The organism is Flavobacterium aquaticum, assembly GCF_003259835.1.
Classification (GTDB): domain Bacteria; phylum Bacteroidota; class Bacteroidia; order Flavobacteriales; family Flavobacteriaceae; genus Flavobacterium; species Flavobacterium aquaticum.
Map to the genome: position 1 here is coordinate 461,372 of NZ_QLMI01000001.1, position 57,671 is coordinate 519,042.

General features: G+C 33.0%; 57 protein-coding genes (2 of these 57 running past the window's edge). 30 read left to right on the forward strand and 27 right to left on the reverse strand.

The annotated features are described in order from the left end of the window. Window positions 1-232: the 3' portion of a slipin family protein gene (locus B0I03_RS02355; RefSeq protein WP_111565857.1), read on the forward strand. The gene continues 866 nt to the left of window position 1, outside the view; 232 of the gene's 1,098 nt are visible here — the last part of the coding sequence; the start codon falls outside the window, past its left edge; its stop codon occupies window positions 230-232. 157 nt (window positions 233-389) lie between these two features. On the opposite strand, the gene B0I03_RS02360 is transcribed toward B0I03_RS02355, so the two are convergent. Then, the gene (locus tag B0I03_RS02360; RefSeq protein WP_111565858.1) at window positions 390-1,313 is read right to left on the reverse strand and encodes a LysR family transcriptional regulator; all 924 of its coding nucleotides are present in this window, start codon (window positions 1,311-1,313) and stop codon (window positions 390-392) included. Window positions 1,314-1,415: 102 nt separating this feature from the next. On the opposite strand from B0I03_RS02360, the gene B0I03_RS02365 reads away from it, so the two are divergent. The 9 genes from B0I03_RS02365 to B0I03_RS02405 all read left to right on the forward strand — a co-directional run bounded on the left by B0I03_RS02365 (window position 1,416) and on the right by B0I03_RS02405 (window position 9,296). After that, window positions 1,416-1,613: a hypothetical protein gene (locus B0I03_RS02365; RefSeq protein WP_111565859.1), complete on the forward strand. Its 198-nt coding sequence runs from the start codon at window positions 1,416-1,418 to the stop codon at window positions 1,611-1,613. Further along, on the forward strand, window positions 1,591-1,869 hold the full coding sequence (locus tag B0I03_RS02370; protein ID WP_111565860.1) for a hypothetical protein: 279 nt from the start codon (window positions 1,591-1,593) through the stop codon (window positions 1,867-1,869). Before B0I03_RS02365 ends, B0I03_RS02370 begins: the two co-directional genes overlap by 23 nt. Continuing rightward, entirely contained in the window at window positions 1,859-2,713 is an 855-nt protein-coding gene (locus tag B0I03_RS02375; protein WP_111565861.1) for a DUF6671 family protein, read from the forward strand. Before B0I03_RS02370 ends, B0I03_RS02375 begins: the two co-directional genes overlap by 11 nt. 3 nt (window positions 2,714-2,716) lie before the next feature. Then, complete coding sequence (locus tag B0I03_RS02380) at window positions 2,717-3,670, forward strand: L-threonylcarbamoyladenylate synthase (protein ID WP_111565862.1); 954 nt, start codon at window positions 2,717-2,719, stop codon at window positions 3,668-3,670. 22 nt (window positions 3,671-3,692) lie between these two features. Continuing rightward, a complete protein-coding gene (locus B0I03_RS02385) occupies window positions 3,693-4,655 on the forward strand; it encodes a sodium-dependent bicarbonate transport family permease (RefSeq protein WP_111565863.1) in 963 nt (320 codons plus the stop codon). A 114-nt stretch (window positions 4,656-4,769) separates the two neighbouring features. After that, window positions 4,770-5,459, forward strand: a complete 690-nt coding sequence (locus B0I03_RS02390) for a Bax inhibitor-1/YccA family protein (protein ID WP_111565864.1) — start codon at window positions 4,770-4,772, stop codon at window positions 5,457-5,459. Between the two features lie 76 nt (window positions 5,460-5,535). Then, window positions 5,536-6,153 carry a matrixin family metalloprotease gene (locus B0I03_RS02395; RefSeq protein ID WP_111565865.1) on the forward strand — a complete coding sequence of 206 codons (618 nt, stop codon included), beginning with the start codon at window positions 5,536-5,538 and terminating at the stop codon, window positions 6,151-6,153. 363 nt (window positions 6,154-6,516) lie between these two features. After that, window positions 6,517-6,996, forward strand: a complete 480-nt coding sequence (locus tag B0I03_RS02400) for a T9SS type A sorting domain-containing protein (RefSeq protein ID WP_111565866.1) — start codon at window positions 6,517-6,519, stop codon at window positions 6,994-6,996. An 11-nt stretch (window positions 6,997-7,007) separates the two neighbouring features. Continuing rightward, entirely contained in the window at window positions 7,008-9,296 is a 2,289-nt protein-coding gene (locus B0I03_RS02405) for a collagen-like domain-containing protein (protein WP_111565867.1), read from the forward strand. 154 nt (window positions 9,297-9,450) lie between these two features. Here B0I03_RS02405 and B0I03_RS02410 read toward each other — a convergent pair whose 3' ends face one another. The 9 genes from B0I03_RS02410 to B0I03_RS02450 all read right to left on the reverse strand — a co-directional run bounded on the left by B0I03_RS02410 (window position 9,451) and on the right by B0I03_RS02450 (window position 19,067). Beyond that, window positions 9,451-10,197: a maleate cis-trans isomerase family protein gene (locus B0I03_RS02410; RefSeq protein ID WP_317048034.1), complete on the reverse strand. Its 747-nt coding sequence runs from the start codon at window positions 10,195-10,197 to the stop codon at window positions 9,451-9,453. 88 nt (window positions 10,198-10,285) lie between these two features. After that, a complete protein-coding gene (locus B0I03_RS02415; RefSeq protein WP_111565868.1) occupies window positions 10,286-11,194 on the reverse strand; it encodes a fumarylacetoacetate hydrolase family protein in 909 nt (302 codons plus the stop codon). 55 nt (window positions 11,195-11,249) lie between these two features. After that, window positions 11,250-12,359 carry a cupin domain-containing protein gene (locus B0I03_RS02420; RefSeq protein WP_111565869.1) on the reverse strand — a complete coding sequence of 370 codons (1,110 nt, stop codon included), beginning with the start codon at window positions 12,357-12,359 and terminating at the stop codon, window positions 11,250-11,252. A 49-nt stretch (window positions 12,360-12,408) separates the two neighbouring features. Continuing rightward, window positions 12,409-13,389 carry a carbon-nitrogen hydrolase family protein gene (locus B0I03_RS02425; RefSeq protein ID WP_111565870.1) on the reverse strand — a complete coding sequence of 327 codons (981 nt, stop codon included), beginning with the start codon at window positions 13,387-13,389 and terminating at the stop codon, window positions 12,409-12,411. Between the two features lie 72 nt (window positions 13,390-13,461). After that, a complete protein-coding gene (locus B0I03_RS02430; protein ID WP_111565871.1) occupies window positions 13,462-13,890 on the reverse strand; it encodes an acyl-CoA thioesterase in 429 nt (142 codons plus the stop codon). Between the two features lie 7 nt (window positions 13,891-13,897). Further along, window positions 13,898-14,494, reverse strand: coding sequence for a hypothetical protein (locus B0I03_RS02435; RefSeq protein ID WP_111565872.1), 597 nt, complete (start codon window positions 14,492-14,494; stop codon window positions 13,898-13,900). A 9-nt stretch (window positions 14,495-14,503) separates the two neighbouring features. Beyond that, complete coding sequence (locus B0I03_RS02440; RefSeq protein WP_111565873.1) at window positions 14,504-16,093, reverse strand: AMP-binding protein; 1,590 nt, start codon at window positions 16,091-16,093, stop codon at window positions 14,504-14,506. A 9-nt stretch (window positions 16,094-16,102) separates the two neighbouring features. Then, on the reverse strand, window positions 16,103-18,397 hold the full coding sequence (locus B0I03_RS02445; protein WP_111565874.1) for an oxidoreductase: 2,295 nt from the start codon (window positions 18,395-18,397) through the stop codon (window positions 16,103-16,105). A 64-nt stretch (window positions 18,398-18,461) separates the two neighbouring features. After that, window positions 18,462-19,067 carry a flavin reductase family protein gene (locus B0I03_RS02450; RefSeq protein WP_111565875.1) on the reverse strand — a complete coding sequence of 202 codons (606 nt, stop codon included), beginning with the start codon at window positions 19,065-19,067 and terminating at the stop codon, window positions 18,462-18,464. Between the two features lie 232 nt (window positions 19,068-19,299). On the opposite strand from B0I03_RS02450, the gene B0I03_RS02455 reads away from it, so the two are divergent. The 10 genes from B0I03_RS02455 to acs all read left to right on the forward strand — a co-directional run bounded on the left by B0I03_RS02455 (window position 19,300) and on the right by acs (window position 31,518). Continuing rightward, on the forward strand, window positions 19,300-19,719 hold the full coding sequence (locus tag B0I03_RS02455) for an IS1/IS1595 family N-terminal zinc-binding domain-containing protein (protein ID WP_026725866.1): 420 nt from the start codon (window positions 19,300-19,302) through the stop codon (window positions 19,717-19,719). Window positions 19,720-19,816: 97 nt separating this feature from the next. Further along, on the forward strand, window positions 19,817-21,193 hold the full coding sequence (locus B0I03_RS02460; protein ID WP_111565963.1) for a porin: 1,377 nt from the start codon (window positions 19,817-19,819) through the stop codon (window positions 21,191-21,193). Window positions 21,194-21,214: 21 nt separating this feature from the next. Continuing rightward, entirely contained in the window at window positions 21,215-21,475 is a 261-nt protein-coding gene (locus tag B0I03_RS02465; protein WP_073584615.1) for a DUF4212 domain-containing protein, read from the forward strand. Window positions 21,476-21,498: 23 nt separating this feature from the next. Further along, window positions 21,499-23,247: a sodium:solute symporter family protein gene (locus tag B0I03_RS02470; RefSeq protein WP_111565876.1), complete on the forward strand. Its 1,749-nt coding sequence runs from the start codon at window positions 21,499-21,501 to the stop codon at window positions 23,245-23,247. An 86-nt stretch (window positions 23,248-23,333) separates the two neighbouring features. Beyond that, window positions 23,334-23,528 carry a hypothetical protein gene (locus B0I03_RS02475; protein ID WP_111565877.1) on the forward strand — a complete coding sequence of 65 codons (195 nt, stop codon included), beginning with the start codon at window positions 23,334-23,336 and terminating at the stop codon, window positions 23,526-23,528. Then, window positions 23,521-26,214, forward strand: coding sequence for an ATP-binding protein (locus B0I03_RS02480; RefSeq protein ID WP_111565878.1), 2,694 nt, complete (start codon window positions 23,521-23,523; stop codon window positions 26,212-26,214). Before B0I03_RS02475 ends, B0I03_RS02480 begins: the two co-directional genes overlap by 8 nt. 6 nt (window positions 26,215-26,220) lie before the next feature. Then, window positions 26,221-26,583 carry a response regulator transcription factor gene (locus tag B0I03_RS02485; RefSeq protein ID WP_111565879.1) on the forward strand — a complete coding sequence of 121 codons (363 nt, stop codon included), beginning with the start codon at window positions 26,221-26,223 and terminating at the stop codon, window positions 26,581-26,583. A gap of 7 nt (window positions 26,584-26,590) precedes the next feature. Further along, window positions 26,591-27,388 carry a cation diffusion facilitator family transporter gene (locus B0I03_RS02490; RefSeq protein WP_111565880.1) on the forward strand — a complete coding sequence of 266 codons (798 nt, stop codon included), beginning with the start codon at window positions 26,591-26,593 and terminating at the stop codon, window positions 27,386-27,388. A 102-nt stretch (window positions 27,389-27,490) separates the two neighbouring features. Next, window positions 27,491-29,386: an acetate--CoA ligase gene (locus B0I03_RS02495; protein ID WP_111565881.1), complete on the forward strand. Its 1,896-nt coding sequence runs from the start codon at window positions 27,491-27,493 to the stop codon at window positions 29,384-29,386. A gap of 224 nt (window positions 29,387-29,610) precedes the next feature. After that, window positions 29,611-31,518, forward strand: a complete 1,908-nt coding sequence (gene acs / locus B0I03_RS02500) for an acetate--CoA ligase (protein WP_111565882.1) — start codon at window positions 29,611-29,613, stop codon at window positions 31,516-31,518. 49 nt (window positions 31,519-31,567) lie between these two features. Here acs and B0I03_RS02505 read toward each other — a convergent pair whose 3' ends face one another. Genes B0I03_RS02505 through B0I03_RS02515 form a run of 3 tightly spaced genes read right to left on the reverse strand, consistent with a single transcriptional unit; the run spans window position 31,568 to window position 34,718 of the window. Further along, on the reverse strand, window positions 31,568-32,182 hold the full coding sequence (locus B0I03_RS02505) for a GDSL-type esterase/lipase family protein (protein ID WP_111565883.1): 615 nt from the start codon (window positions 32,180-32,182) through the stop codon (window positions 31,568-31,570). A 6-nt stretch (window positions 32,183-32,188) separates the two neighbouring features. Next, window positions 32,189-32,797 carry a 3'-5' exonuclease gene (locus B0I03_RS02510; protein WP_111565884.1) on the reverse strand — a complete coding sequence of 203 codons (609 nt, stop codon included), beginning with the start codon at window positions 32,795-32,797 and terminating at the stop codon, window positions 32,189-32,191. A 1-nt stretch (window position 32,798) separates the two neighbouring features. Continuing rightward, window positions 32,799-34,718 (reverse strand): DUF294 nucleotidyltransferase-like domain-containing protein, encoded by a 1,920-nt coding sequence (locus B0I03_RS02515; protein WP_111565885.1) that lies wholly within the window; start codon window positions 34,716-34,718, stop codon window positions 32,799-32,801. 192 nt (window positions 34,719-34,910) lie between these two features. Between B0I03_RS02515 and B0I03_RS02520 the strand changes: the two genes are divergently transcribed. From B0I03_RS02520 to B0I03_RS02545, 6 genes are all read left to right on the forward strand, one after another. Then, a complete protein-coding gene (locus B0I03_RS02520; protein ID WP_111565886.1) occupies window positions 34,911-35,279 on the forward strand; it encodes a hypothetical protein in 369 nt (122 codons plus the stop codon). A gap of 117 nt (window positions 35,280-35,396) precedes the next feature. After that, window positions 35,397-36,005 (forward strand): YqaA family protein, encoded by a 609-nt coding sequence (locus B0I03_RS02525; protein ID WP_111565887.1) that lies wholly within the window; start codon window positions 35,397-35,399, stop codon window positions 36,003-36,005. Next, window positions 36,002-36,280: a DUF3817 domain-containing protein gene (locus tag B0I03_RS02530; protein ID WP_111565888.1), complete on the forward strand. Its 279-nt coding sequence runs from the start codon at window positions 36,002-36,004 to the stop codon at window positions 36,278-36,280. Before B0I03_RS02525 ends, B0I03_RS02530 begins: the two co-directional genes overlap by 4 nt. Then, entirely contained in the window at window positions 36,280-37,518 is a 1,239-nt protein-coding gene (locus B0I03_RS02535) for a mechanosensitive ion channel family protein (RefSeq protein WP_111565889.1), read from the forward strand. Before B0I03_RS02530 ends, B0I03_RS02535 begins: the two co-directional genes overlap by 1 nt. 81 nt (window positions 37,519-37,599) lie before the next feature. Next, on the forward strand, window positions 37,600-38,850 hold the full coding sequence (locus tag B0I03_RS02540) for an OmpA family protein (protein ID WP_111565890.1): 1,251 nt from the start codon (window positions 37,600-37,602) through the stop codon (window positions 38,848-38,850). An 89-nt stretch (window positions 38,851-38,939) separates the two neighbouring features. Then, window positions 38,940-39,326 carry a glyoxalase gene (locus B0I03_RS02545; RefSeq protein WP_111565891.1) on the forward strand — a complete coding sequence of 129 codons (387 nt, stop codon included), beginning with the start codon at window positions 38,940-38,942 and terminating at the stop codon, window positions 39,324-39,326. Here the strand turns inward: B0I03_RS02545 and B0I03_RS02550 are convergent. Continuing rightward, window positions 39,323-39,988, reverse strand: a complete 666-nt coding sequence (locus tag B0I03_RS02550; RefSeq protein ID WP_245902916.1) for a DUF2461 domain-containing protein — start codon at window positions 39,986-39,988, stop codon at window positions 39,323-39,325. The genes B0I03_RS02545 and B0I03_RS02550 overlap by 4 nt on opposite strands. A gap of 73 nt (window positions 39,989-40,061) precedes the next feature. Further along, window positions 40,062-40,451, reverse strand: coding sequence for an acyl-CoA thioesterase (locus B0I03_RS02555; RefSeq protein ID WP_026725850.1), 390 nt, complete (start codon window positions 40,449-40,451; stop codon window positions 40,062-40,064). Between the two features lie 87 nt (window positions 40,452-40,538). On the opposite strand from B0I03_RS02555, the gene B0I03_RS02560 reads away from it, so the two are divergent. From B0I03_RS02560 to B0I03_RS02575, 4 genes are all read left to right on the forward strand, one after another. After that, a complete protein-coding gene (locus tag B0I03_RS02560; protein ID WP_111565893.1) occupies window positions 40,539-41,276 on the forward strand; it encodes a hypothetical protein in 738 nt (245 codons plus the stop codon). A 38-nt stretch (window positions 41,277-41,314) separates the two neighbouring features. Next, window positions 41,315-42,811, forward strand: a complete 1,497-nt coding sequence (locus B0I03_RS02565) for a hypothetical protein (RefSeq protein ID WP_111565894.1) — start codon at window positions 41,315-41,317, stop codon at window positions 42,809-42,811. Between the two features lie 115 nt (window positions 42,812-42,926). Next, a complete protein-coding gene (locus tag B0I03_RS02570; protein ID WP_146603244.1) occupies window positions 42,927-43,310 on the forward strand; it encodes a hypothetical protein in 384 nt (127 codons plus the stop codon). Between the two features lie 3 nt (window positions 43,311-43,313). Further along, window positions 43,314-43,718, forward strand: a complete 405-nt coding sequence (locus B0I03_RS02575) for a hypothetical protein (protein ID WP_111565896.1) — start codon at window positions 43,314-43,316, stop codon at window positions 43,716-43,718. A gap of 5 nt (window positions 43,719-43,723) precedes the next feature. Here the strand turns inward: B0I03_RS02575 and hisIE are convergent, their stop codons facing one another. The 12 genes from hisIE to B0I03_RS02635 form a co-directional block, all read right to left on the reverse strand. Next, window positions 43,724-44,323 carry a bifunctional phosphoribosyl-AMP cyclohydrolase/phosphoribosyl-ATP diphosphatase HisIE gene (gene hisIE / locus B0I03_RS02580; protein ID WP_111565897.1) on the reverse strand — a complete coding sequence of 200 codons (600 nt, stop codon included), beginning with the start codon at window positions 44,321-44,323 and terminating at the stop codon, window positions 43,724-43,726. A gap of 218 nt (window positions 44,324-44,541) precedes the next feature. Further along, a complete protein-coding gene (hisF, locus tag B0I03_RS02585; protein ID WP_111565898.1) occupies window positions 44,542-45,297 on the reverse strand; it encodes an imidazole glycerol phosphate synthase subunit HisF in 756 nt (251 codons plus the stop codon). 54 nt (window positions 45,298-45,351) lie between these two features. Continuing rightward, a complete protein-coding gene (hisA, locus tag B0I03_RS02590; RefSeq protein ID WP_111565899.1) occupies window positions 45,352-46,077 on the reverse strand; it encodes a 1-(5-phosphoribosyl)-5-[(5-phosphoribosylamino)methylideneamino]imidazole-4-carboxamide isomerase in 726 nt (241 codons plus the stop codon). 122 nt (window positions 46,078-46,199) lie between these two features. Then, the gene (hisH, locus tag B0I03_RS02595) at window positions 46,200-46,781 is read right to left on the reverse strand and encodes an imidazole glycerol phosphate synthase subunit HisH (protein ID WP_111565900.1); all 582 of its coding nucleotides are present in this window, start codon (window positions 46,779-46,781) and stop codon (window positions 46,200-46,202) included. A 91-nt stretch (window positions 46,782-46,872) separates the two neighbouring features. Next, window positions 46,873-48,012: a bifunctional histidinol-phosphatase/imidazoleglycerol-phosphate dehydratase HisB gene (gene hisB / locus B0I03_RS02600; RefSeq protein WP_111565901.1), complete on the reverse strand. Its 1,140-nt coding sequence runs from the start codon at window positions 48,010-48,012 to the stop codon at window positions 46,873-46,875. Beyond that, window positions 47,984-49,045, reverse strand: a complete 1,062-nt coding sequence (hisC, locus tag B0I03_RS02605) for a histidinol-phosphate transaminase (protein ID WP_181452324.1) — start codon at window positions 49,043-49,045, stop codon at window positions 47,984-47,986. Before hisC ends, hisB begins: the two co-directional genes overlap by 29 nt. Window positions 49,046-49,050: 5 nt before the next feature. After that, complete coding sequence (gene hisD, locus B0I03_RS02610; protein WP_111565903.1) at window positions 49,051-50,325, reverse strand: histidinol dehydrogenase; 1,275 nt, start codon at window positions 50,323-50,325, stop codon at window positions 49,051-49,053. A gap of 164 nt (window positions 50,326-50,489) precedes the next feature. Beyond that, a complete protein-coding gene (hisG, locus tag B0I03_RS02615; protein ID WP_111565964.1) occupies window positions 50,490-51,347 on the reverse strand; it encodes an ATP phosphoribosyltransferase in 858 nt (285 codons plus the stop codon). Window positions 51,348-51,596: 249 nt separating this feature from the next. Continuing rightward, window positions 51,597-52,097 (reverse strand): hypothetical protein, encoded by a 501-nt coding sequence (locus B0I03_RS02620; protein WP_111565904.1) that lies wholly within the window; start codon window positions 52,095-52,097, stop codon window positions 51,597-51,599. Between the two features lie 12 nt (window positions 52,098-52,109). Next, window positions 52,110-53,225 (reverse strand): efflux RND transporter periplasmic adaptor subunit, encoded by a 1,116-nt coding sequence (locus tag B0I03_RS02625; protein ID WP_111565905.1) that lies wholly within the window; start codon window positions 53,223-53,225, stop codon window positions 52,110-52,112. Continuing rightward, entirely contained in the window at window positions 53,225-57,568 is a 4,344-nt protein-coding gene (locus tag B0I03_RS02630; RefSeq protein WP_111565906.1) for a CusA/CzcA family heavy metal efflux RND transporter, read from the reverse strand. Before B0I03_RS02630 ends, B0I03_RS02625 begins: the two co-directional genes overlap by 1 nt. Window positions 57,569-57,657: 89 nt before the next feature. Then, window positions 57,658-57,671 carry the final stretch of a hypothetical protein gene (locus B0I03_RS02635; protein ID WP_146603245.1) on the reverse strand. The gene runs 364 nt beyond the window's last position, so the window shows 14 of its 378 coding nt (coding positions 365-378); the start codon falls outside the window, past its right edge; it ends in the stop codon at window positions 57,658-57,660.

A 57,671-nucleotide genomic window follows, 5' to 3' on the forward strand; every position in this document is an offset into this window, starting at 1 on the left:
TCAGGTATTGGTAGCAGAGAAAAAAGCACAAGCCAACAGTATTATGAGACGGGAAGAAACGGCTGCAATGCGAAGCATGTTAAACACCGCTAAATTAATGGAGGAAAACGAAATGTTGTGGAAGTTGAAAGAGATGGAATACGTGGAAAAAATTGCTGATCGAATTGGTGAAATCACCATTTCAGGAAGTGGTAACGTAATCAGTCAATTGAAAGACATTTTCGTTAAATAATTAAAACCTCGGAATTCATTTTTCGAGGTTTTTAAAAACTAAGAGAAATGAAAGAAGAAAACAATAATGATTTAATAATGACAGTTTTGAAAGTTGTTATTATGTTTATAAAAATTGCAATGGTGTTGAGTCAATTGAATTGAAAATAAAAAAGAAGCTACATCGTCTCATACCAACTAAACTTGGAATGGATAATCGCTTCTTTTTCCTTTTTTAAATAATCTAAATAGGCAAGGGCAGCAGGGTTATGGTTTTTGCCTTTTACCCAAATTAAACTCCAATTGGTTTTAATAGGTAATCCTTTTAAAGGGATAATTTGTAAGTCCTTGTTTTGTATTTCTTTACGAATTCCAATTAAAGGCATAATTGAATATCCTAAGCCAGCTAAAATGGCTTGTTTTATGGCTTCGTTAGAGGTTAATTCCATACGTTTATTAATCTTTAAATCTTGATGTACAATGAAACGCTCCATGGTTTGGCGTGTTCCAGAACCACTTTCTCTGAATAATAACGGACGGTTTTCTAAAATATCTTCGATTTTCTTTTTCTTACTAAAATCTTCTTCCATATTACCCACTAAGAACAATTTGTTTTGCATTAAATCAATTTTTTCTACTTTCATTTTTTCAGGTAGAATGGAAACCAAAGCAAAATCTACTTCATTGTTTTGCAAACTCTTTACTACTTTATTTTTATTGGTTACATCCATTTCTAATTCTACTCCGGGATGCATTTTTAAAAAATCAGCCAAAAAGTAAGGCATCACATATTTTCCAGTAGAAACGACTGAAATTTTAATTTTTCCAAAAAGCTGTCCTTTATAAGCCAATGTTTTATAATCAATAGTGCTCACTTGTTGTAAGATTTGTTCGGCTGCTTCGGCAATTTCTTTACCAAAATCAGTTACATAAATCTTTCTTCCCACAACTTCTGTTAGAGGAATTTCAAATTGATCTTGAAAATTTTTTAATTGAATAGACACCGCAGGTTGTGTCAAATGTAATTCTTCGGATGCCTTAGTAACACTCTGATTTTGTACTACTTTTAAGAATATACGTAACTGGTTTAAGGTGTAGTTCATAAAAATAATTTATATAATGTATAGCAAATATAAATAAAAATATATGAATTATAATTCTAAAATTTGCACAAGAAACCAAATCATGATATAAAAATCCTAACAATGAAAAAAATAACCATACAATTAGTTTTAATACTCTGTATAATAATTGAAGCACTATTAATCTTAAAAATGATAGCTTCCTCTGATATTATTATACAAGAACTATATGGCGGGCTAGCAATACTTGGGATGCTTACAATAATTCGTTTAATACATAATTTAACAGACATTACTTATGGAAACCCTGAAGAAAATTAATTTGATTAATGGCGAATTTAATTCGTTTGAAGCGCGTGAAATCTTATTGGATATGTGTAATAAAAACATCAATTTCAATAAGATACAAAATTTTAGTTCTCAGATTCGTTATGGAGAAGATGATGAAAAAGCACTTTGTCGAATTGATCAATTAAGAGAAAGTGTAGCTCATATTTCAGAAATTCTAGAAGAAGCTAAAGCTCACAATAAAAAATTAAAAATAAAATCGTTTATCGAAATTGAGTATGAAGACTAAACCTGATTTTTTTTCTGGACGTCGTTTGCTCATTGTAACAAAACATGAAAAAGAAACAGTTATTGCTCCTTTACTTGAAGAAGCTCTTGGAGTCACTTGTTTTGTGGCGAAAGACTTTGATACTGATAGTTTAGGTACATTCTCGGGAGAAATTGCTCGAAAAGATGATGCTCTAACAACGCTCAGAAAAAAATGTTGGGAAGCTATACAATTAGAAGGATTTGATTTAGCAGTAGCAACAGAAGGTTCGTTTGGGAATCATCCCACCGTGTTTTTTGCACCTGCTAATGACGAATTAATCATGCTGGTAGATAAAAAACATAATCTCGAAATTGTAGAACGCGTCTTAAGTATGGAAACCAATTTTGATAGTTCGGAACTTCATACTCGAGATGAGTTAAAAGCTTTTTTAGACAAAGTACAATTTCCTTCGCATGGTGTTATTTTGAAAAATGCTGCTGAAAATTGGACTAAAATTTATAAAAATATTACCGATTATGATTCGGTTGAAACCAAATTTGATGAAATAATTGCTTCTAGTAATTCGTGTTTCATAGAAACGGACATGCGTGCTATGTACAATCCAACCCGAATGAAGATTATAAATGATGTTAGTTTTAGGTTAATTAACAAGTTGCACTCGGTTTGTCCCGAATGCTTATATCCCGGCTTTGGCGTGGTTGGTGCCGAAGCCGGTTTGTTATGTAGTAGTTGTTCTATGCCAACACGTTCAACTTCGGCGCATATTTATAAATGCCAACATTGTAATTACGAGTCTAAAGTTTTATATCCAAATGGGAAGAAAACCGAAGACCCAATGTATTGCGATTTTTGTAACCCATAAAATATGATAAGTACAGATATTAATTTAGCGGTTCAGCATCTTAACGACAATGGAATCATAGGTTTTCCAACCGAAACCGTTTATGGATTGGCAGGAAACGCATTTGAAATCGAAGCCATTCATAAAATATTTGACGTAAAAAAACGTCCTACTTTTAATCCCTTAATCGTTCACATTAAGGGAATTGAAGATTTAGAACAGGTTGCGCAAGAGATTCCACCAATGGCTTATGAATTAGCTAATGCTTTTTGGCCTGGGCCATTAACATTCATCTTAAAAAAGCAACCTCAAATTCCAAATTTAGTCACAGCGAATCAAAATACAGTTGCGGTTCGTGTTCCGAATCATCCTGTGGCTTTAGAACTTTTAAAACATTTAGATTTTCCTTTGGTCGCTCCAAGTGCAAATCCTTTTACTAGTATAAGTCCAACAAGCGCTGAACATGTTGAAAATTACTTTGGAAATCAAATCAATATGGTTTTGGATGGAGGCGAATGTTCGGCAGGAATTGAATCTACGATTATTGGATTTGAAAATAATAGAGTAGTAGTGTATCGCTTAGGAGCATTAGCCTTGGAAGAAATTGAAAAAGTATCAGGAAGTGTGACACTATTAAACAAAAAAGATAAAAAACCAATCGCACCCGGTATGTTGCTAAAACATTACGCACCAAAAACCGATTTTATTTTAACCCGAAATGTTCAAGAAGAATTGGATTGGTATTTTGGAAAGAAGATTGGATTGCTTCTTTTTAACTCCTATTTGCCTGAATTTGATGTCAACAATCAAATCGTTCTGTCGGAGGAAAGTGATTTAAAACTTGCAGCGTCCAAATTATACTATGCAATGCATCAATTGGATAAAATGAATTTAGATTTAATAATTGCCGAACGTTTGCCCGAATATGGTTTAGGAATTTCTATCAACGATAGATTAGAACGCGCTTCAAAAAAATAACACAACAATTAAAAATTAAAAAATGGATTTAAATTTATTATTAGAGAATTTAACAAACCCCGCTTTACTGTATTTTATCTTAGGTATTATTGCTGTTTACTTAAAAAGCGATTTAGAAATACCCAATAATTCTTCAAAATTTATTTCGCTGTATTTACTTTTTGCTATTGGATTTAAAGGTGGACAAGAATTATCGCATGAAATAATTAACAGTGAAATTATTTGGTCAATGTTATTCGGAATGTCCATTGCAATTGTGATTCCGTTGTACACATTCTTTATTCTAAAGCGTAAGTTAAATGTGTATGATGCTGGTGCAATTGCTGCTGCTTATGGTTCAATTAGTGCAGTAACATTTGTAACGGCGGTTTCCTATTTAGAATCGCATCAATTAGAGTTACACGGATATATGGTAGCTATAATGGCGCTAATGGAATCGCCTGCAATTATTGTGGGGTTGGTATTGATTTCTATTTTTAATAAAGAGCAAACGCAAAAGATTAATAAAACTGAAATTCTTCGTCATTCTTTCACCAATGGGAGTGTATTGCTAATTTTAGGAAGTTTGGTCATCGGATATTTAACTAGTGCCAAAGAAGCGCAAGGAATTCAACCTTTTACAAATGATTTATTCAAAGGGTTTTTAGCAATATTTTTATTAGACATGGGAATTACCAGTGGTAAAAAATTGAAATCTTTCTTCGCTCATGGCTGGTTTCCGTTTGCATTTGCTTTACTGATTCCATTAGTAAACGGTAGTGTTTTTGCTTGGTTAAGTGGTTTTGTTACTGACGATATTTCAAATCGATTTATCTTTTCTATACTTGCGGCTAGTGCATCTTATATCGCAGTTCCAGCAGCAATGAAAATAACAGTTCCGAAAGCTAATCCAGGGTTGTTTTTACCAATGGCATTAGCGATAACGTTTCCTGTAAATATTACTATTGGAATGCCGATTTACTTTTACATTGTGCAACATTTTTAAATTTTAATTGAATTGATTTTTAAGTATTTAATCGTTTTTTGAGATATAAAATAGATTTAAAGTTTTTTTATTTCTAGGAAAATAGTACATTCGATAAACTTTAAACAAAATTTTATGAACTCTGAAAACAATGTAGTGGTTTCTTATGCAACTGATGCAGATAGAGCTACCTTTTTTAAAAAGACGTATAGTCATGTTGCGTATGCAATTTTAGCATTCATGCTAGTAGAATCAATTTTATTACGAATTGTTCCAATGGAATGGATTTTAATGATGATGGGTGGAAAATTCGTATGGTTGTTTATTTTAGGATTATTTTGGTTGGGTTCTACCTTATCAGACCGTTTGGTTTTTCATCCTGATAGAGACAAGCAATATTTAGGCTTAGGTTTATATGTTTTACTTGAAGCCATTATTTTCTTACCAATGATTGCTATGGCGGTTTTATATTCTGGTAGCGAAATGATTATGCAAGCTGCGATTATTACATTATTCATGTTTTCAGGGTTAACTGCAGTAGTTTTTATGACAAAAACTGATTTCTCATTCTTAAGAACAGCAATCACTATCGGTGGTTTTGTAGCTTTAGGAGTTATTGTTGTAGGAGCTATTTTCGGATTTAATTTAGGATTATGGTTTTCTGTTGGGATGGTGGTATTAGCTTCTGCTAGTATTTTATACCAAACAAGTCAAATTAAAGACCAATTTAGTACCGATCAATATGTTGGCGCATCTTTACAATTGTTTGCTTCGATTATGTTATTGTTCTGGTATGTTTTAAGAATTTTAATGAGTAGAAAATAATTGATTTTCAATACATATTTAAAACCCTGAAATACTAAATTTCAGGGTTTTTCGTTTTAAAGCAATAATTTGTTTTATGCGAATAGTTTTACTTTTAGTTAGCTTATTTTTATTTTCTTGTCAATCCAACGAAACCAAACAATTAACAGTTGGCATTCAGCCTTATGGTATATTTCCAGAAGCTAAAACAGATACAATAGCTAAAACAATTGCCGATTTTTATCAGATTAAAACTGTTGTTCTTCCTTCCAAAGAATTATATAAAGAAGCTTTTACAGAAGTTAAATCACCACGCTATCGTGCAGATAAAATGATTAATCTACAGAAAAAGAACAAAGTAGATTCTTTAGATTTTGTACTGGGATTAACTTCAAAAGACATTTCTGTAACCAAAAAAGACAAGTGGGGAAAAATAAAAACCCCAACCTATAAATATGCCGATTGGGGAATTATGGGTTTGGCGTATTGCCCAGGAAATAGTTGTATTGTTTCTACATTTCGCATTCAACATCCCAATTCAAAAATACATTTTACACGTTTTAAAAAAGTAGCGGTTCATGAATTCGGACATAATTTAGGATTATCTCACTGTCCAGACAAAACTTGTGTTATGACTGATGCTGTGGAAAGCGTAAAAACTATTGATAATGCCAAATTAGCATTGTGTAAAAAATGTAAAAATATGTTAAATTAAAGTATAGATTTCAAATTGATTATAGCAAAAATATTTCTTTAATAATTCAAATAAAAAAAGCAAATTTATTTGTTTGAATTTCTAAATTTAAGTCAAATCTTCTCTTTTTTCTCTTTTTTAGATCAATTTATCGTCTATTATATAATCTCTTTCAGTTTTTTTCATCCACTTATTCATAAAAGGGCAACACTTAAACTTGTCTAATAGACAACTATTAAGTTAGCCTATCATTTTATTCTTTCTTTATGGTTTTTGGATAATTTTAACAAATAATATTTAAGAGTTTAAGTACACTTTTTGTCTTCTTATAACTAACTCTAAGAAACTTAAATTAAAAGTTAAAAACCTCAAAAACAAATCAATATGAAGAAATTATTACTCATTGGAGCGTGTTTGGCTATAACACAAATATTTGCTCAAGAATCGATTTTATCCTCGGGAGGAAATTCCTCAGGTGCTAACGGTAATGTAAGCTATTCCGTAGGGCAGCTATTTTACAAAACGGTTAATGGAGGTACTGCTTATTTATCGCCAGGTGTAGAACAACCATTTGAAATTCAGACTGTATTGGGATCAGATAATTTTAATATTAGTTTAGAACTGTCAGTTTATCCTAACCCAACAACAGATAAAATTTACTTAAAAGTAAAAGAATCCAGTTTTGAATCTCTTCAATATCAAATGTTTGATATCAATGGAAGATTGATAGAAAATAATAAAATCTATGATAATTTAACAATAGTTCAAATGGATAAATATCCAGAGGCAATTTATTTGTTGAAAGTTATAGACAAAGGAAAAGAGGTAAAAACTTTTAAAATCATAAAAAAACTAACCAATTAAATTAATAAATTATGAAAAAAATATACTATTTGGTATTGCTGTTATTTGTTTCTCTAGCAGCATTTTCACAGAGTCAGAATTATATGAGTTACCAAGCGGTAATAAGAAATTCTTCAAACAATTTGATTACTAATCAAGCCGTTGGAATGAGAATTAGCGTTTTACAAGGTTCTGTCGTTGGTACAGAAGTTTATGTAGAAACACAGACTCCTATTTCAAACATTAACGGATTAATTACATTAGAAATAGGTAATGGAACTCCAACAATTGGTACTTATAATACAATAAATTGGGCAAATGGTCCTTATTTTATTAAAACGGAAACAGATCCTACAGGCGGTAATTCATATACAATTGTTGGTGTATCTCAATTAATGAGTGTTCCTTATGCGCTATATGCATTAAATTCAGGAAGCTCAATAGCAGGTCCAATGGGTCCACAAGGTCCAGCAGGAAATGATGGTTTAGATGGAGCTACAGGTCCAATGGGACCACAAGGTCCAGCAGGTAATGATGGTTTAGATGGAGCAACAGGTCCGATGGGTCCACAAGGTCCAGCAGGAAATGATGGTTTAGATGGAGCTACAGGTCCAATGGGTCCTCAAGGTCCAGCAGGAAATGATGGATTAGACGGAGCAACAGGTCCAATGGGTCCACAAGGTCCAGCAGGATTAAACGGTGTTGATGGAATAAATGGTTTAGACGGAGCTACAGGTCCTATGGGTCCTCAAGGTCCAGCAGGAAATGATGGATTAGACGGAGCAACAGGTCCAATGGGTCCACAAGGTCCAGCAGGATTAAACGGTGTTGATGGAATAAATGGTTTAGACGGAGCTACAGGTCCTATGGGTCCTCAAGGTCCAGCAGGAAATGATGGATTAGACGGAGCTACAGGTCCAATGGGTCCTCAAGGTCCAGCAGGAAATAATGGTTTAGACGGGGCAACAGGTCCGATGGGTCCTCAAGGTCCAGCAGGATTAAACGGTATTGATGGAATAAATGGTTTAGACGGAGCTACAGGTCCAATGGGTCCTCAAGGTCCAGCAGGAAATAATGGTTTAGACGGGGCAACAGGTCTGATGGGTCCTCAAGGTCCAGCAGGATTAAACGGTATTGATGGAATAAATGGTTTAGACGGAGCTACAGGTCCTATGGGTCCTCAAGGTCCAGCAGGAAATGACGGATTAGACGGAGCTACAGGTCCAATGGGTCCACAAGGTCCTGCAGGATTAAATGGTGTTGATGGAATTAATGGTTTAGATGGAGCTACAGGTCCTATGGGTCCTCAAGGTCCAGCAGGAAATGATGGTTTAGACGGAGCAACAGGTCCAATGGGGCCACAAGGTCCAGCAGGAAATGATGGATTAGACGGAGCTACAGGTCCAATGGGTCCTCAAGGTCCAGCAGGAAATGATGGTTTAGACGGAGCAACAGGTCCAATTGGGCCACAAGGTCCAGCAGGAAATGATGGATTAGACGGAGCTACAGGTCCAATGGGTCCTCAAGGTCCAGCAGGAAATAATGGTTTAGACGGGGCAACAGGTCCGATGGGTCCTCAAGGTCCAGCAGGATTAAACGGTATTGATGGAATAAATGGTTTAGACGGAGCTACAGGTCCAATGGGTCCTCAAGGTCCAGCAGGAAATAATGGTTTAGACGGGGCAACAGGTCTGATGGGTCCACAAGGTCCAGCAGGATTAAACGGTATTGATGGAATTAATGGATTAGATGGAGCTACAGGTCCGATGGGTCCACAAGGTCCAGCAGGAAATGATGGTTTAGACGGAGCAACAGGTCCGATGGGTCCACAAGGTCCAGCAGGAAATGATGGTTTAGATGGAGCTACAGGTCCAATGGGTCCTCAAGGTCCAGCAGGTAACGATGGTTTAGACGGAGCAACAGGTCCAATGGGTCCTCAAGGTCCACAAGGACCACAAGGTCCAGCAGGTTCTCCAGCAACTATGGCATTCAGTTTTATGTCTAAAACATCAGATTACACAATTACTGCTGGTGACGCAACTAATAATCTTATCGTAAAAAATAGCAGTAACTCAGTTGTAACATTTACATTGCCAAGCGCAAGTGCAGTAGGAATAGGAAAAATGATTTATATTACATCTACTTCAACTTCAACACCACAATCAATCAATGTATTAACAGATGGAAGTGATTTGTTCTTCGGATTTTACACAACACCTTCTGGAACAACGGATATCTCTGCAACTACATTGTCTAACATTAGTTGGGTTCAATTAATTAGTGATGGAACAAGTTGGAATATTTTAGGAATGTATTGGTAATCTTTTAATCTTTTGTTTTATTTATCGAATAAAGTTTTTGTAACATCAAGATTAGATGTTTTGATTAAAATTTAAAGATTCGAAATGATTACTACAAAAAAGCTACAATTCATATGAGTTGTAGCTTTTTTAATTTATACTATTTTAAAGTATTCTAATACTTTCCACTCAACAACTCACCACCAATAGCTGATTTAGTTTCGATTCCCAATTTTTTCATCATTTCATAAGTAGTACAAACAGCTGCTGAAGTCACAGGAATTCCACATTCCGCTTGAATCAAATCAATAGCTTCTAAAGATGGCATTTGTACACAAGCTGAAGCTACTAAAACATCCACATCGGTTAAATCCAGTTGTTTGTAAATTTCTAATAAATTCATGGGGTTTTGAGCGGCAACTTCTAAGTTATCTGGAATTTCTAAAGCAATACTTTGCTTTACTTTTATGCCTTGATGTTCAATATAATCTACCACCATGTCAGTTAATGGACGCATGTAAGGTGTAATAATCGAAATTTGTTTTGCTCCTAAAACTTTCAATCCATTAATCAAAGCTCCTGCCGAAGTTACAATAGGAGTAGGGAAGTCATTCGCCACCGTTTCTTGGTGTAAATTTACTTCCGAAACGCAATGATAACCACGTCCCATGCTCATAATTGCAACCAAGCACGCATATCCCATTACGTCAACATGTGCATCGGATAATTCTTGAGCGCATTTTAAACTCATCGCATCCATAGCTTCGAGTTCTTCTTTGGTTACTTTTTTCATGCGCATTCTACTGCTGTGAAACGTAAAACGTTCAGGTAAAATGGTTTCACGAGAGCGGAAGATTGCTGGTATTTCGGTTTCCATCGTTATGTTTGAGGATGGAACTATTTGGCCTATTCTGTATTTCATTTGTAATGTGTCTTTTTGGAACACAGATTGAAAAAATTCAAATAATTTTAAAAATTTCTTAGATTTCTCTAATCCGTGTTCATTGTAATTATATTTCTTTAATTGTATTTACTATTGTGCCAATTCCTTCCACAGTAGCTTCCACCACATCACCATCGTACATCCATTCTTGTGGATCGCGACCGGCACCAACACCTGCTGGAGTTCCTGTAGCAATGATGTCACCGGGTTCTAATGTGAAAACAGTACTCAAATCTTCAATCAAATCGTTGATGTTGAAAAGCATGAATTTGGTATTTGAATTTTGTTTTTCAACACCGTTTACTTTCAATGATAAATTCAAGTTGTGTGGGTTTTCGATTTCGTCTTTTGTAACGATAACTGGTCCCATTGGAGCAAAAGTATCTTGTCCTTTAGAAACAATCCATTGTCCCTCACGACGGCAATCACGTGCCGAAATATCGTTAATTACCGTATATCCAAATACATAATCTAATGCTTCAGATTTTGGGACGTATTTCCCTTTCTTTGAGATAATTACTGCTAATTCACATTCCCAATCCAATTGCGAAGTCAACTTTGTGTTTTTGATGATTTCAGTATTTGTAGCCGTAATAGTTGTTGGTGGTTTTGAAAAGATAATTGGCTTCGTTGGAAGCTTTCCAGTTGTATCTAACGTACGAGCACTTTCTGCAACGTGTTCAGTATAATTCAACCCAATTCCAATGATATTTTTTCTTGGTTTTTCGATTGGAGCTAAAATTGTTACTTCGTTCATTTCGTAGGCGATTTCTTCGAAGAAATTTTCAGGAGTTTCCGCAATCATTTCTGTGATTTCTGGAATAATTTCAAATCCCATGTCGATTAATTCCAACATGTCATTTGGTAATGGAAAATTGGAAATATCTCCAAAATCTTGCATATCGATGACTTGTTTGTTATGAATGAAGCCTAAACGAGGCTCGGTGTCTTGTGTTTTGTAAGTAAGTAGTTTCATTTTTTATTTATTTTAAAAGGCTTAAACGTTGAGACAAGGCAATGCCTTGTCTGTACTATATCAATTGATGTCCGTTGTTTTCTGTTAATTCTCTTCCTTGAAATAATCCTAATTTCTCAATCACTGGTAAATCATTGAAATTAAATAAGCAAGCATCTTCGGTTTCGGATAAATTGTGATGTTCGTGCCATGCCCAACTCGGAACACAGAAAATATCACGCTCTTTCCAATCGAAACGTTTTCCGTTGATGATGGTGTAGCCTTTTCCTTTGGCGCATTGGTAGACAAAAGAACCTGTGTGTTTGTGTGCTTTTCCTTTGAAACCTGGAGGTAATAATTGCATCGCAGCTCCCATAGTTTGCATTACGTGTCCACCCGTTAACGGATTTGAATATTGCATAAAAATACCATCAAAAGGATTGACTTCATTCACTTTTTGAGCTTCCAGTAACGCTGGATATGCGTTTTTCCAAGAATATTTGAATAGCGGAGAATAGGGTTTATCCCAAGTTTTATCCGCTGGAATCAATCCTGCACCACCATATGTCATAGGAGAGAAGTTTAATGGTGCTGTTAATGGTTGTTTACCATCATAAACCGCATAATCATTGGCCTCCAAAGCATTAACTAATGGAATATCCAAACCATCTTGCCAAATACAAGTTTTTCCGCCTTCTTCCACGCCATGTTCGTGCCAAGTGGAATTAGGAGTAATGACAAAATCATTCACTTCCAACATAATTTTATTACCATCCACAACTGTATATCCTTTTTCACCTTCCATAATAAAACGTAGGGCAGAAGCACGATGACGATGTGCCGAAGTACTTTCGCCTGGACGTGTAACTTGAATTCCAGTGTACAACCAACCCACAGCTGCTGAAACATCTTTTCGTTTGTCGTTTACCAAATAAACAACACGTCTTCCAGCTTGTTCAGGCGTTACTAATTCGGATGATTTTAGCACTAAATCACGTAAATCGTCATATTTCCATAACATAGGAACAGAAGAAGAACGTGGTTCCCAAGGTTCTATGTCATTGGCCACTGTCCACAATGCACCAGCACCAAGTGTTTCTAATTCTTTGTAGTACGCCATTAATTCGGGAGAGTCTTGAACTCGAGCTCTTCCGTAAACGTCGTCTGAATAGTTATTTTCTTCCATAATCTTATGTTTTAAATTGATGACTTCGAGAGCCTCAGCCACCAATTATTTATCTTTTATTAAACTCCTCGTGATTATCAATAAACGTAATTTTTCGAGTAGGAGCTGTATTAACTCGTAAGTCGAAAATATCAAATCGATTATAATGTCCTAAAATATCATGCATTTGTTTTGGTTGTATACATTTTGCTAAATCAATATCGGCATATACCATTCCTTCTTCATCAATCAATGGTTGTCCAATTACAGCGCCATTTGGACCAATAAATCCAGAGAAAGCGGAACTTTTTCTATCCAATAATTCATCAACATTCGGGACATCAGCTCGTAACGCATCTTTGATTTCTTGTGAAACGGTTGAACATGAAACAATCGTAAATAATTTCCCTTCAAACGAATGTGCAGCGGCACGAATTTTAATTGCTTCCGCCATATCGTAATCTGGTGGCGCTACTGGAAGCGAAATGTAATTTGCAATATGAATCAATTCACCTTGAGAAAGTAGCGTAAAGCGAGCTAATGTATTCGTGTTTTCGCCACAAGCTAAGGTTCCGATTGGACCAATTTCTATATTGTAGACTTTTAAAGAAGAACCATCACCTGAAGACCAGGTTAGTTTTTCGGCCCATGTTGGGACTAACTTTCTATGTTTTCCAACGATAACGCCTTTGTTGTCGATGATTAAATTGGTATTGTAAATTTCGCCATAGCTTTTCCCGCGTTCATTGATTCCCATCACAATATGAATGTCATTGTCTTTGGCAGCTAAGCAAAGTTTCTTGATTTCTGGACCTGCTACGTCAACCGAATTTTTATATAATTCTTCGTACCATTTGCTACCTTGAACAGGCGTCATAATCCAATTCCAATACGGATATCCAGCGATAAAAACCTCTGGAAAAGCGATTAATTTGGCTCCGTTATTGCTGGCTTCTTTAATGAAAGAAATGGCTTTATCTACTGTTTTTTCTACATTAAGAAATACAGGAGAAGTTTGAACGGTTGCGGCTTTGAATTTTTTGAATTCCATTTGTGAATTGTTTTTTTAGAACACAGATTGTAGAAATTTTTAAAATTTACATAATTTATTGAATCTGTGTTCCTAGTTATATAATTCGTATTGCTTTATTTTATTCTTCATTTCTTCTGTGAAAGGTTCGGCTCTAATACCGTTTCTTTCTGGGTTGAAAACTACATTTACTAAGGTAACTTCACCTTCTAAAACGGTATTTTCTGATTCATTAACAAATTGAAATCCGCAAAGTATTGACGAGTTTTTTAGTTCTTTTACCCAAAGTTTTTTGGTTAAGATTTCTCCCAATCTTGCAGCATTCCTAAATTGAATTTTTAAATCAACGGTTGGAATACCATTAGTTTCGTGCATTTTTGAAAAAGGACGTTCTAAGGCTTCTTCAAACCAATCCTCAACCAAACAATTTAGCATTTCTAAAAATCTTGGATAGAAGACAATTCCAGCATAATCGACATGTTGGAAACGTACTTTTTCTTGTTTTGTAAAATAATTTTTCATTAGTACTTTAATCTAAGTTATTTAGAAATGTATCGTATTCTTCTTTTGTATCTTCAAAATAGGTTATCCCGAATTTTTTAAATAAATCCATTTGATTTGAAGCAGACCTTCCTATACTATATAAATTTTTTGAACTTGAAACATTGTTACATTCAAAACATATTTCAATATTGCCAATTATTACATCATTTTTGTCATAAAAAATAATGGCATGCCTAGGGTCATAACAAGCAGCTGCAATATCGTAATATCCATTTTTGAATCCAGCTTGCAACTCTTTAACTTGTGAAGTAGATAAAACTATTCTATTTCTTAAATATTTATCTTTTATTTCAATCTTATTGTTTTTAATATAATCAGGATTTCTATAATCTGGATTATCTGATTTATCCCATTTATTTCTATCCAAATATGCAAAAATTTCTATTTTAGATACATTTGAAAAGAAATCATCTACATTTTTTTCTAACTCTGCTGGTTTTACTATTTCAAATTCTAGAACTTCTGTTTTTTTAGTTTCAATCATATTAATAGACTTTTTCTCTTCTTTATTACAAGAAAATAATCCAATTAATAAAATTAAGTATATCTTTTTAATATCCATATTTCTAATTTATTTCAACTTAAATCTTTGTATTTTCCCAGTCTCCGTTTTTGGCAAACATTCCACAAAATTAATTACTCTTGGATATTTATATGGAGCTGCTACTTCTTTGAACCAGTGCTGAATACGATTCTTCATTACATCTGATGCTTTAGATGAATCATGTAACACAATATGCGCACAAACTAGCATACCTCGTTCTTCGTCGGGTAAACCTACTACGGCACATTCCAAAATATCTTCGTGGGTTAAAAGTACGGATTCTACTTCAATTGCCGCAATATTATAGCCAGAAGAAATAATCATATCATCGCCACGAGCCACAAAATGAAAATACCCTTCTTCATCTTGACGGAAAATATCGCCCGTGATGTTCCAACCGTTTTCTACATATTCTCGTTGTTTTTCTTCTCGGTTTAGGTATTTACAGCCAGTAATTCCTCGAACGGCAAGTCTTCCGGCTTCATTTCTTGGTAATTCGTTGCCTTGTTTGTCTACGATTTTAGCTTCGTAACCTGTGATGGCTTTACCAGTAGCGCCGGGTTTCATATTTTCTTCATTGGAAGAAATAAAAATATGTAACATTTCGGTAGCACCAATTCCGTCAATAATTTTTAAACCTGTAGCATCGTACCAATCTTGCCAGACTTTTAATGGTAAGGTTTCGCCAGCAGAAACGCATTTTTTCAAACTGGAAATATCGTAATCCTGAACTTTTGTAGTGATGATACGCCAAGCGGTTGGTGCAGTAAAACAAATCGTAATTTTAAAATCTTGAATCGCTTTCAATAACAAATCTGGACTTGGTTTTTCGATTAGAAATGTAGAAGCTCCGAAATACATTGGAAACAAAACCAATCCGCCCAAACCAAAAGTAAATCCTAATGGGGGACTTCCTGTGAAAATATCGTTTTGTGTTGGTTGTAAAGAATAGTTTGGAAATGCTTCGCAAATATTCAAAATATCTTTGTGATAATGCGCTGTCATTTTGGGTAAACCCGTTGTTCCAGAGGTAAATCCAATTAAAGCAATTGAATCAGATTTTGAATGGTAGTTATCGAAAATTTTAGACTTAGAAGCCATTAATTCTTCCAATTGCGAATTTCCATAGAAACAAGTTTGTTTTAGAAAATCTGATTTTACCAAATGAATTTCTTCTTCCAATTCCTTATCGCACAACACATGCGAAATTTCAGCACAATCGATAATCGTAGTCAATTCTTTAGAACGAAGCAATGGCATGGTTGCCACAACAATTCCACCCGCTTTTAAAATAGCAAACCAACACGCGACCATCATGGGATTGTTAGCCGAACGAATCAAAACGCGATTACCAGATTGTAATCCTAAATCATCTACCAAAACGTGAGCAATTTGATTCGCTTTTTCAAATAAATCTTGATACGTCCAAGTTTCTTCAAACGTACGAATGCAAATACTATTTCCACGTCCTTCACGAATATGGCTATCCAATAGTTTATCCACACAATTCAGCATTTCTGGATGTTGGAATTGAGGTAAACCTAAAAAGGTATATTCTGGTTGTAATTCTAGATCTGGTAAGCTATTGTGAGCAAAATTATCTTCGTAATGTTTCATAATTCCTAATTACTTCTTATTACTTTTAGGTTTTAATGCCTTTTTCATACTTTCCACTTGTTTTCTTTCCGAAGCTTTTAGCGGATATAAATGCGAAACGCCCATTTTATATTGATTTGGAATGTCATTCGCTTGAAATTGTTCGTAAGCTTGTGCGTTTCTCACGAAATTAGCATCCAACAATAATGGTCTTCCTAGTGCAACTAAATCAGCTCTTCCGTTTAAAAGAATCGTATTGATTTGGTCGATATCTTGAATATAGCCAGCGGTTATAGTTGGGATATGGACAGTATTTCGAACGGCATCAGAAAATGGTGTTTGCCACATTCTACCCGTTAATGGTTTTTGACCTGCGACTGTATTTCCTGTAGAAACATTGATGATATCTGCTCCAGCATTTTTGAAAGCAGTTGCAATAGCAATGACTTCTTGTTCTGAAATTCCGTTTTCTGCCCAATCGGTAGCTGAAATTCGTACTGAGATTGGTTTTTCAGTTGGGAATACTTCACGTATGGCTTTAAATACTTCTAATGGATATTTCAAACGATTTTCGATCTTTCCACCAAATTCATCCGTGCGAATATTGGTTAATGGCGATAAGAAAGAAGCTAATAAAAAGCCGTGATGTGCTTGTAATTCAATCATATCAAATCCAGCTTCGTCAGCATTTTTAGCTGCTTGTACGAATTGCGCTTTGATTTCCGCCATATCTTCCAAAGTCATTTCCTTTGGAGTAGCGAAATTTTCATTGAATGGAATAGGAGAAGCGGAAATTAAATTCCAAGGTGTTTCCATTGGTCCGTTGCCTTCCCAAGGTTTTTTAGTAGCACCTTTTCTTCCCGAATGTCCTAATTGAATTGCAATTTTTGTGGATGTATTGTTATGAATAAAATCGGTAATTTTTTTCCATTGGTTTAATTGTTCGAAATTATAAATTCTCGCACAACCTTCTGTAATTCTTCCGGTTTCTGAAATTGCGGTCATTTCGGTAATGATTAACCCAACGCCACCGGTAGCGCGACTTCCGTAATGCACTAAATGCCAATCAGAAACCAATCCGTCTGTAGCGGAATATTGTCCCATTGGTGCCATAACGATACGATTTGGGAGTTCTAATTCTCTTAATTTGAATTTTGAAAAAGCTGCTGATTGATTTTTGATATTGACATTGCAATTGTCATTGAATTCTTCTAAAACTTTATCTGTAAACGAGCTATCTCTTAAACGTAAATTTTCATACGTTACTTTTTTAGAACGTGTCATACATCCAAAAGCAAATTGTTGGAAAGGATGTTGCATATGACGATCCATATTTTCGAACCAATCTAAAGAAACTACTGCTGCATATTGAATCATTTCTACCGTATTTCTTCGGGTTTTATCGTATTGTTCGAAAGCAGCTTGCACATTATTTGGATTTGCAATTACAGCATCTGATAATCCGATAGCGCAATCCATAGCTAATTTGGTTCCAGAACCAATAGAGTAGTGGGCTGTTGCTTTGGCATCTCCTAATAAAACAATATTGTTATGATACCAATTTTGATTTGTTACATGTGGAAATTGACGCCAATGTGATTTGTTGGAAATCAGCGGATGTCCGTCTAATTCTTCTTTGAAGATTTTCGCGATTTTTGCCATCGTATCCTCTTCGTTAGTCACTTCAAAACCGTGTTTTTGCCAAGTTTCATCACTACACTCAAAAATCCATGTACTCATACCTTCTTCGTATTGATAGGTGTGAGCAACAATGGTTCCGTGAGGCGTACTTCTAAAGAAATAAGTAAAAGCATCTAATGGTTTTGTGGAACCCAACCAAACAAAACGGTTTTTCTTTAATTCGATTTTGGTTCCGAATTCTTTTTGGTATTGTGTACGAATTGCACTTGCGATTCCGTCTGAAGCTAAAATGATATCTGAATCTGCGAATTGCGATAAATCATCTACATTTTGTTCGAAATGCAGATTTACGCCTTCTTCGATGCAACGTTGTTGTAATAATTGTAAAAGAGTTTTACGGGAACAACCGCAAAAACCATTTCCTGCAATATTCACAGATTCACCATTACGAGCGACAATAATATCATCCCAATACGCAAATTTGCTACGAATTAATTCATACGATTGCATGTCGCGCTTTAAGAATTCGCCTAAGGTTTCGTCTGAAAAAACTACTCCAAAACCAAAACTATCGTCGGGTTTATTACGTTCGTAAATATCGATTTGGCAATGAGGCATTGCTTTTTTTGTTAATATCGAAAAGTAAAGTCCGCCTGGACCACCACCTATAACTGTTATTTTCATATGTATTAGCACGCGGATAAAACTGATTTGCTTTGCAAAACGCAGATTTCCGCAGATTTTTAATTTATTGTCTTTTAATTGAGAAAATTTCTCCTAATTTACTGTAATTCGAACCTGCTAAACGAGCAACAGGTTTATACGATTCTAAATTGATTCTGTGATTCTCCAATAAAATAGAATCATCAATATGCATCGTTATTATTTTACCAATGATAATACAAGCGCCACCATTTTGATGATTTTCGATAAAATAATGATGCACCATTTCACATTCAAAATGAACTAGACTTTCTTTGACACGTTTTGGTTTGACAAAAACTGCATCAATAGGAGTAACGTTTGCTAATTCAAATTCGTCAATATCAGAAGCGACGCTTTGAGAAGTAGTATTCATTTGTTCTACAACTTCTTCGGTAACTAAATTGACGACAAATTGTTTGTTATCCAATATATTATTTAAAGTGTCTTTGTTTTTGTTTCCTGTTCTAACGGTTGAAAACATCACATGTGGCGGATCTTCGCTTACAACATTAAAAAAGGAAAAAGGAGCAAGGTTATTGATTCCGTTGTTGTCAATTGTAGAAATCCAGCCTATTGGTCTTGGAATTACTGTACCCGTTAAGAGCTTATATAAAGCGGAAGATTCGGTATTTTGTATGTCGAATTGCATGGTTTTGTGTTGTTTTTACAAATTAAATAAAATAACTATACTATTTCATAACAAAAATGCTTTTTTTTTCATTTTGTCAAAATTAAAAATATACCGAATTGTAACTAAAATTATACTATTCACAATTTTAAAACCTAAAAATTGAAAGAAGTAAAAAAATAAATTGAAATTTTTATCATATTATTTTTTGTATATTTTGCAAAATTAGTATATTTATGCAAAAATTATATATATGGAGATTTTATCCTGTCCAAAGTGTCAAAGCGACAATATCGTTAAAAGTGGCATCATCAAAGATAGACAGCGTTATTTATGTAAATCTTGCAATTATTACTTCACTGTCAATAAATTAGGAAAAAAGATAGATGATTACTATGTAACCAAAGCTTTGCAATTGTATTTAGAAGGTTTAAGTTTTAGAGAAATAGAGCGTATTATTGGCGTCTCGCACGTTTCTATTAGTAATTGGGTGAAAGAGTTTAAAATTAAGAAACCACCACATCCTAACTACCATCCAACATATAAGATTTTTAAACATAATGAGCTGGTTGAATTCCTTCAAAACAAAGACCAATTATCTGGTGCCGGTATGATTATTACAGAACTTGGTGATAAGTTTATGCTTATAAAATGGGAGCGTTTTAAAGATTAGCTATACTTTTTAACAAAAATATATACTGTAATTTTTTTCGTTAACATAATTTTAGAATTTGGTCATGCAGAAATGCCCAACTAACCAAATTTTAATTATGAAAAAATTACTAACTATTTCAGGATTATTTTTATCTCTGCTAGTATCCGCTCAGGGTTCACCTGATTACGGTGGAGGTTTAAAATTCAACTTAAATCCAGAAGGAACCAAATACATGCGTTTTATTGCATGGAATCAAATTTGGCTTCGTACAACTGATTTGAATCCGGGTTCGATGATTGGAGATGAATCCGTTTCTTCTTATGAAGACGCTAGCTTACGTCGTTTACGTTTATTAGCCTATGCACAAATTTCTCCACGTTATATGATTTTGACTCATATAGGGATTAACAATCAAACTTTTATTAATGGAGGTGCTTCAGGTTCGGCTGGAACTGGTGGATATGGAGCAGGAAAAAAACCTGGAATATTTTTCCATGATGCATGGAATGAATATGCTGTAGTTTTACCACAAGAATCAAAACCTTTTAGTTTATCTGTTGGAGCTGGATTACATTATTATATGGGATTATCTCGTATGACAATGTCTTCTACTTTAAATTATTTAACAGTTGATGCACCCATTTTCAACTGGCCTTTAATTGAAAATTCAGATCAATTTGCAAGACAAATTGGGATTTTCGCTAAAGGAAAATACAACAAATTCGAATATCGTTTTAGTATCAATAAACCTTTTTCTACAAATCAAACACCAACAAATGTTACAGATGCAAGTATTGCAAGAGCTGTAGATAATAACAATGTTACTCAATGGTCAAAAGCGGGTTATGTGGAATATCAATTCTTTGATAAAGAAGCTAACTTTTTGCCTTATAAAGTGGGAACTTATTTAGGAACCAAAAAAATGTTCAATATTGGAGCTGGCTTTTATAATGCACCAAAAGGAACACAAACTTCTGTAAACGGGATAATTGAAGAACATCCAATCAATTTATTTGCTGGTGATGTTTTCTTAGATATGCCAATTGGAGCTAAAGAGAAAAAAATGGCTATTACTGCTTACAGTGTTTTTTATAATTATGATTTCGGACCTAATTATTTGAGAAACCTTGGAATCATGAATGAAAGTATTGCGGATCCATCGTTTTCTGGTTCACCAGCATTAGCAGGAGCAGGAAACCTTCAAGCAATGATTGGTACAGGAAATATTTGGTACACACAAGCAGGGGTTTTATTACCAACAAAAAGTGAAAAGCCAAAAGTAAGAATTCAACCATTTGGAGCTTATACTTATAAAAACTTTGAAGCTTTAGAAAAAGCAAGTAGTCAATTTGATTTAGGTGCTAATTTTTTCTTAGACGGACATCATGCCAAAATTACTACACAATATTCAACTCGTCCAGTTTACACAGCTGTTGATAAGATTGATAAGTATAAAGGTGAATTCATCATACAATTACAAATCTATTTATAACAACTAATAAAACTATTCATTATGAGTGATCAAAAACACGCTACGGCATATTGGAAGGAAAATTTAAAATACCTTCTAATTTTATTAAGCATTTGGTTTCTATGTTCGTATGGAGCAGGAATTCTATTTGTAGACCAATTAAACGCAATAAAACTTGGTGGATTTCCATTAGGATTTTGGTTTGCACAACAAGGATCAATGTATGTTTTCGTAATCTTAATTTTTGTCTATGTTCGTTTGATGAACAAATTAGATAAAAAATATGGTTTTGATAACGATTAATTTAACTTAAAAATATTAAAATCATGGATGTAAAAATTTGGACCTATATTATCGTAGGAATTACGTTTGCTATATATATTGGAATTGCAATTTGGACCAGAGCGGGTTCTACTAAAGAGTTTTATGTAGCGGGTGGAGGCGTTTCTCCATTAGCGAACGGTATGGCAACAGCTGCCGATTGGATGTCTGCCGCATCATTTATTTCAATGGCCGGAATCATTTCCTTTGCAGGTTATGATGGAGCTGTTTACTTAATGGGTTGGACTGGAGGTTATGTACTTCTCGCATTACTATTAGCACCTTATTTAAGAAAATTTGGGAAATTCACCGTGCCTGATTTCATTGGAGATCGTTATTACTCAAAAACTGCACGTTCAGTAGCTGTTTTCTGTGCTTTGATTGTATCTTTTACTTACGTTGCAGGTCAAATGCGTGGAGTAGGAGTTGTATTTTCAAGATTCTTAGAAGTTGAAATTAACACAGGAGTTATCATCGGAATGGTAATCGTTCTTTTCTACGCTGTTTTAGGAGGAATGAAAGGTATTACTTATACGCAAGTAGCACAATACTGTGTGTTGATTTTCGCTTTCATGGTTCCTGCGATTTTCATTTCAATTCAAATGACAGGAAATCCAATTCCACAATTAGGAATGGGTAGTACCGTTGCGGGTGAAGATGTTTATTTATTAGATAAATTAAACGGTTTATCAACAGAATTAGGTTTTGCTGAATACACTGATGGTTCAAAATCTATGTTAGATGTATTTGCTATTACATTAGCTCTGATGGTTGGAACTGCAGGATTACCACACGTAATTGTTCGTTTTTTCACGGTTAAAAATGTGAAAGATGCTCGTAAATCTGCAGGTTTAGCTTTAGTTTTTATCGTTATTTTATATACGACTGCACCAGCTGTTTCTGTTTTTGCAAGAACTAACTTAATCGAAACGGTAAGTAATAAAGAGTATGCCGAAATGCCTCAATGGTTTAAAAACTGGGAGAAAACAGGTCTTTTAATGTTCAATGATAAAAATGCAGATGGAAAAATTCAATATGTAAAAGGTGATGCTTTTATGTTGAAAGACGGAAAACCTCAAAAAGACCAACCAAATGCTGAAAATGCAAACGAATTATATATCGATAACGATATCATGGTTTTGGCAAATCCAGAAATTGCTAAATTACCAAACTGGGTTATTGCATTAGTTGCTGCTGGAGCTTTAGCAGCTGCGTTATCAACTGCTGCAGGTTTATTATTAGTAATTTCTGCTGCCGTTTCTCACGATTTAATTAAGAAAATGGTGAATCCAAATATCTCGGAAAAAGGAGAATTATGGAGTGCTCGTATCTCAGCTGCTGTTGCTGTTGTAGTTGCAGGTTATTTCGGAATTAATCCACCAGGATTCGTTGCCGCCGTGGTAGCATTAGCTTTCGGATTAGCTGCTGCGTCTTTCTTCCCAGCGATTATCTTAGGAATTTTCCATAAACGAATGAATAAAGAAGGTGCTGTAGCCGGAATGGTTGTGGGTATGGGATTGATGTTATATTACATGGCAAAATACAAATTAGGATGGATTGGCGAAATGCCAGACAAATCAGAATGGTGGTTTGGAATTTCTCCTGAAGGATTTGGTACAGTTGCAATGGTAGCAAACTTTATTGTTGCTTTAGTTGTAAGTAAATTTACTCCAGCACCACCTCAAGAAGTACAAGATATTGTTGAAAATATCCGTATTCCTTCTGGAGCGGGTGAAGCAGGAGCTGCACACTAATTTTTTGGTTCACTTAATATTTTACAACTCTGCTCTTGTTTTTCGAGAGCAGAGTTTGTATTTTTAAAAAATGTAAGCTATTCAATATGAAAAAAAGACATCAGCAAAAATTAGTTGTTTTATCGTTGTTACTGTTATTGGTATTGAATTTACCAATCGTTTTGCTATTTGATAGCGCTGAAAATGTATTGGGATTTCCAGTAATTTATATTTACATCTTTTCCATTTGGTTGTTTTCAGTGTTAATGTCTTGGATTGTAGTACAACGTTATTATGAATAGTGCGATTCTTTTACTTATTCTGTTAGGCTATTTAGGTATTCTTTTTTTTATTGCACATTGGGCTGAGAAAAAAGAAAACATCAAATGGACCAATAATTCGTACATCTATTCTTTATCATTAGCTGTTTATTGTACCGCTTGGACGTATTATGGAAGTATCGGAGTTGCTGCAAATTCAGGTTTAGGCTATTTACCTATTTATATTGGACCAATTATTATTATTCCAGCTTGGATTATTATTTTGAAGAAAATCATTCGTATTTCTCGTGTAAATAAAATTTCAAGTATTGCCGATTTTATATCACTTCGTTATGGTAATAGCCGTTTTTTAGGAGCAATTGTAACTGTAGTTTGCATTGCTGGAATTTTGCCTTACATCGCTTTACAATTAAAAGCAATTTCGGAAACCTTTCTTATTGTAACAAAAACACAATCAAGTTCTTACATTTTTGATGATACAACGACTTATGTTGCTATTGCTTTAGCCTTATTTGCTTCTTATTACGGAACTCGATACGTAGATGCTTCGGAAAAACGTAAAGGAATAGTTACTGCAGTTGCTCTAGAAAGTGTGTTGAAGTTAGTTTTCTTTATAATCGTAGGAGTTTACGTAACCTTCTTCGTTTTTGATGGTTATGATGATATTTATGCAAAAGCCTCACTTTTAGAAAATTTCAAAGAAAAGAACACCATCGGTGGATTAGAACAAGGATTGAACTGGTTCTTTTTGAGTATGGTTTCGCTTTTTGCTATTTTCTTATTACCAAGACAATTCCAAATGTCGGTGGTAGAAAATAACAGAGAACGTCATATCAAAACTGCGATTTGGTTGTTTCCTTTGTACTTATTGATGTTCAACCTTTTTGTTTATCCAATTGCTTGGGGCGGAAACGTATTATTTGATGGACAAAATGTTAATGCCGATACATATTCGCTTTTAATTCCTCAATATTTTAATAATAAAACTTTAACTGTTTTGGTTTTCCTTGGCGGATTTTCAGCAGCCATTTCTATGATTGTAGTTTCAAGCATCAGTTTGTCTACGATGTTGAGTAACAACTTATTAATTCCGTATACTTTCCTAGGAAAATTAAAGAATGAAGAGCAAATCATCAACAACAAAAAGATTGTCAACATTCGTAAAATTGGAATCTTTTCATTAATTATCGCTGCTTATTTCATTTACCGATTCTTCGCTTTAGATTACAGTTTGGTTTCTATCGGATTGATTTCTTTTGTGATTATTGCTCAATTAGCACCAGCATTTTTCGGAGCCATATTCTGGAGAAGAGGTTCAAGATTAGGAGCTATTTACGGCATTTTAATCGGATTTTTAATTTGTATTTATACCTTGTTATTACCTTATGCTATTGGGTTAACCAATAATGAAAGTTCTTTTATTACCGAAGGTTTTATGAAAATTGGTTTATTTAAACCATTCCAACTTTTTGGATTGGATTATTTACAACCCGTTCCTCATGCTTTGTTTTGGAGTATGTTGTTCAATACGCTGACTTATTTCGCGGTTTCGGTGAGTTTTAAAGGAAATTATCGCGAACGCAATTATGCCGAAATGTATGTGGATATCGATAAATACAGCACCAATCATGAAAACGCTTTTGTTTGGAAAGGAACTGCTTATACACGTGATATCGAAAAAGTATTGATACGATTTTTAGGAGAAGAACGTACCAAACGCGCCATGAATATTTTCAATGTGAAGTACAACGTAGATAAAGATCAAGAATTGGCTGATGCGAGATTAGTAAAATTCGCAGAGAATTTATTAACAGGTCATATTGGAACGGCTTCCGCACGAATTCTGATTTCGAGTGTGGTGAAAGAAGAAAAAGTTACTTTACCTGAAGTTTTGAAAATTCTGGAAGAATCAAAAGAAAACATCACCATCAATAAAAAATTGACTGAAACTTCAAACCAACTCCAAAAAATAACTTCCGAATTACAAAAAGCCAATGAAACTTTGGTACGAAAAGATGTTCAAAAAGACGAATTTTTAGACACAGTAACACACGAACTTCGAACGCCAATTACCGCTATTCGAGCTGCGAGTGAGATTTTACACGATGATGATGAAATCCCAGAAGAATTACGTAAACAGTTTTTACAGAACATCATATCGGAGTCCGACCGATTGAATCGTTTGATTGATAAAATTTTGGATTTAGAGAAATTCGAAACTGGAAAACAAACCATTCATCCAAGTCAAAACAACTTAATTGCTACAATTGAACATTCAATTGATCCGCTAAAACAATTGATAAAAAACAAAAATATTAGCGTTTATATTGAAAGTAAAGATACGGTTTTAGCCTATTATGACGAAGATAGAATTATTCAAGTAGTGACTAATTTATTATCAAACGCGATTAAATTCTGTCCCGAAACGGATGGTTTAATCACCATTCAAGTCAAAAAGAAAGATAATTTTATTGAAACTTCGGTGCAAGACAACGGAAAAGGTATCAATCCTAACGATTTTGACGTTATATTTGACAAATTTTATCAAGCTTCCAACCAAAATTTCAAAAAACCGGTTGGTAGCGGATTAGGATTAGCTATTTGCAAACAAATTATTGAACATCACAAAGGTAAAATTTGGGTAGAACCAAGTGTCAAAGGCGCTTGCATTGTATTCACTTTACCAATAAAAAATATTGAAAATTAAGACAAAATGAAGAAGATTTTAATAGTAGACGACGAACCCAACATCGTAATGACACTTGAATACACCTTCAAGAAAAGCAATTACGAAGTTTTTATAGCGCGCGACGGACAAGAAGCTTTAGATATTTTAAAAACCAATTTCCCTGATGTTATCATTTTGGATATCATGATGCCAATGGTAGACGGTTTTGCCACTTTAGAACAAATCAGAAAAGACGACAATTTACAACATACCAAAGTCATGTTCTTATCCGCAAAAAACAAAGAAAGCGATATTGAAAAAGGTTTAGCATTAGGAGCTGATGCTTACATGACGAAGCCCTTTTCGATTAAGAAAGTGATAGAAAAAGTGGAGGAATTGTTGAATTAATTTTTTTATGAATAAAACAATATTTAAGATTTCCAAAATGGATTGTCCTTCTGAAGAGCAAATGATTCGCATGAAACTTTCAGAAATGACAACAATTAAATCATTAGATTTTGATATTCCTAATAGAAAACTAATTGTTTTTCATACTGATGAAAAAGATATAATATTTAAAAAGCTTGAAGAATTAAAATTTGACACTTCAATTGTTGAAAGTTTTTCAATTGAAAATTTTATAACACCAATTGAAAACGCAAATCAAGAAAGAAAATTATTATGGCAAGTTTTGGTAATAAATTTTTTCTTCTTTGTTGTTGAAATCTTAACAGGTTTTGTTGCTAATTCGATGGGACTCATTGCAGACAGTTTTGACATGCTGGCAGATAGTTTTGTTTACGCTCTTGCTCTTTTTGCTGTTGGAGGAACTTTACTGCGAAAAAAAATCATAGCCAAGTTTGCTGGATATTTTCAGTTATTAATTGCAGTATTGGGTTTTATTGAAGTTATTAGAAGATTTTTATATACTGAATCCAAAGTAAATTATCCAACAATGATTTTAGTTTCATTTTTTGCATTACTTGGAAATGGACTTTGCTTATATCTTTTACAGAAAAGTAAAAGTAAAGAAGCACATATGCAAGCAAGCATGATTTTTACTTCGAATGATGTGATTGTAAATTTAGGTGTCATTTTAGCAGGTATTCTAATATATATAACAAGTTCAAATTATCCAGATTTAATAATTGGTTCTATAGTTTTTGTAATTGTTGCATTTGGAGCATTTAAGATTCTAAAACTAGCTCGTTAAATTTTGTAAATATATATCTATTTAGCAACATTAATTCATTTAGCATTATTTTATTTTCTACATTTACTAAAGAAAATAAATCACATAAATTGAATAATATAAATGAATTATTGCGATATTTATAATAAAAGTATTAGTTCTTCTGAAGAATTCTGGAAGGAACAAGCCAATCAATTAGAATGGTATAATTTACCTTCAAACATTTTATCAACCGATAAAAATGGTTATCCTTTATGGTTTGCTGATGGAAATTTAAACGCTTGCTACCTTGCAGTTGATAAACACATTCAAGATGGTTATGGCGAACAAGTAGCTATCATCTACGATTCACCCGTTACACAAACTGTTAAAAAGTATACATTTAACGAAGTTAAAACCGAAGTTGCCAAACTAGCCGGTGGGTTATTATCACTTGGTTTAGAAAAAGGCGATACGGCTGTTATCTATATGCCAATGATTCCACAAGCTGCTTTCGCTATGTTAGCCTGTGCTCGAATAGGAGTAACGCATTCGGTAGTTTTTGGTGGTTTTGCCCCACATGAATTAGCTATTCGTATTGATGATTGCGAGCCAAAAGCTATTATTACGGCTTCATCGGGAATAGAAATAGATAGATTAATCGCCTACAAACCTTTAGTAGATGAAGCTATTGAATTAGCGAATCACAAACCTGAAAAAGTAGTCGTTTTCAATAGAAAATTAGGAGCAAGAGTTCCATTTAAAAAATACGATGTTGATTATGATGCATTGGTTTACGGTTCAGAAGAAACACAATGTGTTCCTGTAAATTCGACACATCCATTATATATTCTATACACTTCTGGAACTACTGGAAAACCAAAAGGAATCGTAAGAGATACAGGTGGTTATGCAACCGCACTTAAATTTTCAATGCAACACATTTACGATGCAAAAGAAGGTGATGTTTTTTGGGCAGCTTCAGATGTGGGTTGGGTTGTAGGACATAGTTATATCGTTTACGGACCATTAATTAACAGAAATACCACCGTTTTATTTGAAGGAAAACCGATTAGAACTCCTGATGCGAGTACGTTTTGGCGTGTTATTGCAGAACACAAAGTAAACATCATGTTTACCGCTCCAACAGCCATTCGTGCCATTAAAAAAGAAGATCCAAACGGCGATTTCATCAAGCAATATGATTTAAGTAGTTTAAGAATACAATTCTTAGCAGGAGAACGTTGCGATGTGGCGACTTTAGAATGGTATCGCGAACATATACCCGTTCCAGCTATCGACCATTGGTGGCAAACAGAATCAGGTTGGCCAATGATTGCAAACATGATGGGAGTGGAGTATTTACCTATAAAACCTGGGTCAGCCGGAAAAGCTGTGACAGGTTATGATATCCGAATTTTTGGTGAAAACGGACAAGAATTAGGTTCAAATGAAGAAGGTTATGTAGTTATCAAATTACCATTACCTCCTGGAACATTATTGGATTTATGGAAAGATAACGAACGTTTTAAAGCAGGATATTTAAATAAATTTCCAGGCTACTATTTCTCTGGAGATGGTGGTTTTAAAGATGCTGAAGACAATATTTATATCACAGGTCGAGTAGATGATGTAATTAACGTAGCGGGTCACCGACTTTCAACTGCTGAAATGGAAGAAATTGTGGCGTCTCATCATTCAGTTGCAGAATGTGCAGTTATTGGTATCAATGATGAATTGAAAGGTCAAATCCCTTTAGCATTAGTTGTTGCAAAATCGGGTGAAGATATAGAACATTTCCAATTGCAATATGAAGTAGTGCATTTGGTTAGAGAACAAATCGGTGCCGTTGCCTCATTGCGCGATGTAGTTGTGGTAAATCGTCTACCAAAAACACGTTCAGGAAAAATTCTTAGAAAAATGATGCGTAGCATAGCTGATGGCGAACAATTTCAAATTCCATCTACTATTGATGATGAAGCGATTATTGATGAAATCAGAGACGTTTTAGAACATGCCAAAATTGGTTTTTTTAAATAAGAGCACGCGGATAATACAGATTTTTACATCAAAACGCTGATATACACAGATTTCTTATGTTAACTTAATAAAGTGCAACGGCTAAATATTTGTTTATCAAAAATCTATGTGCCTATGTGTTTAATTTTTAAAACATGTTATATATAGTAATTTAGCAAGAAATTATAAAATTCTTAAAACAGATTGGTTATCTTTACATTATCAATTAAAAATAAAGCTAAAAAATGAGTTATTATAAAATTAAAGATTTAGAGAATTACTTTAAAATGTATAAGAAATCGGTACGCGAACCAAGAAAGTTTTGGGATCGCATTGCTGATGAAAATTTTACTTGGTATCAAAAATGGGACAAGGTTTTCGAATTTGATATGCAAGAAGCGGATTTTAAATGGTTTTTAAATGCGAAAGTAAACATCACTAAAAACTGTATCGATAGACATTTAGCAAAACGTGGTGATAAAACAGCTATTATTTTTGAACCAAATGATCCTAGCGAAGCAGCGCAGCATATTTCGTACAATGAATTATATGTTAGAGTTTCAAAATTAGCAAACGTACTTCGTGAGCAAGGTATTAAAAAAGGGGATAGAGTTTGTATCTATTTACCAATGATTCCAGAATTAGCCGTAGCTGTTTTAGCTTGTGCTAGAATTGGAGCGATACATTCAGTTGTATTTGCTGGATTTTCATCTTCTGCCGTTGCCGCTCGTATTAATGATAGCGAATGTAAAATGGTCATTACTTCTGACGGAAGTTACCGCGGAAATAAAGCTATTGATTTAAAAGGAATTGTTGACGAAGCTTTAGAAAAATGTCCAAGTGTTGAAACTGTTTTGGTCGTTAAAAGAACCAATACGGAAGTTAACATGAAAGAAGGAAGAGATTTATGGTTACAACCTTTAATGGATGCTGCTGTAGGAAACAATGTAGCTGAAATTATGGATGCAGAAGATCCTTTGTTTATCCTGTATACATCTGGTTCAACTGGAAAACCTAAAGGGATGGTACATTCGACAGCAGGTTATATGGTTTACACTGCTTACACATTTAAAAACGTATTCAATTACGAAGAAAATGATATTTACTGGTGTACAGCTGATATAGGTTGGATTACAGGTCACTCATATATTTTATACGGACCACTTTTAAATGGTGCTACAACTGTAATTTTTGAAGGTGTTCCATCTTATCCAGATTTTAGTAGATTTTGGGAAGTAATTGAAAAACATAATATTACACAATTCTATACAGCACCTACAGCTATTCGTGCATTAGCAAAAGAAAGCTTAGATTATGTACAACGTTTTCCATTAAGTTCTTTAAAAGTCATTGGTTCCGTAGGTGAGCCAATTAATGAAGAAGCTTGGCATTGGTACAACGACCACGTAGGAGGTAAGCGTTGTCCGTTAGTAGATACTTGGTGGCAAACTGAAACAGGAGGAATTATGATTTCACCAATTCCATTTGTAACACCAACAAAACCAACTTATGCCTCGTTACCATTACCTGGAATTCAGCCTGTTTTAATGGATGAATTACGTAATGAAATTGAAGGAAATCAAGTAACAGGAGCTTTGTGTATTAAATTTCCGTGGCCTTCGATGGCTAGAACTATTTGGGGTGATCATCAACGATATAAAGAAACCTATTTCACTGCTTTTCCAGGTAAATATTTTACTGGTGATGGTGCTTTACGCGATGAAGTAGGGTATTACAGAATTACGGGTAGAGTAGATGATGTTATTATTGTTTCCGGACACAATTTAGGAACGGCTCCAATTGAAGATGCTATCAACGAACACCCAGCAGTTGCAGAAAGTGCAATCGTAGGTTTCCCTCATGATATCAAAGGAAATGCTTTATATGGATTTGTTATTCTGAAAGAAACAGGTGAGAGTCGTGATAAAAATAATCTTGCAAAAGAAATAAATCAACAAATTTCAGATCAAATTGGTCCGATTGCGAAATTAGATAAAATACAGTTTGTAAGTGGTTTACCAAAAACACGTTCGGGTAAAATCATGCGTAGAATATTAAGAAAGATTGCTGAAGGAGACTTCTCTAATTTTGGAGATATTTCCACTTTATTAAATCCAGAAATTGTGGACGAAATTAAAAACGGCAAGCTCTAGTTTTTTAGTTTTATTGGTTAAAAACTGCTTCAGCAATGAGGCAGTTTTTTTATTTTATATGAGTTTCAAGAATAGCTTTCATTTTTAAATAACCTGCTAAATTTGGATGAACGCCATCATCTGTATATTTTTTATCTAAACTTAAATTTTCATCCACCATTTCAGTATAATAATCAACAAAATCTAACTGTTTCAATATGCAATATGCTTTAATCATTTGATTAAGTTGTTTGATTTTTTCAATTGGCTGAATTTTTGGATTCCAATAAAAACTATTTGCTGGAAGAATTGAACAAAGTAGTACTTCAATATTATTTTTTAATGATTTCTCAACCATTAAAGTAATATTTAGCATAATTTCTTTTAATGAAATTGGTCCGAAGTTTTCAGCAATATCATTAATACCAACTAAAATGATAACAGATTTCGGTTTTAAACTAATAACGTCATTGTCAAAACGTTCTAAAACATGTACAGAAGTCTGACTACTAATTCCTCTATTTATATAATTATTTTGATTAAAAAATATTGAATCATTCTGTTTCCAAAACTCGGTTATTGAATCACCAATGAAAACAATTCTGTTGCCATCATTAAGTTGTTTTAGTAATTTCTGATTTTCTAAAGCATATTTTTCCAAGTAAGCCCAATCGTTTTGAATCATTTGGAATTAAATTTCTAATTTTTTCTTTAGTTTCAAAAAAAGCAATGCAGTAATAAACGCATCACCACTAGCAGTATGTCGGTCAGATTTTTTTATCTTATAAATATCACATAATTCATCTAACGAAGTATGTTGTTCGTAAGGTAAGTGTTTGAGCTTTTGATACATAACATCCGTATCCATAGCCTGATTTTTCAGTGTCCCAACATTCAAACGATCTAAACCTTGGTTAATCATTTCAATATCAAAATCAACGTGATGACCAACTAAAGTGGCGTCTTTAATAAATTCCAAAAAACGAATTATTGCTTCAGCCTCAACAATTTTTTCTTCTTTTCCTTCTTTTAAAATTCCGTGAATTGGTACCGATTCAGGCTTAAAGATATCTTGCTGTACAAATACTTCCATAAAATCACCAACAATAACTTGATTATTTTGGATAGCAACTGCACCAATTGAAAGAATTCGATCTGATTTGTAATCCAAACCTGTTGTTTCGCAATCAAAAACTACATAGCGTTTGTCTTTACTCTGATTTTCATCAAAATAAGACAAATAGGTTTCCCAAAATTTAGGATAATCTTTTACTATTTTCTTAAACCAATTGAACTTCATATTACGTAAAATAAGTTAATTGGAAACGGTTTTTAATTACTTCCTGAATGTCGTTAATCGGCTGGAAATCGTTTTTAAGTTTTACTTTATCTAATTTCGATAACTCGCTTAAATTCAAATACCTACCATCATTTTCGTTTTTCAAACCTTCTTCGGTTCTAAACTTTAATAATTCGGCAAAAGCATCGGCACAGGCTTCGTAAACGGGTGCATTTTGTGGTTCTAATTCAGCTAATTTTGAATATCTTGAAATGGTGTTGGCTACATTCTTAATTCCTTTGCTTAACGATAAAATTCGAGCAGCGTCAATCAATGGCATTAAAGCTCTTCCTTTTAAATCGAAGGTATCTTTATGTTCTCCATCACTTTCTACCAAAAACTGACGGAAAAAACCTAATGGTGGTGGATTTTTTAAAGCATCAGCTCCTAAATAAGCAAAAAACAACTGATTATCATTGGTTTCTTCATGAATTGTATTACTAATGGCATCTACTAAATCTTCGTTTCCGTAAACAAAATCATAATCGAAGAAAATGGTACACATTAAAATTCCTTTTTCGCCAGGAGCGTTAATCCATCCTTTGAATTGTTGTTGCCAATCGGTTACCGATTTACACCAAAGCGGATTACTCGCCATCATTTCGGCTGGGCAATATTCGTACCCGACTTTATTTAATGTTTTTGTTACTTTTTCGGCTAATTCTATAAAATATTGTTTAACAGTATCGTATTTTTCTTCTGGAACATCTTCAAAAACAATGGCATTGTCTTGATCTGTAAGTAAAAGCTGTTCTTTTCTACCTTGACTTCCCATGTTCATCCAAGCAAATTGGGCTGGAGGAGGAGTTCCTATTTTTTCAATGGCTAATTCAATCGCACGCTTGGTTATTGCTAAATTAATCTCTCCAACAATTGAAGTAATATGATTAATAGGTACGTTTTTATCAAGCGAATGTTGAATTAAATCGGTTAATTTTTCACGAACATCTTTTAAATCAGCTGATTTTTGTGCTCTTTTTGATTGTTTTAAAAGCACTCCAGGATTATTCGCTTGCGCAACCACAATATCATGTTCGGTAATAATTCCTGTTATTTCAGAGTCATTAGTACCATCTTTTGTTACACACAAATGCGAAACTTTATGCTTTAACATCATAATTTGAGCTTCAGCAATCGAAAGGTTGTCAGCTACCGTAATTACTGGTGATGACATGATTTTATCAATCGTAACATCAATAGAATAAAGTCCGGTTGCAATTTTAGAACGTAAATCTTTGTCAGTAACAATTCCTATAGGTTTACGATTTTCGTGAATAATTATACTTCCAATTTTACTACTTGACATCGTTTGAGCTACAAATTTCACAATATCAGTTGGAGATGCAGTTATTGGATTTTCGGTATATTTTATGGGTTGGTAATACTGAATTTCCGCATTTTGATCGTTATAAATCACATTTTCAGAAACCAATTTACCTTTATTATTTTTATCGTATGGATTTCGCGTATTTGAAGCAAAACTTTCTAAAAGAAAACTCAGCACATCAGGATTTGCCGCTACATAAGGTTTAAAAATTTCTATAGGAATAGCATAAACAATACTTTCTTCACGAGCTTTTGCGGTCATTAAGTAATTGTTTTTTGCAAAGAACGGACGTAAACCTAAAATGTCACCTTCGTCACATTTATCAATTAATACATCATCGGTATCAGAAGTTACTGATAAGCCAATTGCTCCAGAAGCTACTACATAAAAAAAAGAATGTGTAGGATCGTTTATTTTAAATAAATTTTGATTTTTTTCTAAATATAAAACTTGGCACGATTTTGAAATTTCTAGAAGTTTAGAATATTCCAAACTTGAAAAGGGCGGATAGTGTTTTAAAAAATCGGTGATGCGTTCGGCGATAGGGTTTTTCATAATGGTGCATAATTATATAAACGAAGATACAAAGTTTAGGTTGTTTTTTAAAAGAATTCTTTAAAAATTCTATTTTACATAATGTATATTATAATTCAAAAATAAAACTTTCAAATTCTGTTAAAATACTATTCAAAACGTTTGTGTAAAATTAATAGAAAGTTTAGTTTTGCAAACCTTTATATAAGTATCATGGAAAACAGACAAGCCCTTAAATTAATCGAAAAGATTCAGAAAGAATTATTTAAAGATAATTTTGAAGTTTCTGAAATTGTAACGGATTTAAAAAAACTAAGAGAAATTACTTTAGAATTAAATAATCCTGTTGTAACTAAAGCTTTACGTTTAGCTTACGAACATTTAGAAAACAACAATGGATTTTTCATTGGAATTCCAGATGACGAACCTGTTGACAGTAAAGATGCTCAAGTTGAAGCAAATATTTCAGAAGAAAATAATATAGAAAGCTTCAATTATTTCCTTTCTCTTTTAACTGATTTAGATAAGAAAAATAACGTATTAGATTTAAAAGAATACAACAAAGCTTTTTTAGCGTACTAATTTTAAATTCTATTTTACATAATATTAAATCGGTAATAAATTATTTACCGATTTTTTTGTTTTTCTTAACGCTATTATACTACCAAACTAACTAATTTTGTTCAAATTTTAACCCAAATGTCTAAAACTAAAAAATCAAAAGTAAAATTACTTCATCAGTACTATAAATATACCGGATTTTATTCCTTTATTTGGCAAGGTGTCAAAGGTGCTATTTTGCCTACAGCTATAATTGTAGCCATTCTTTTTTATGTAAATTATAAAGTTATTAACCTTAATGAAGCATTAGTTTATATTACACAAAATTTCAGTGATTTATTTATTTTTGGTGTTTTCCTTGCTTCTGAAAGTGTGTTAGGATTAATTCCACCCGATATTTTTATCGCTTGGACAAAAAATACCGAATCACCACTACTCTACTTGTCTATTTTAGCTTTTTTATCCTATTTGGGCGGTGTAATTGCTTATTTTATGGGAATGGCTATTGTTGCAATTCCATCTGTAAATAAACGTTTATATGGTAAAATGTCGAAACATATTATTAATATGCAAAAATGGGGTGGATTTTTAATTGCTGTGGGAGCATTATTACCATTACCTTTCGCAATTGCTTGTTTGGCTGCCGGAATGATTAACTATTCAAGAAGGCATTTCTTCTTATTTGGTTTACTTCGTTTCTTCCGTTTTGCTATTTATGGATTTGTAATTTATTCTGCTTTATCATGATAAAATCTTTTCGCTCTATTGCTTTATTAGAAGGAATTTCAACGCTGGCTTTGTACTTTTTTGCAATGCCTATGAAATATATTGCTAATGATCCTATTTATGTAAAAAATATTGGAATGGCTCATGGAGTCCTTTTTATGTTGTATATTGCTTTTGCAATTTTAATTAAAAACCAACAAAAATGGGATGCTAAAACATTCGCTATTGTTTGTTTGGCTTCAATTTTTCCTTTTGGAACGTTTTATATTGAGAAAAAATACCTTCAAAATACATAATGAAAATCTTTAATTGGGCATACGATATTTTTAAAAGTTTCGACTTTAGTGATGCGCTAGCTTCTTACTTGAATCTTGTCATCAATATTGTGGTTCTTGTTGTTGTTGCCTATATTTTAGATTATCTTTTCAAGAAACTTTTCATTATTTTCTTGGCAATTGTAGCTGCTAAAACAAAATCTTCTTTTGATGATTTTCTTGTGGCTAATAAAACAGCTAAGTATTTAGCACATTTAGTTCCTTTATTATTCATTTACAAAACAGTTCCGGTAATTCTGAAGAATTTCACTTATTGGGAATATATTTTTGAAAAAGGAGTTAAAATTTACATTATTATATTATCGCTTTGGATTACCCGAAGTATTTTTAATTCGCTTAGAGATTATTTAAAACAAAAACCACGTTTTAGCGATAAGCCAATTGACAGTTACATTCAAGTAATCATGTTGTTTTTGTGGTTGTTTGGAATTATTTCTTTCGTGTTAATTCTTTTCGATGTAAGTAAAACTACTCTATTAACGACTTTCGGATCAATTTCTGCCATTATCATCTTAATATTTAGAGATACCATTTTAGGATTTGTAGCCAGTATTTCTGTTTCGGTTAATGATATGGTTCGAATTGGTGACTGGATTACGATGGAGAAATTTGGTGCTGATGGCGATGTTATCGAAATTAATTTAGCAACGGTAAAAGTTCGAAATTTTGATAATACCACGACTACGATTCCAACGTATAGCTTAATATCGGATAGTTTTAAAAACTGGAGAGGAATGTTAGATTCAGATGGAAGAAGAATCAAGCGTCATGTATTGATTAAAGCCAATTCGGTGCGATTTATTCAATCAGATGAGTTGGAAAAATTCAAGAAAATTCAGCATTTAACATCTTATATAGAACATCGTCAAGCGGATATTGATAAATACAATACAAATAACGGAATCGATAAATCTATAATTGTAAACGGTAGAAACTTAACTAATTTAGGTTTGTTCCGAAAATATATAAATCAATACATTTTATCGCATCCTGGAATTAATAAAGATATGCAATTGATGGTGCGTCATTTACAACCTACAGAAAAGGGAATTCCTCTTGAAATATATTGCTTTTCCAAAGATAAAACTTGGTTAAATTACGAACATATTATGGCTGATATTTTTGATCATATTATGGCTTCGGTTGCTCATTTTGACTTAGAAATTTTTGAATCAATAACAAATCAAAAAAATAAATAAAAGTATTTTAAAAAACTTATCTTACAGAAATTGTAAAATAATACATAAAAGACTATTTTTGCTGCCCAAATTAATCATAAAATGAAGAAAATTATTTTTATAGCTGCGTTATTAGTAGCCGTAACAGAGATTAATGCTCAAGAAACTAAAATTCAAAAAGAAACTACTTCAACTGAATTTAATAAATGGTCAGTAGATGTTAATGCTGGACTTAGCAAACCTACTGCTCCATTTTCAACAAATTACTATTCAAGTAATACTAACTTTATTCATGGCGACTTAGGTGTTCGTTACATGTTAAACAATAAATTTGGTTTAAAATTAGATTTTGGTCTTGATTCATTTAAAAATGACTCTGAAAGCTTTGAATTTGAAGGTAAATATTACAGAACAAGTCTTCAAGGTGTTGTAAATTTAGGTAGAGTTCTAAATTTTGAAGATTGGACAAATACCATCAATTTACAAGCACATTCTGGTGTTGGATTTTCATTTATGACAAATGATAAATTCGATGGAAACGATGATATGACTAATTTTATATTAGGATTAACAGCACAATTCAAATTATCTAATAGAGTAGCTTTAAATGCTGATTTCTCTATGATTAACAATATTAATCAAGAATATACATTTGATGGTGTACAAGATCCTTCAGTTACTTCTGATAGAGGTTTTAATAGTACATTATATAATGCAAGTCTTGGATTATCTATTTATTTAGGAAAACACGGAAAACATGCAGATTGGGTTACTTCAAACTCTAAATTAGATGAATTAGAAAGAAGAGTTGCTGAATTAGAAACAAAACTTTTAGATACGGATAAAGATGGTGTTGCTGATTATTTAGATGAAGAAAAAAATTCAGCTCAAAACGTTTTGGTTGATACAAAAGGAAGAACTTTAGATACTAATAAAAATGGTGTTGATGACAAAGTAGAAGCTTATGTTGATAACAAAACCAAGGTTACTTCTACAGATGGTCAGTCTATTGAAGATATGATTAACGGTGGTTATATTACTGTTTTCTTTGACTTCAATTCATCTAAACCAACAGCAGATTCTTACAGCGCTATTAATTTTGTTACTCAATATTTAAAATCTAATCCAAATTCAAATGTTGAAATCGTTGGTTTTGCTGATGAAATTGGAAATTCAGAATACAACAAAACACTATCTGCTTCAAGAGCTAATTTTGTTAAAGATGTAATTGTAAAAGCAGGAATCAATGCTTCAAGATTAAATGTAACAGGTCAAGGTGAAGATACTTCTGTTGATGCTTCTTCTGCAGATGCAAGAAGATTAGTAAGAAAAGTAATTTTCAAGTTGAAGTAATTAACAACTGATTCTTAATAACTTAAAATAACCTTCAAGAAATTGGAGGTTATTTTTTTTAACTTTAATTCAAACAAATTCACTTTATCATGAAAACGAAAGACGAATCGCTTTTAGAAATTAGAGGAGCAAGTATTGGTACAATTACAGAACAATCAAGTTCCGAAGAAAAGTTTCAAAATCAGACATTGCTACCTATTTTGAAATTCCAAAATGAATTGTTTATAGAAGTTTTTAGAAATTACGCTGTCAAACAAAAAGGCGTTTATTTTACACTCTCTCCAGAGAAAAAAGAAAATTACATTGAAAACGCTATCCAACGCGATATTAAGTTTCGAAATTCATTAAAAGGAATTGTATTCGGAATGTTTACCGTTTCCGAATACAAAGAATACATCCAAAATTCATCCAATTTAAACAAACGCATGATGAATTTATTAATCGAACGCTTAAAAAGTCAAATTCAGATTATTTAATAAATCGATTCTCCATTCAAATCGGTACTTAAAACTTCGCTCATGTAGTCGAAGAAAGGTCGCATCGCTTGAAAAGTAGCTAAAACTTCTTCTTGAAAATTAGGAGCTAATACTTCTTTGTCTGAAAAACTTCGGGTTAATAAATATTGTTTTTTACGAATTAAATCAATGGCAGGATGAGTTTTATCAAAACCTTTTGGAGCCGTTTTCAACTCCTCGCCTTTTAATTCGCCAAAGAATTTCTTGAAAGTTGCATCGGCAATAATGGTTCTGATTTCTTCATCATCCATTTCAAATTCTTTACGAATACGATGCAAATCCGCTGCATTGGGTTCCCAAAAACCACCTCCTACAAAACTTCCTCCTGGCTCAATGTGTAAATAGTAACCGCCACGAAGCATCGGTTTTGTTCGAGTGAACCCAACGCTGAAATGATTTTTATAAGGCGCTTTATCTTTTGAAAAACGAACATCGCGATAAATTCTAAAAATTTGTATGCGCTCGATACTATCTATTTTTCCCAACTGTTCACCTACCGATGTAAAAAACGATTTGGCTAATTTTTGTTCGGTTTCAAAAGCTTTTTTATTTGCCGCAAACCAATCACGGTCGTTATTTTCTTTTAGTTTTGTTAGAAATTCTAAGGTTGATTTTTGTAGCATATTTTTTATTTTTAAACACATAGACACATAGATCAAATAAACCTATTGTGCCTATGTGTTTCAATAATAATAATTATTTTTTCAAACGGTCTTCAATAAATTCGATTTGAGTTTTACCATGTGGTTTTGGTTTTCCATCTTCGCCTAAATTTACCATCGTGATGTTATCAATCGTGATGATTTTTTCGCGTGTCATCATGTTACGAACTTCGCATTTTAATACTAACGACGATTTTCCAAAATGTACCACATCTAAACCAATTTCCACGATATCGCCTTGTTTGGCAGCACTCATAAAATTAATTTCACTCATAAACTTGGTGACTACTTTCGGGTTTTCCAATTGTACAATGGAATACAAAGCGGCTTCTTCGTCTATCCAAGCCAATAATTTACCTCCGAATAACGTTCCGTTGGCATTCAAATCTTCGGGTTTTACCCATTTTCTGGTATGAAATCGCATCTTCAATTTTTATTTTAAAGATAGGAATTTTTAGTAAAAGTTAGGTATATTTGTTCACATTTAGCTGTTGACTGAAATATTGGTAAAATGGATAAAAAAAGTAAAGAAACCAACACAATAACGTTTGTCAAAGATGCTAAATCTGATGAACTTATAAAAGGGGCAATTTTATTAGAACATCCCGACTCGCGATTAGATACTGCTTTAGCAAAATTTCATCCAATGAGTGATTCAAGTATCCCTTTTAGGGACTTAACGGATGCAACTACCAAACGCGAAAGTATTCGTAAACTTATAGATAAATTAGATGTCTCTAAGAGTGAGAGGTATCAACGAACTATCGAAGATACTTATTGTAACGTATATTCCTTTGATTTTTGTTATTTTTCTCAGGTTTATTTGCCAACCGTTTGGTGGACAGATGAATCAATTGCAAAGTTGCAAAACGGAGAAGATGTAGTTCCTGTTTTTAATGAAACGGTACTGCCTATCTACTCTAGCGCCATTCATGATTGGTTTCCAAAATGGGGCCCAAGTTTTGGTTGGAAAAAAATGACAAATCTTGACGAAATTCAAGAAAAAGTAAATACTGAAGGAGGTGTTGGAATCATTTGTGCCAAGCGAAAAATTGTTGGTCTTTCTGGACATATTGTACCAATTGTTCCAGAAACTGGCAAAAGAAAAGCTTATCGAGAAAATGGCAAAGTCGTTTATCCCTTGCAATCACAAGCTGGAAAATTAAATTACAACTACTTTTCAAAAGCAAGAAAAGATTGGTGGAATCATGAACGTTATTCGTCTCATGTTTTCTATTATCACGAATAAAATTAATATTAATTACGTTACCAAGCCATTTTAAATAAATGAAATCAAATCAGAAAAAAACGTATTATTGGGGAATTGGATTAGAGAATGAAACTTATATGCAATTTGAAGAATCGAGCATAGTTTCAGGATCATTTATTCAAGAAAAAATGGGTTGCGAACGCTATAGTATTGATTATAGAACTTGTTATAAAGAAGGAACTTTATCCACTGTTTTGGAAACAGCTTTTGATAAAAATAAAAATTACAAAGTAAGTAGAATGATGAACAGTCATTCTCTTGATAAATTAGATCTTAACTTTCAACATAAAACATTACCTAATACAAAACCTTTAGTTGATAATCCTGAATATCAAGGAAAATCAATAGTTGAAGTTTTTTTAGAAAGCCAGCCGTATAACATTCAAAGTATGTTGACTCAAAAAAACAATCCTATGGGATCTGTGAATTTTGATGGCGATTCGATTGAATTTGTAACAAAATATTTTGAAAATAGAACCATAACGGATTCGTGTGAGGAACTTAAAGCTACAAAACAATTATTCATCGACAAGATTAATGAATCAGGTGTACTTTCTGAAAAATTAAATTTTCCTAAATACAACATGGGAATCAATAGGTTTATGTCGAACCAAGAAAATCTTGTGCTGTTTAATAACGGAACCTATCATTTTCACCTTACATTGCCTACGCTTACCCAAAATAGTAGAATTATAGATTATCCAAGTTTTGAAGCAATTCACATTAACGCTATCTATTTACTACAATGGTTTGAACCTTTTTTTATTACCACATTAGGCAGTCCTGATATAATGGCAGTAATTAGCAAAAAGTATCATTTGAATGAAAAATTTGCAGGAGGCTCAATGAGAAATGCGATGTCGCGATATACTGGAGTTGGTACATTTAATAAAGTGATGGCGAAAGGAAAAATTCTAACTTACAAAGTTGATGAGTTTAGAAAACTTTTAAAATTTACTAAAGAAGAAAATATTTGGTGGCGCGATCAAATAGAATCTACGCTAGATTATGCCTTATTAGAAGATATTGGTCTTGATTTTAATCTGGAAAAGATGTATCAAAGTGGATTTGAATTTAGAAGTTTTGACGAATTCCCATCTAGTTATTTAAACGATGTATTATTAGCAATTGTTTTGATTTGCGAGCACTCTTTACATCTTCCAAACGTTTCTTGGGGACATGATAGTGTGGTTTGGAATAATTTAGTTTTTAAATCCTTGAAACATGGTTTTGAAACCAAAATTAATAACGAAGAAAAACAAGCTGTTTTAGAAGTATTACAACTTTTTGATATCACAGATGAAAGCAAAAAAATACAAACGGAGTTGAATGCAATAGAACAACTCGATGCATTTTTCTTTAAAATTCTAGCCATATTACATGACAAATACAAAGAAAACAACACTTGTATAGATGCTATGTGGGGACAAATAACAACTACTCCACCTACTTGGGATAATTTTAATAAATACCAAGTAGAACAACACTTAAAGCAAATTGAAGCATTAGATTAAGCATTTTATTCTTTTGGTTTTATTTTTTTGTGTGAAATTTCATCTTGAATTTTTATTTTAAGTAAGAATTTTTGGGGAAATTTGAATATATTTGAGGAATTAAAATGATTTAGCTTTGAAGTTTTTTGATAGAAAAATAATGTTTTCAGTTTTTATAGTAATTTCAATAATTATAGTAGTTTTTTTAAACTATAAAATAAAAACTGATATTTCTTATCATGCTGGAAAAGATAATGGTTATTTTAAAAGGTTTGAATCTATTGTTTTATTAAATATTTTGTTTTTTTTATTTATGTCAAAAAACAAAAAAATTGCTTTTACAATACTTGGATTCTTTAATGCGTTAATAATTTCTTTTTTGGGATTAATAATTACTAATTATTTTCCATCTCCATTTGATGAAGGAGGATTCAGACATTTTTTTATTTTAGTATTATCATTTATCTCTTTTTTTGCTATTGAAAAACTAATTAATAAAACATTCAAATATAAACAATAACAGATGAATCTAACTGGCAATTGGCAAGGCTTTTATGAATATGGTAGCGGTTACGATCTACCCTACTTTGGACAACGTGTAAATATTAAAGCTTCAATAACTGATACAAATGGTTCGTTTACAGGAGAAATTGAAGAAGATGATTCTGTATTTTCAACAAAATTAAACGCTACAATAAAGGGTTTTGTTGAGGATGGTTTTATATCTTTTATTAAACAATATCAAAAATATCCTATAATTTCTGATGATTATTCTTCTATTATTACATATGAAGATAAGACTTTAGAAATTGAATATGAAGGCATTTTAGATGAAAATAATAATTCAATTTATGGAAACTGGTATATTATGACTGAGAATAATGATGAAATTGCTTCTCAAGGAATTTGGCTATTAACCAAAATATAAAGACACTACTTTTCCCTTCCCTTCAAAACCTGCACAACATCCTTCAATTCAAAACCTTTAGCTTGCAACAAAATCAAATAGTGAAATAATAAATCGGCACTTTCGGATAAGAATAAATCATCGTTGTTGTCTTTAGCTTCAATGACTACTTCAACCGCTTCTTCACCTACTTTTTGTGCTATTTTGTTAATGCCTTTTGCAAATAATGAGGCAACATAACTCTTTTCCGCATCAGTATTTTCTTTGCGTTTTGCAATGGTATTTTCTAATTTTGATAAAAACCCAAATTCTTGATTATTAGCTTCTTGCCAACATGTATCTAAACCTGTGTGACAAGTTGGACCAACTGGTTTTACTTTTACTAAAAGGGTGTCGTTATCACAATCTTCTTTGATAGAAATGAGTTCTAAGAAATTGCCGCTCACTTCGCCTTTTGTCCACAATCTATTTTTAGTACGACTGAAGAAAGTTACTTTTTTTGTTGCCAATGTTTGGTCTAAAGCTTCTTGGTTCATGTAGCCCAACATTAAAACATTTTTCGTTTCGTTGTCTTGAATGATAGCTGGGATTAGGTTGTCTAGGGTTTTATTAAAATTTATTTTCATATTTAGTTATTTTTTTGACCACATAGAAACATATCTTTTATATTTAAAATTGTTAGTCCGGAGCTTCGGACGTTGTACTTTTCAGAGATTTCATAGCTATGTCTAAATATAATGCTATGACGTACTCCAAAATAATTTTCTATGTTTCTATGTGGTTTAATACTTTTTTTTAAACACATAGTCACATAGTTTTTTTAAATATTTCTATGTGTTTAATTTTACACTCTAATTGCAATATTTTGATTCTTTAAAAACTTTTTCAATTCAGGGATTTCGATTTCTTGATAGTGAAAAACACTGGCGGCTAATGCGGCATCAGCTTTTCCGTTGATAAATGTTTCCGCGAAATGTTCCATAGTTCCCGCACCACCCGAAGCGATAATGGGAATATTTACGATTTCCGATAACTTGGCTAAAGCTTCATTAGCGAATCCGTTTTTAGTCCCATCATTATTCATGGAGGTGAACAGAATTTCACCAGCACCACGTTGCTCGACTTCTTTTGCCCAATCGAATAAATTTAATTCGGTTGGCACTTTTCCACCAACTAAATGTACAATCCAATCGCCATCAATTTGTTTGGCATCTATGGCAACAACCACGCACTGACTTCCATATTTTGCTGCAATTTCATTAATCAAATCAGGATTTTTAACCGCTGAAGAATTAATTGAAATTTTATCCGCGCCATTGCGAAGCAACACATCTACATCAGCAACAGATGAAATACCACCACCAACGGTAAATGGAATATTTATCGCAGCAGCTACTTTTCTAACCAAATCGATTAAAGTAGCACGACGTTCTTCCGTTGCAGAAATATCAAGAAAAACTAGTTCATCTGCGCCAGTTTCGGCATATTTTTTTGCTAATTCTACGGGATCACCAGCATCTTTTAAATCCACAAAATTGACACCTTTAACGGTTCGACCGTTTTTGATGTCTAAGCAGGAAATGATTCTTTTTGTGAGCATAATTTAGTGATAAGTAATAAGTAAAAAGTGATAAGCATTACAACTTTTCACTTTTTACTTATTAATAATATAGTTTTCTAATTGTTTTAAGGTAATTCTGCCTTCATAGATGGCTTTTCCGATGATGGTGCCTTCGCAACCTAATTCGGCTAACTTGGGTAATTCATCGAATGTAGAAATCCCACCTGAAGCGATAAGTTTTAAATCTTTGGTTTGTTCTAAAATTTTTTTGTATAATTGAAAACTTGGTCCTTCTAGCATGCCGTCTTTTGAAATATCGGTGCAAATCACGTATTGAATTCGTTCTTTCTGATAATTTTGAATAAACGGAATTACTTCTTCTTTTGATTCTTCTAACCAACCTGAAATAGCCACTTTTTCGTTTATCGCATCAGCTCCTAAAATGATTTTATCTGCTCCGTATTGCTGAATCCAACTTTTGAAAACTTCTGGTTGTTTGATGGCAATACTTCCGCCTGTGATTTGATTGGCGCCACTTTCAAAAGCAATTTTCAAATCGGCATCAGATTTCAAACCACCACCAAAATCAATTTTTAAATTAGTTTTCGAAGCAATTTGTTCCAATACTTTATAATTCACGATTTGATTTGATTTTGCTCCATCTAAATCTACTAAATGTAAATACTCAATTCCATGTGCTTCAAATGATTTGGCTACTTCCAATGGATTTTCGTTGTATATTTTCTTTGTATCATAATCACCTTTGGAAAGTCGGACGCATTTTCCTTCTATAATATCAATTGCGGGTATTATTCTCATTTTCAATATTTTTTGGAACACAGATTATTAAAATTGAAGAAATCTTTAAAATCTTTCATTTGTTTAAGTTTAAATTTTTGAAATTTCTTGTATTTCTTAGATCTGTGTTCCTATTTTTAAAATTATAGGTTCAAAAAGTTTTTCAAAATTTGTTCTCCGAAGATTCCACTTTTTTCTGGGTGAAATTGTACTCCGAAAAAGTTATCGCGTTGCAATGCCGTACTATATTCGAGTTCGTAATTCGTGGTGGCAATCGTGTTTTCAGATAGAGATGCATAATAACTATGAACCAAATACATGAATTCGTTTTCTTTAATTCCTTTAAACAATGGCGTTTTCAGATTATAAATCGTATTCCAACCCATTTGAGGCACTTTTACTTCTTGAGAAAATTTCACAACATTAACATCAAAAATTCCTAATCCATTCGTGTTACCCTCTTCAGAATATTTACACATCAATTGCATGCCCAAACAGATACCTAAAACAGGTTGTTTCAGGGTTGGAATCAACACATCTAAACCACTATCCATCAACATTTTCATCGCACTACTCGCCTCGCCTACGCCTGGAAAAATGACTTTATCCGCTGATTTTATGGTATTCCAATCATTAGTGACAATTCCTTCAAAACCAAGTCGTTCCAAAGCGAATAAGACGCTTTGTACATTTCCTGCTCCGTAATCTATAATAGCTATTTTCATTAGTTTTTGTTTCAGGTTTCAGGTTTCAGGTTTCAGGTTTCAAGTTTATTTAGTTCTGAATAACTTAAAACCTGAAACTTGAAACAAATATTTATAACATTCCTTTTGTACTTGGTAAAATCATTTTTTCTGTATCTCTTTTCACAGCCACTTTTATGGCTTTTGCGAAGGCTTTAAAAATCGCTTCAATCTTATGGTGTTCGTTTGTGCCTTCTGCTTTGATGTTTAGATTGGCTTTTGCTCCATCTGCGAAGGATTTGAAGAAGTGAAAAAACATTTCGGTTGGCATTTGACCAATCATTTCACGTTTGAATTCAGCTTCCCAAACTAGCCAGTTTCTTCCTCCAAAATCAATCGCTACTTGCGCTAAACAATCGTCCATTGGCAAACAAAAACCATAACGTTCAATGCCTAATTTATTACCTAACGCTTTTGCAAAAACTTCACCTAATGCAATCGCTGTATCCTCAATCGTGTGGTGTTCGTCGACTTCTAAATCGCCTTTTACTTGAATATCTAAATCCATTTGACCGTGACGAGTAATTTGGTCTAGCATGTGATCAAAAAAGGAAATTCCAGTGTTGATGTTGCTTTTTCCTGTTCCGTCTAAGTTTAAAGAGATTGCAATATCTGTTTCATTTGTGGTTCTTGAAATAGAAGCTGTTCTTTCATCCAATTTTAGAAACTCATAAATCTGTTGCCAATCAGTTGTTTGTAAAGTAATTACATTTTGTAATTCTTCTAATGAAGTTGCGATTTCATTTCCACCTAAATTTTCTTCGTTTTTTATAAAAATTGCCTTTGAGCCTAAGTTTTTTGCCAATTCTACATCTGTAATTCTGTCGCCTATTACAAATGAATTTTCTAAATCGTAATCTGAATTATTCAAATACTTTGTTAGCATTCCGGTTCTTGGTTTTCTGGTTGGCGCGTTGTCTTCTGGAAAACTTTTATCGATAAAAATTTCATCGAATGTTACTCCTTCATTTTCAAACACTTTTAAGATGAAATTTTGGGTTGGCCAAAATGTATTTTCTGGAAAACTTTCAGTTCCTAAACCATCTTGATTGGTCACCATTACCAATTCGAAGTCCAATTCTTTTGCTATTTTACTCAAGAATTGAAAAACTTTTGGATAGAATTCTAGTTTGGTTAAACAGTCCAATTGATAGTTTTCTGGCTCTAAAACCAAAGTTCCATCTCTATCGATAAATAATACTCTTTTCGGCATTGTTGAAGGTTTTTAATAATTCTATAATTTGTTCGGTTTCTTCTTTGGTTCCAATACTAATTCGCAAGCAATTTTCGCATAAAGGTTGATTGCTTCTGTTACGAACCACTACTCCATTTTCTATAAATTGTTGGTATCTAAAATTGGCATCATCCACTTTAATCAAAATAAAATTGGCATCCGAAGGATATATTTTCTCAACAAACTCACATTTTGAAAGTGCTTCGATAAGTTTATTTCGTTCCACCAATATTTTTCTAACTTGTGTTGGCATGGTACTTTGCAACAATTTTTTAACTGCGGTTTCTTGAGACAAACCATTAATATTATAAGGAGGCTTGATTTTATTCAAAACCGAAATAATTTCTCTAGAGGCATACAAAATTCCAATTCGTAAACCCGCCATTGCATAGGCTTTTGATAACGTTTGGGTGATAATCAAATTAGGAAAATCTTTCAAAACACTTAACCAACTTTCGTCTTTTGAAAAATCGATATACGCTTCATCAATTACCACTAAACCTTTGAATTGATTCAGAATTTTAATTACCGATGAATCTGTAAAAGAATTTCCTGTTGGGTTGTTAGGCGAACACAAAAAGATGATTTTCGTATTGTTATCCACAGCATTTAGAATCGCTTCAACATTCGGTTGAAATTCTTCATTTAGCAATACTTCACGATTTTCGATTGCATTTATGTTGGCTAAAACTCCATACATTCCGTATGTTGGTGGCAATGTGATGATATTATCGCGATTCGGTTCACAAAAAGCTCTGAAAATCAAATCTAAGACTTCATCACTTCCATTTCCTAATAAAATAGTGTCTTTGGAAACATTATTTTTATCTGCAATAACGGCTTTTAGTTCCTTTTGTTGCGGATCTGGATAACGATTCATACCGTTAGTAAACGGATTTTCATTAGCATCTAGATAAATCATTTGCTTTGTAAACTGTTCAAATTCGTCTCGTGCTGAGGAATAGGGACTCAGTTTTTTTACGTTTTCTCGGATTAGATTTTCTAAATTCATAGTTCTTATTTTAGTCTTAATGTAACTGCATTTTTGTGTGCTTGTAAACCTTCGGCTTCCGCCATTGTTTCTATCGCTTTTCCGATGTTTTGAATTCCTTCATTTGATATTTTTTGAAATGTCATCGCTTTTAAGAAACTATCTAAATTTACACCGCTGTAACTTTTGGAATAACCATTTGTTGGTAGTGTGTGATTGGTTCCTGAAGCATAATCGCCAGCACTTTCTGGAGTGTAATTTCCAATAAAAATCGAACCCGCATTTTGAATTCCGTCAACAAAATAATCTTCATTTTTAGAACATACGATAAAATGCTCTGGACCGTATTCATTAATTAACGATAAAGCCGTTTTTTCGGTTTCAACAAAAATTAATTTGGAATTTTGAATGGCAACTTGGGCGATTTCTTGTCTTGGAAGCTCTTTTAATTGCTTGTAGATTTCTTCTTCTACATCATTTAAGATATTTTTATTGGTAGTAACCAAAATTACTTGACTGTCTTTCCCATGTTCGGCTTGACTTAATAAATCGGAAGCTACAAAACTTGGAATAGCAGTTTCATCAGCGTAAACTAACAATTCGCTTGGACCTGCTGGCATGTCAATTGCAACTCCGTTTTGAGAAGCAAATTGTTTAGCTATCGTTACAAATTGATTTCCAGGTCCGAAGATTTTATAAACTTGAGGAATCGTTTCTGTTCCGAATGTCATTCCGGCAATAGCTTGTATTCCACCCACTTTGTAAATTTTTGATACGCCACACAAATCGGCAGCATATAGAATTGCGGCATTAATTTTTCCGTTTTTATCGGGTGGCGAACACAATACAATTTCTTGACAACCTGCTAGTTTTGCAGGAACGGCCAACATTAAAACCGTTGAAAACAAAGGAGCCGTTCCGCCAGGAATGTATAAACCCACTTTTTGAATGGGACGTTTTTCTTGCCAACACGTCACACCGATAGTCGTTTCAACCACGATTTTATCTGATTTTTGAGCAGCATGAAATTGCTCGATATTGGATTTCGCTAATTGAATGGCTTCTTTTAATTCGGAAGTAACTTCATTTTTAGCCATTTCAATTTCTTCTTGTGTAACTTGGATATTTTCTAAAGTTACGCCATCAAAGAAAGATGCATATTTTGCTATGGCTTTATCGCCTTTTTGTTGTACTTCTTTGAAAATTTGTTTTACCGTTTCTTCTACATCAGAGAACGTTTGGGTTGGTCTTTTGCAAATTTCTGACCAAGTTTCGGGTTGTGGGTTGTATATTTTTTTCATGATTCTATTTTTATTTTTTGAAACACATAGTCACATAGTTTTTATTTTTTTGTCTAAAACTTCAGGCGTTTCACTTTAGATAGTTAACATAGCTATGTGTAAAATGCAATGCTTTTTAAATTCTTAATTATCTAAATTTCTATGTACCTATGTGTTTAATTCATTTACAATACCATTTTTTCAATTGGGCAAACTAAAATTCCTTCGGCTCCTGCTTCTTTTAATTGGTCGATGACTTCCCAAAATTTATCTTCATCAATTACAGAATGTACACTACTCCAACCTTCTTTGGCTAATGGCATAACCGTTGGACTTTTTAAAACAGGAAGAATTTTGCTGATTTCTGAAATTTTATCATTCGGAACATTCATTAAAATATATTTCGATTTTCTCGAACGTAAAACAGCTTGAATTCGGAATTGAAGTTTTGAAACTAATTGCTTTGCTTCATCTGAAATTCTTGGAGAAACGGCCAAAACAGCTTCACTTTTTAGAATCACTTCGACTTCTTTTAAACCGTTTTTAAATAAGGTGCTTCCGCTTGAAACAATATCTACAATCGCATCTGAAAGTCCGATGTTTGGGGCAATTTCAACCGAACCTGAGATTTGGTGAATGTCTACTGAAATTCCTTTTGAAGAAAAGTAATCAATAACTGTTTTGGGATAAGAAGTGGCAACACGTAATCCGTTTAAATCTTGAATCGAATTGTAGCTGAAATTCTTTGGAACCGCTACCGAAACTTTACATTTGGAGAAACCTAATTTTTCTGCAATTTGAATATTTTGACCTTTTTCAACCAAAAGATTATCGCCTACAATTGCAATATCAACTACACCATCAATCAAATATTGTGGAATATCCGAGTTTCGTAAATAATAGACTTCTAAAGGAAAATTGGAAGCGGTAACTTTGAGTTGGTCGTTTCCATTGTATACTGAAATTCCGCAATCTTTTAAGATTTGAATACTTTCATCGTGAAGGCGACCTGATTTTTGAATAGCAATTTTTAATGTGTTCATTTTTAATTTTTGTTTTAAAAAAGTACACCAAGGGATTTTAAAAATGCTTAACAATAAAAAACCCGCTTGATGTACTCAAACGGGTTTCTGATTTATATGGATTAATTACATAACATCATTACTTCGCTTGAGCGGAGGTATGATGATGATGTAATTGATTTAAAAACATAGTTTCTGTTATTTTTACATTGCAAAGTTAACGACTAAATTTCCGAATAAACAAAATGTTTTTGAAATTTTATATTTTGTTTAGTGATCATCGTTGTGTAATTCTTCCTCAATATTAGCTTCTGAAGTATTACCATTGCTAGCATTTTCTCTGATTTCAGTATGACGAATTTCGCCACCTGAAGTTCCTACATTTTTAGACAAAATGGCTGAACCAATGGCTAAAACTAAAACTACATAAGAGACAATTGCTGCTTTTGAATGCTTTTTAAGATTGGCAACCAAGCCTAAAATCGAAAGAATTCCTAAACCATAAAGTACTTTCATGAAGGTTTCGGCCATTTCTTCATGTTCGTGAATAATGTCATGAGTAATACCTAATTCTTCTACAATTTCCTCTGCTCCTTCGCCTGTCATCATTGTAGCTTTTGCCATAATCATGCAAATAATGAACATTACATAAGCAGTATTAACTAAAATAGTTTGCTTTTTAATTATTCCGTATGCTAAAATTCCAATTCCAAAAAATAGACCTATGATTGGAAAATGGTTAAAAACCATGTGTAAATGTGCTTGATTCATAATTTCTAATTTTTAATTCGTTAATTCAAATACTCCTTTTACTAAGATTTTTGATTCTTGATGTATATTTTCGTCTGAAATTATTTCAGTATAATGTTCTGAAACTTCTCCAATTTGTACCAACGTTTTCTTGAAACTGTAGTTATTGTTTGCTTCTTTCACTAGCAAAAGTATAAAATTCTTGTCACCACTTTTAACTACAGCATCGTTTGGAACACTTAACCCTTTTTTTGTTGCTGTGATAATTTTAGCTTCCGTAAACATTCCTGATAACAATTTTTCTTTTAATTCGGGCTGTAACAAGCCAAAGACAGAAATGCTTCTATCCTTGTTTTCAATAGACTTTCCAACGGTTTTAACTTTTGAAGTATAAACTTCTTTTGAAGCTTGAGGAATGGTAAATTCGATATTCTGTCCTTCTTTAATTTTTAAAATATCACTTTCAAAAACGTTTAAACTCAATAATAAATGTTGGGTATCCACTACTTCCATAATCACATCTGAAGGCGACATAAACATGCCTACATTGGCATTCATCACCGTAATATCTCCAGAAATTGGTGCTGTTAAGGTAATTACCGAAGTAAATTTACCTCTTTCAACATTTGAAGGATTGATATTTAACAACAATAATTTCTCACGTAAACCTTGATACATTCCTTTAGCTTGGCGGTAATCACTTTCTGCTTTGAGATAGTTTTTTTGAGAAGTGATTTTTTCATTAAATAAGGTTTTCTGACGCTCAAATTCCGATTTTAAGTAATTGATTTGTTCAGCAACTTCCACGTAATCTTTTTGAATGTCTAAATATTCTGTGTTTTCAAGTGTTACCAAAACTTGTCCTCTGGAAACTTTATCACCCACTAAAAACTGAGAAGATTTTACATAACCACCAATAAAAGGTGTGATTTTAGCGCGATATTGAGGTGGAACATCAATTTTTCCAGATGCGGAGACTGTAACATTGAATTCCTTTTCAACCAAAGTGGCAACTTCCATTTTAGAGGATTGAAATTGTTCTTTAGTAACTGTTATCAATCCATTACTTGGTGTTTCAACTTCAGTTTTTTCTTCTTTACAAGAAATGAATAATCCGATTAGTGCTATTAAAATGCTATTCTTTATCATTAGTTCTCGATGTTTAGGTAATATAAATCTAAAATAGTGGTGTTGTATTGCATTACGGCATCCAAGTAATCTACTTGAATAGTTGTGGCGTTTTCTAAACTTAAAATGTATTGAAAAAAGTCGATTTCACCATGTTTGTAACTGCTGTCGGCTACTTTTATGATTTCTTCGGATACTTTTTTCCCATACTCATTGTAGTAAGTTATGGCTTGTTGTTGTTGTTTTACTTCTTGTTGTTTTTGTTTGATGTAAGAATCTATTTTAGTTTCTTCTTGTTTCTTTTGAGATTCCCAAGCTTGGGTTTCTAATTTAGCAACTTTTGATTTTGCAATATTTCCGTTGAATAAAATTGGTACCGATAATCCTACTTGAAAACCATATAAAGATTGAGATAAACCCGAGTTTCTTCCTTGAAAATATTCCAAATTAAAATCGGGTAACCAATTCTGTTTTTGCAAACTTTCATTTGATTTATAAATTTTTGTAAATGATTCTAAATGTGAAATATACAAATCTTTACTTGAATTCAAAGTTACAGTTGAAATAGGCTCTGAAATTGTATTTGAAATTACTATTTTTTCATCACTTTGCACCAAGGATTGCAATAGTTCTAACTGTGCTTTTTTCTCTTTTTCAAGTTGTGATAACTTGGTTTTGATTTGACGAAATTTTGCTTCAGCTGTAATTTTTTCTAAATAATTGGTTTCGCCTAATTCAAATCTTCTGTTGCTTGCTTTTGAAAAATTTTGGTACAAACTATCTAAGTAACGATATAATTTTTCTTGATGTTGAACATTTACAATTTGATAATAAACTTGCGAAATTTGTAATTTCAGTTGGTTTTGCTGAATTTCAAATCCGGTTTTTTCTTTTTCATATTCTGCAGTATATAATTTCTTTTTAGCACCATAAACCGTTGGAAAAGAAAAGGATTGTTGCGCTCCAAAAACTTTTAAAGGTTGGTTATTTAAAGCTAAATTATTTTGATCGTAGCTGTAATATACATTCGTTTTTTCGAAATCATATGCCAATTTTGTTGCTTGTTTTGCTTTTTCTATCTTCAATTGACTGGCTTTAATTCCAGCATTGTTTGAAATAGCTTTCTGAATCAAACTATCTAATTCGGAATTATTTTGCTGTGAAAAACCAATAAAAGGCAATAACAATAGGAAAATCATCAAAAAGTCTGATTCTTTTACTTTTTTAAATTTAGGATGTTTGAATTCTTTTTCGTCTAAAATTTTAAATAAAATAGGTAAAACTATCATAGTTAAAAGAGTTGCGGTAAACAATCCTCCTATAACAACTGTTGCTAATGGTCGTTGCACCTCTGCTCCTGCTGATGACGAAATTGCCATTGGTAAAAATCCAAGTGCGGCTGCTGAAGCTGTTAATAAAACAGGACGTAATCTATCGGTTGTTCCTTTTAAAATGAGTTCATTCATATTGGTCATGCCTTGATGTTTTAATTCCTTGAAATGTTCGATTAACACAATTCCGTTTAATACGGCAATTCCGAAAAGTGCAATAAAACCAACACCTGCCGAAATACTAAAAGGTAAATCGCGTATCCATAAGAATAAAATTCCACCAACTGCAGATAATGGAATGGCTGAATATACCATTAAAGCTTCTTTCACCGAACCAAAAGCGAAATGTAACAATACAAAGATTAAGAATAATGCAATTGGAACGGCTATCATTAAACGCGCTTTGGCACTTTGAAGGTTTTCAAATTGTCCTCCATAGGCTACTCTATAACCATCTGGTAAATCAATTTTGGTTTCAATTATTTGCTTCACATCATCAACAACACTTTGTAAATCGCGGTTACGAACGTTGATTCCCACTACAATTCTACGATTGGTATTATCTCTTGAAATTTTAGCTGGACCTTCGGTATATTCAATTTTTGCTAATTCTCGCAATGGAATTTGTTCGCCGTTTGGAGTGGTAACATAAAGATTTTGTAAGTCTTCCAAGTTTTTACGATTGCTTTCATCTAAACGAACTACCAAATCAAATCGTTTTTCCCCTTCAAATACATTTCCGGCTGTTTTTCCTGCAAAACCTAGAGCAATCATATCATTCAAATCGGCAATATTTAAACCGAATTGAGCGATTTTACTTCTATCGTATTGCACAAACATTTGAGGTAAACCTTCTGTTTTTTCAATGATAATATCCGAAGCACCTTCCACATTTTTAATGGCTTTTTCAATTTCGTGTGCTTTTTTGGCTAAAATATCCAAATCTTCTCCGAAAATTTTAATAGCCACGTCTGAACGAGAACCTGAGATTAATTCGTTAAAACGCATTTCGATAGGCTGTGTAAATTCTACTTCCATATTTGGAATTTGTTTTTCAATAGCCGCTTTAATTTTATCTGCTAATTCGTCTTTAGAATCTGCTGAAACCCATTCTGATTTTGGTTTTAGTTTTACAATCACATCACTTTCTTCCATACTCATAGGATCTGTCGGAACTTCCGCAGCACCAATTCTACTAACAACTTGAGAGACTTCTGGGAAATTTTTAAGAATTATAGCTTCAATTTTGGTTGTGGTTTCAATGGTTTTAGTTAATGAAGTTCCTGTTTTTAGAACGGGCTGAATTACAAAATCGCCTTCATCTAATGTTGGGATGAATTCGCCTCCCATAGTGCTAAATACACCGATTGCTAAAACTAATAATCCGACAGCTCCATAAATTACTTTTTTAGTGTTGTCTAAAGCCCAAGTAATAACTGGTAAATACCAAGAATTTAATTTATTAATCAAACGATTGGAAAACGAATTTGGATTTTCTTCTCTAGGTTTTAAAAACAAAGAAGCAACAACTGGAACATAGGTAAAACAGAATAACATCGCTCCAACTAAAGCAAAACTAAACGTCATTGCCATAGGTTTGAACATTTTACCTTCTACTCCAGAAAGTGACAAAATAGGAATGAAAACGATTAAGATAATCAACTGTCCGAAGATAGCCGAATTCATCATTTTTGAAGCACTTTTGTAAGTGATTTGATCAATTTCATTTTGACGTTCTTTTTTAGTTAATCCAACTAATTGATTTGATTTTGAAGCAATTTGAAAAGCTATAAATTCGACAATAATTACCGCACCATCAATGATAATTCCAAAGTCGATAGCACCTAAACTCATTAAGTTGGCATCGATTTTAAGAATATTCATGAATGAAATAGCAAACAACAAACATAGCGGAATTACAGAAGCTACAACCAATCCTGAACGCCAATTTCCTAACAATAGAACCACTACGAAAATAACAATCAAACAACCTAAAATTAAGTTTTCGGCTACTGTGAATGTCGTTTTGCCTACTAATTCACTTCGTTCTAAAAATCCGTTGATGTGAACTCCTTCTGGTAAGGTTTTCTCGATTTCTGATACTCGATGTTTTACGTCATCAATTACTTGTTTGGAATTGGCTCCTTTTAGCATCATTACTTGACCTAACACCTTCTCTCCTTCTCCATTTCCTGTGATAGCTCCAAAACGATTGGCGTGACCGAATTTTACTTGTGCAATATTCTTGACGTAAACCGGATTTCCGTTTACATTTTTAACGACAATATTTTCAATATCTTCTAGTTTCGTAACTCGACCTTCACCTCGAATAAAATAACTTTGATTCGTTTTCTCGATATACGAACCACCAGCAATGCTGTTGTTTTTTTCAATCGCTTCAAAAAGTTCGTTAACCGAAATATTCATCGCTTTCAAGCTCGAAGAATGAATGGCAATTTCGTATTGTTTTAAATAACCACCCCAAGTATTGATTTCTACAACTCCTTTTATTCCAGATAATTGACGTTTTACTACCCAATCTTGAATAGTTCTTAAATCAGTAATCGTGTAGCGGTCTTTGAATTCAGGTTTAACTTCTAAGGTATATTGATACACTTCTCCTAAACCTGTTGTTATAGGTCCCATTTCTGGAGTACCAAAACCTTGTGGGATTTTTTCTGAAGCCGTTTTGATTTTTTCTGCAATTAATTGTCTTGGTAAATAGGTTCCCATGTCTTCTTCAAAAACGATGGTTACAACTGATAAACCAAATTTTGAAATCGAACGAATCTCTTTTACACCAGGTAAATTCGCCATTTCTAATTCTACAGGATACGTGATATATTGTTCGATATCTTGTGTAGAAAGATTTCGAGAAGTAGTGATAACTTGTACTTGATTGTTTGTAATATCAGGAACAGCACCAATAGATATTTGGAATACCGAAAATATTCCGTAACCAAAGACTCCTAAGGTAAAAAGGAGAACAATTAGTTTGTTTCGTAAACTAAAAGCAATTATTTTTTCTAACATTTTATTAAAAGTTATAATAAACAAATAGCATTTATCAGACAAACCGATAAACACATTAACATCATTAAAAATGATTATTTACAAAAATGTTAGGCTATTTTAG

What these genes read in the sequence shown, in the direction of transcription:
- B0I03_RS02535 (WP_111565889.1), top strand. Translation starts at nt 36,280, where the DNA reads ATGAAAATCTTTAATTGGGCATACGATATTTTTAAAAGTTTCGACTTT.
- B0I03_RS02445 (WP_111565874.1), bottom strand. Translation starts at nt 18,397, where the DNA reads ATGAAAATAACAGTTATAGGTGGTGGTCCAGGCGGACTTTACTTTTCG.
- hisF (WP_111565898.1), bottom strand. Translation starts at nt 45,297, where the DNA reads ATGCTCACAAAAAGAATCATTTCCTGCTTAGACATCAAAAACGGTCGA.
- B0I03_RS02455 (WP_026725866.1), top strand. Translation starts at nt 19,300, where the DNA reads ATGGAGATTTTATCCTGTCCAAAGTGTCAAAGCGACAATATCGTTAAA.
- hisB (WP_111565901.1), bottom strand. Translation starts at nt 48,012, where the DNA reads ATGCCGAAAAGAGTATTATTTATCGATAGAGATGGAACTTTGGTTTTA.
- B0I03_RS02490 (WP_111565880.1), top strand. Translation starts at nt 26,591, where the DNA reads ATGAATAAAACAATATTTAAGATTTCCAAAATGGATTGTCCTTCTGAA.
- B0I03_RS02480 (WP_111565878.1), top strand. Translation starts at nt 23,521, where the DNA reads ATGAATAGTGCGATTCTTTTACTTATTCTGTTAGGCTATTTAGGTATT.
- B0I03_RS02410 (WP_317048034.1), bottom strand. Translation starts at nt 10,197, where the DNA reads ATGAAATACAGAATAGGCCAAATAGTTCCATCCTCAAACATAACGATG.
- B0I03_RS02515 (WP_111565885.1), bottom strand. Translation starts at nt 34,718, where the DNA reads ATGAAAAACCCTATCGCCGAACGCATCACCGATTTTTTAAAACACTAT.
- B0I03_RS02465 (WP_073584615.1), top strand. Translation starts at nt 21,215, where the DNA reads ATGAGTGATCAAAAACACGCTACGGCATATTGGAAGGAAAATTTAAAA.
- B0I03_RS02550 (WP_245902916.1), bottom strand. Translation starts at nt 39,988, where the DNA reads ATGCTACAAAAATCAACCTTAGAATTTCTAACAAAACTAAAAGAAAAT.
- hisH (WP_111565900.1), bottom strand. Translation starts at nt 46,781, where the DNA reads ATGAAAATAGCTATTATAGATTACGGAGCAGGAAATGTACAAAGCGTC.
- B0I03_RS02415 (WP_111565868.1), bottom strand. Translation starts at nt 11,194, where the DNA reads ATGAAACTACTTACTTACAAAACACAAGACACCGAGCCTCGTTTAGGC.
- hisA (WP_111565899.1), bottom strand. Translation starts at nt 46,077, where the DNA reads ATGAGAATAATACCCGCAATTGATATTATAGAAGGAAAATGCGTCCGA.
- acs (WP_111565882.1), top strand. Translation starts at nt 29,611, where the DNA reads ATGAGTTATTATAAAATTAAAGATTTAGAGAATTACTTTAAAATGTAT.
- B0I03_RS02505 (WP_111565883.1), bottom strand. Translation starts at nt 32,182, where the DNA reads ATGATTCAAAACGATTGGGCTTACTTGGAAAAATATGCTTTAGAAAAT.
- B0I03_RS02395 (WP_111565865.1), top strand. Translation starts at nt 5,536, where the DNA reads ATGCGAATAGTTTTACTTTTAGTTAGCTTATTTTTATTTTCTTGTCAA.
- B0I03_RS02470 (WP_111565876.1), top strand. Translation starts at nt 21,499, where the DNA reads ATGGATGTAAAAATTTGGACCTATATTATCGTAGGAATTACGTTTGCT.
- B0I03_RS02485 (WP_111565879.1), top strand. Translation starts at nt 26,221, where the DNA reads ATGAAGAAGATTTTAATAGTAGACGACGAACCCAACATCGTAATGACA.
- B0I03_RS02620 (WP_111565904.1), bottom strand. Translation starts at nt 52,097, where the DNA reads ATGAATCAAGCACATTTACACATGGTTTTTAACCATTTTCCAATCATA.
- B0I03_RS02545 (WP_111565891.1), top strand. Translation starts at nt 38,940, where the DNA reads ATGAAAACGAAAGACGAATCGCTTTTAGAAATTAGAGGAGCAAGTATT.
- B0I03_RS02420 (WP_111565869.1), bottom strand. Translation starts at nt 12,359, where the DNA reads ATGGAAGAAAATAACTATTCAGACGACGTTTACGGAAGAGCTCGAGTT.
- B0I03_RS02625 (WP_111565905.1), bottom strand. Translation starts at nt 53,225, where the DNA reads ATGATAAAGAATAGCATTTTAATAGCACTAATCGGATTATTCATTTCT.
- B0I03_RS02510 (WP_111565884.1), bottom strand. Translation starts at nt 32,797, where the DNA reads ATGAAGTTCAATTGGTTTAAGAAAATAGTAAAAGATTATCCTAAATTT.
- B0I03_RS02380 (WP_111565862.1), top strand. Translation starts at nt 2,717, where the DNA reads ATGATAAGTACAGATATTAATTTAGCGGTTCAGCATCTTAACGACAAT.
- B0I03_RS02425 (WP_111565870.1), bottom strand. Translation starts at nt 13,389, where the DNA reads ATGGAATTCAAAAAATTCAAAGCCGCAACCGTTCAAACTTCTCCTGTA.
- B0I03_RS02575 (WP_111565896.1), top strand. Translation starts at nt 43,314, where the DNA reads ATGAATCTAACTGGCAATTGGCAAGGCTTTTATGAATATGGTAGCGGT.
- B0I03_RS02370 (WP_111565860.1), top strand. Translation starts at nt 1,591, where the DNA reads ATGGAAACCCTGAAGAAAATTAATTTGATTAATGGCGAATTTAATTCG.
- B0I03_RS02360 (WP_111565858.1), bottom strand. Translation starts at nt 1,313, where the DNA reads ATGAACTACACCTTAAACCAGTTACGTATATTCTTAAAAGTAGTACAA.
- hisIE (WP_111565897.1), bottom strand. Translation starts at nt 44,323, where the DNA reads ATGAAAATAAATTTTAATAAAACCCTAGACAACCTAATCCCAGCTATC.
- B0I03_RS02375 (WP_111565861.1), top strand. Translation starts at nt 1,859, where the DNA reads ATGAAGACTAAACCTGATTTTTTTTCTGGACGTCGTTTGCTCATTGTA.
- B0I03_RS02405 (WP_111565867.1), top strand. Translation starts at nt 7,008, where the DNA reads ATGAAAAAAATATACTATTTGGTATTGCTGTTATTTGTTTCTCTAGCA.
- B0I03_RS02450 (WP_111565875.1), bottom strand. Translation starts at nt 19,067, where the DNA reads ATGCAATTCGACATACAAAATACCGAATCTTCCGCTTTATATAAGCTC.
- B0I03_RS02495 (WP_111565881.1), top strand. Translation starts at nt 27,491, where the DNA reads ATGAATTATTGCGATATTTATAATAAAAGTATTAGTTCTTCTGAAGAA.
- B0I03_RS02555 (WP_026725850.1), bottom strand. Translation starts at nt 40,451, where the DNA reads ATGCGATTTCATACCAGAAAATGGGTAAAACCCGAAGATTTGAATGCC.
- hisG (WP_111565964.1), bottom strand. Translation starts at nt 51,347, where the DNA reads ATGAACACATTAAAAATTGCTATTCAAAAATCAGGTCGCCTTCACGAT.
- B0I03_RS02560 (WP_111565893.1), top strand. Translation starts at nt 40,539, where the DNA reads ATGGATAAAAAAAGTAAAGAAACCAACACAATAACGTTTGTCAAAGAT.
- B0I03_RS02520 (WP_111565886.1), top strand. Translation starts at nt 34,911, where the DNA reads ATGGAAAACAGACAAGCCCTTAAATTAATCGAAAAGATTCAGAAAGAA.
- B0I03_RS02565 (WP_111565894.1), top strand. Translation starts at nt 41,315, where the DNA reads ATGAAATCAAATCAGAAAAAAACGTATTATTGGGGAATTGGATTAGAG.
- B0I03_RS02385 (WP_111565863.1), top strand. Translation starts at nt 3,693, where the DNA reads ATGGATTTAAATTTATTATTAGAGAATTTAACAAACCCCGCTTTACTG.
- B0I03_RS02540 (WP_111565890.1), top strand. Translation starts at nt 37,600, where the DNA reads ATGAAGAAAATTATTTTTATAGCTGCGTTATTAGTAGCCGTAACAGAG.
- B0I03_RS02475 (WP_111565877.1), top strand. Translation starts at nt 23,334, where the DNA reads ATGAAAAAAAGACATCAGCAAAAATTAGTTGTTTTATCGTTGTTACTG.
- B0I03_RS02390 (WP_111565864.1), top strand. Translation starts at nt 4,770, where the DNA reads ATGAACTCTGAAAACAATGTAGTGGTTTCTTATGCAACTGATGCAGAT.
- B0I03_RS02440 (WP_111565873.1), bottom strand. Translation starts at nt 16,093, where the DNA reads ATGAAACATTACGAAGATAATTTTGCTCACAATAGCTTACCAGATCTA.
- B0I03_RS02530 (WP_111565888.1), top strand. Translation starts at nt 36,002, where the DNA reads ATGATAAAATCTTTTCGCTCTATTGCTTTATTAGAAGGAATTTCAACG.
- hisD (WP_111565903.1), bottom strand. Translation starts at nt 50,325, where the DNA reads ATGAAAAAAATATACAACCCACAACCCGAAACTTGGTCAGAAATTTGC.
- hisC (WP_181452324.1), bottom strand. Translation starts at nt 49,045, where the DNA reads ATGAATTTAGAAAATCTAATCCGAGAAAACGTAAAAAAACTGAGTCCC.
- B0I03_RS02525 (WP_111565887.1), top strand. Translation starts at nt 35,397, where the DNA reads ATGTCTAAAACTAAAAAATCAAAAGTAAAATTACTTCATCAGTACTAT.
- B0I03_RS02435 (WP_111565872.1), bottom strand. Translation starts at nt 14,494, where the DNA reads ATGGATATTAAAAAGATATACTTAATTTTATTAATTGGATTATTTTCT.
- B0I03_RS02430 (WP_111565871.1), bottom strand. Translation starts at nt 13,890, where the DNA reads ATGAAAAATTATTTTACAAAACAAGAAAAAGTACGTTTCCAACATGTC.
- B0I03_RS02630 (WP_111565906.1), bottom strand. Translation starts at nt 57,568, where the DNA reads ATGTTAGAAAAAATAATTGCTTTTAGTTTACGAAACAAACTAATTGTT.
- B0I03_RS02460 (WP_111565963.1), top strand. Translation starts at nt 19,817, where the DNA reads ATGAAAAAATTACTAACTATTTCAGGATTATTTTTATCTCTGCTAGTA.
- B0I03_RS02365 (WP_111565859.1), top strand. Translation starts at nt 1,416, where the DNA reads ATGAAAAAAATAACCATACAATTAGTTTTAATACTCTGTATAATAATT.
- B0I03_RS02400 (WP_111565866.1), top strand. Translation starts at nt 6,517, where the DNA reads ATGAAGAAATTATTACTCATTGGAGCGTGTTTGGCTATAACACAAATA.